The organism is Phenylobacterium conjunctum, assembly GCF_042679085.1.
Taxonomy (GTDB): Bacteria; Pseudomonadota; Alphaproteobacteria; order Caulobacterales; family Caulobacteraceae; genus Phenylobacterium; species Phenylobacterium conjunctum.
In genome coordinates, this window is the sequence record NZ_JBHTLQ010000027.1 from 1 (window position 1) to 55575 (window position 55575).

A 55575-nucleotide genomic window follows, 5' to 3' on the forward strand; every position below is an offset into this window, starting at 1 on the left:
GCCGCGGGTGGCGCCCAATGCGCCGCCGGCCACGCCTGAGATCCAGCGCGCCGCCCGCCAGGCGCCGCGCCCCGGCTCGGCCAACCTCGACCGCCGTCCGGATGACGATGACGATACGCGCCGCAAGTCGGCCAATGCGCCGCCGAACAAGGCGATCAGCCGCGTCAAGGGCGCGGCTCAGCGCCGCGAAGGCCGCCTGACCATCCAAGCCGTCGCCGGTGACGATGAGGGCGCCGTCGAACGGATGCGTTCGCTGGCCTCGGTTCGCCGGGCCCGGGAGCGCGAGCGCGAAAAGCGCAAGGGCGGGGCCCAGGAGCAGGCCCGCACCGCGCGCGAAGTGGTCATCCCCGACGTCATCACCGTGGGCGAGCTCGCCAACCGGATGGCGACCCGCGGCGTTGAGATCATCAAGTTCCTGATGCGTCAGGGCGTGATGCTGAAGATCAACGACGTGATCGACAACGACACCGCCGAGCTGGTGGCCACCGAATTCGGCCACACCGTGAAGCGCGTGTCGGAAGCCGACGTCGAAGAAGGCTTCATCGGCGCCGAGGACCAGGACGATCACCTGGAGCCGCGTCCGCCGGTGGTGGCCGTCATGGGTCACGTCGACCACGGCAAGACCAGCCTGCTGGACGCCCTGCGCGCCACCGACGTGGCCGCCGGCGAACATGGCGGGATCACCCAGCACATCGGCGCCTACCAGGTTCGCCTGGAAAGCGGCGAGCGCGTCACCTTCCTGGACACCCCCGGCCACGCCGCCTTCTCGGCCATGCGCGCCCGCGGCGCCAATGTGACCGACATCGTGGTGCTGGTGGTGGCCGCCGATGACGGCGTCATGCCGCAGACGGTGGAAGCCATCCAGCACGCCCGGGCCGCCGGTGCGCCGCTGATCGTGGCGATCAACAAGATCGACAAGCCCGGCGCCGACCCGACCCGCGTGATCAACGAGCTGCTGCAGCACGAGATCGTGGTGGAAAGCCTGGGCGGCGACACCCAGGCCATCCAGGTCTCGGCGACCGAAAAGATGGGTCTCGACGACCTCATCGAAGGCATCCTGCTGCAGGCCCAGGTCATGGACCTGCGGGCCAACCCCGACCGCACCGCCGACGGCGTGGTGATCGAGGCCAAGCTGGATCGCGGCCGCGGCGCCGTCTCCACCGTGCTGGTCAAGCGCGGCACCCTGAAGCGGGGCGACATCGTCGTCGCCGGCTCCAGCTTTGGTCGCGTCCGCGCCCTGCTGAACGAGCGCGACGAGCAGCTGACCGAAGCCGGTCCCTCCACCCCGGTGGAGATCCTGGGCCTCGACGGCACCCCGGCCCCTGGCGAAGCCTTCGCCGTGGTCGAGAACGAGGCCCGCGCCCGTGAGCTGACCGAGTACCGCACGCGTCTGAAGCGCGAAAAGGCGGGCGCTCCCCTGGCTGGCGGCGTGACCATGGCCGACTTCATGGCCAAGCTGCAGGACAAGAAGATCTCGGAGCTGCCGGTCATCATCAAGGCCGACGTCCAGGGTTCCGCCGAAGCCATCGTGGGCTCGCTGGACAAGCTGGGCACCGACGAGGTTCGCGCCCGGATCATCCTGTCCGGCGCCGGCGCCATCAGCGAAAGCGACGTGATGCTGGCCAAGGGCGCCAACTCGCCCATCATCGGCTTCAATGTCCGCGCCTCGTCCCAGGCGCGCCAGCTGGCCGAACGTGAAGGCGTCGAGATCCGCTACTATTCGGTGATCTACGACCTGATCGACGACATCAAGGGCGTGCTCTCTGGGATGCTCGCGCCGGAACAGCGCGAAACCTTCCTGGGCAATGCGCGCGTCCTGCAGGTGTTCGACATCACCAAGGTCGGCAAGGTCGCCGGCTGCCGGGTCACCGAAGGCGTGGTCAAGCGTGGCGCCCGCGTCCGGATCATCCGCGAGAACATCGTGGTTCTGGAACTGGGCACCCTGCAGACCCTCAAGCGGTTCAAGGACGACGTCGCCGAAGTGGGCTCCGGCCTGGAATGCGGCATGTTCTTCCAGGGCTTCCAGGACATCAAAGAGGGCGACACCATCGAGTGCTTCAACCTCGAAGAGGTCAAGCGCAGCCTCTAAGGCCCGCAGGCCCGCACAGCACCCAAGGCCCTTCCCTCGCGGGGAGGGCCTTTTGCTTTGCGCCCGTCCTCCGCCGAGTGGCGGAGCGCTCGTCCAGTTCCTAGATTGGGCCCATGCGCCAGCTTCTCCTTCCGCTTCTGATCGCCACGGCCGGGCTGTCCGCCTGCGCCGCCATGCCCGTCGGCAATCCCAAGGTCCCTGAGCCCGCCCAGAGGGTGGAGCTCGACCGCTATCTGGGGACCTGGCGGGAGTTCGCCCGCTATGAGAACCGGTTCGAGCGGGACTGCGTCAATGTCACCGCCACCTATGGCCAGCGGCCGGACGGCAAGCTCTCGGTGCTGAACGCCTGCGAGCGGGGCGGCAAGTCCACGGTGGCCAAGGGCGTGGCCCGGCTGACCGGCGACGACAAGGGCGCCAAGCTGGAGGTGTCGTTCTTTGGCCCCTTTTATGCGGATTATTGGGTGCTCGACCGGGCGCCTGACTACAGTTGGTCCATCGTGGGCGAGCCCAGCGGGCGCTATCTCTGGATCCTGACCCGCCAGGCTCGGCCCGACGCCCAGACCCGCGAGGATCTGGTCGCCCGGGTGAAGGCCCTGGGCTACGATACGAGCCTGCTGCACTTCACCGCCCAGCCCTAGAGCGCCACCCCGATGCGACCCGCCGCCCTCCTGCGTCTGACCCTTGTCCTCGCTGCGGCGTTCAGCCTCAGCGCCTGCGCCACCGCCCAGCGGCTGAGCGCGGCCAATGACGTCCATGCCCTGCTGGTCTCGATCCGCGACAATGACAGCGCGGCGTTCGAGGCCCACGTGGACCGCAAGGCGCTGAAGCGGGAGATCGAGGCGCGGCTGGTGGACCGGACCCGAACGGCCCAGGGCGGCGACGGCTGGAAGGCGCTGGGCGTCATCCTCGCCCCAGCCCTGGCCGACATCGCCGGCGACAGCCTGGTCCAGCCCAAGGTGTTCCGCAGCGTGGCGGAATACTATGGCTACAAGCCCTCCACCCCGATCCCTGGCGCGGTCGCCATCGCGGGCTCCTTGAAGGCGATGCCGGACGGTCGGGTCTGCGCGACGCGCAAGAGGGACGGGCCCTGCATGCTGGTGTTCACCCAGACCGACGGGACCTGGAAGCTGTCGGGCTTCGAGGGCGACATTTCCATGCTGCGCGTGAAGCTCTGATCGGCTTAGTCTCCCCACAAAGCTTGGGGGGACGAGATGAGCTACGAAGCCGCGCTGTCGGAGTACGACAAATCCGAGTTCACCGACGGGCCCTATACCCGCCCGGTGTGGCGCCGGGGCTCGGGCCCCGCGGTCATCATCATCCATGAGATCCCCGGCCTGCACCCGCAGGTGATCCAGTTCGCCGACCGTGTGGCGGCTCAGGGTATGACCGTCTTCCTGCCCAGCCTGTTCGGCCAGCCTGGCCGGCCGGTCACCACCGGCTACGCCCTCGGCTCGATGTTCGGGGCGATCTGCATCCGCCGTGAGTTCAATGTCTGGAAGGCCGGCAAGTCCTCGCCCATTGTCGAGTGGCTGCGGGCGCTCGCCCGCAAGGCCCACGCCGAGTGCGGCGGCAAGGGCGTGGGCGCGGTGGGCATGTGCTTCACCGGCGGCTTCGCCCTGGCCATGATGACCGAGCCGTCGGTGGTGGCGCCGGTTCTGTCCCAGCCCTCCATGCCCATGGCGGCGGGCTCGAAGATCCGCGCCGCCGGCATCGACGCCAGCCCGGCGGAAGTGTCCTGCGCCAAGCAGCGGTTCAAGGACGAAGGGCTGTCGATGATCGGCCTGCGCTTCAAGTCCGACGCCCTGGTGCCCGACGCCCGGTTCGAGACCCTGAAGCGGGAGTTTGGCGACAAGTTCGAGGCCATCGAGCTGGAGGACGAGGACGCCGCGCGCTCGGAGCGGCCGCCCCATTCGGTGCTGACCGTTCACCTGGCCGAGGACGGACCCAGCAAGGCCGCCGAGCAGCGGGTGATCGCGTTCTTCAAAGAGCGGACCGGCGCCTGACGGTGGACAATCGGATGGCTCCTCTCTAGAAGCCGCCGCTTCCCTGAGGGCGCGTCCGATCCGCGCCCCAGGCTCAGAGAGGCAAGCTTCCCATGAAACGCCAGTCCCATGGCCGCGGCGCCCCGTCCGGGCCCAGCCAGCGCCAGCTTCGCGCGGGCGAACTGATCCGTCACGCCCTGGTCGAGATCCTCCTGGAGGAGGACCTGAACGACCCGGACCTCGACGGGGTGTCGGTGACCCTGACCCAGGTCAAGATGAGTCCGGACCTGAAGCACGCCACCTGCTTCATCGAGCCCCTGGGCGGCGGCGATCCGCGCCCGGTGATCAAGGCCCTGGCGCGCCACGCCAAGTTCCTGCGCGGGCGGTTGGGGCGGATGATCGACATGAAGTTCACCCCGGACCTGCGCTTCCTTCATGACGACAGCTTCGATGAAGCCAGCCGCATGAACGCCCTGTTCAACGATCCGCGCGTCCGCCAGGACCTGGAGCGAGACGAAGACGATCAGGACGGCGAGGACTGATGGGCCGCCGCAAGAAGGGCGAGGCCGTCTCCGGCTGGATCTGCCTCGACAAGCCCTATGATCTGACCTCGACCCACGCGGTCAGCCGTGTGCGCCGGACCTTCAACGCCCAGAAGGCGGGTCATGCCGGCACCCTTGACCCCCTGGCCACCGGCATCCTGCCGATCGCCCTGGGCGAAGGCACCAAGACGGTTCCGTTCCTGGTCGACGCCGACAAGTCGTACCGCTTCACGATCGCCTGGGGCCGGACGACCGCGACCTATGACCGAGAGGGCGAGACCATCGCCCAGTCCGACGTGCGACCCACGCCGGCCGAGGTGGATGCGGTGCTGGATGAGTTTGTCGGCGAGATCCAGCAGGTCCCGCCGGCCTATTCCGCCATCAAGGTGGACGGCGAGCGCGCCTATGACCTGGCCCGGGCCGGCGAGACGGTGGAGCTGAAGGCCCGGCCGGTGATGATCCATGGCCTGCGGGTGCTGGGCGCCCCGGACGCCGACCATGTCGAGCTGGAGATGGACTGCGGCAAGGGCACCTATGTCCGGGCCCTGGTCCGCGACATCGCGGACCGCCTGGGCGCCTGCGGACATGTCAGCGCGCTGCGCCGGACCCGCGTCGGGCCGTTTTCCGAGGACCGGGCGATAACGCTGGAATTGCTAGAGGATTTCGGGCATAAGGCCCGCTGCTTGGAGCTATTGCTTCCGGTCGAGACCGCCCTGGACGACATCCCGGAGTTGGCCGTGACCGCCGAAGACGCTTTCAGGCTCAAGCAGGGACGATCAATCGTTCTCGTTCCCCGACAGGTGGAAACCTTGAAAGCCGAGCTTCTGCCCGGCTCTCGCACCGTTTCAGCCATGTCGGACGGGAATCTGGTTGCGCTCTGCGAGATGCGCATGGGCCGGCTCGAGCCCACGCGGGTCTTTCATCTGGACAAGAGCGGAGACTGACCGATGTCGATCACGACCGACCGTAAGGCCGAACTCATCAAGACCCATGGCCGCTCTGAGGGCGACACGGGTAGCGCCGAAGTGCAGGTGGCGATCCTCTCTGAGCGGATTGCGAACCTGACCGACCACTTCAAGACGCACAAGAAGGACAACCACTCGCGCCGGGGCCTGCTCAAGCTCGTCTCCCAGCGCCGTTCGCTGCTCGATCACCTGAAGACGTCCGACGCCGGCCGTTATCAGGCCCTGATCGAAAAGCTCGGTCTGCGCCGCTAACACCGCGAGCCCCCGGGAAACCGGGGGCTTTGCGTATAGGCCTGGATCTTAGACGCCGCTTTCCCGCGACAGGCCGGGCGGGCGGCGAACCGGACACCGCCATATGCGGCTGTCCGGCCCCGTACGCCGAGGGTTCGCCGAAATCCTCGTCGCCTGTCTGAATGGAGAGGATTTCGGAAGACCGACGCCCTGTCCGCCCCCGCCCGGGAATACGCCCGCGGGATGAGAGAGAAGAGAAAATGTTCGACATCAAACGCAAGACGATCGAGTGGGGCGGCAAGACGCTGACCCTCGAAACCGGCCGCATGGCCCGCCAGGCCGACGGCTCGGTGCTCGCCACCTATGGCGAGACCATGGTGCTGGCCACCGCCGTGTTCGCCAAGTCGCCGAAGCCCGGCCAGGACTTCTTCCCCCTGACGGTGAACTATCAGGAGAAGTACTACGCCGCCGGCAAGATCCCCGGCTCCTTCCCGCGCCGCGAAGCCGCGCCGTCGCAGAAGGAAACCCTCACCTCGCGCCTGATCGACCGTCCGATCCGTCCGCTGTTCGCCGACGGCTTCAAGAACGAAGTCCAGGTGGTCACGACCGTTCTGGCCCACGACCTGGAAAATGACCCGGACATCGTGGCCATGGTCGCCGCCTCGGCCGCCCTGGTGCTGTCCGGCGCGCCCTTCATGGGCCCGATCGGCGGCGCGCGCGTCGGCTACATCAACGGCGAATACGTCCTCAACCCGACCCTCGACGAGCAGAAAGAGTCCGCCATGGACCTGGTCGTCGCCGGCACCCATGACGCGGTCATGATGGTGGAGTCGGAGATCCAGGAACTGTCCGAAGAGGTCGTCCTGGGCGGCGTCACCTTCGCGCACAAGTCCATGCAGCCGGTGATCGACGCGATCATTGAACTGGCCGAACACGCCGCCAAGGAGCCCTTCGAATTCGCCGCCGAGGACACCTCGGCCCTCAAGGCGAAGGTCAAGGAACTGATCGGCGCCGACCTGGCCAAGGCCTACAAGATCGTCGCCAAGGGCGAGCGTCACGACGCCGTCGGCGCCGCCAAGGCCAAGGCGATGGCCGCCTTCGCCAAGTCCGAGGCCAATCCGGACGGCTATGACGCCGCCAAGCTCGGTGGCGTGTTCAAGGAACTGGAAGCCGACGTCGTCCGTCGCAACATCCTGGACACCGGCATCCGCATCGACGGCCGCACCGTTGACAAGGTTCGCCAGATCGTCTCGGAAGTGGGCGTGCTGACCCGGGCTCACGGCTCGGCCCTGTTCACCCGCGGCGAAACCCAGGCCCTGGTGGTCGCCACCCTGGGCACCGGCGACGACGAGCAGCTGATCGACGCTCTCGAAGGCAAGTACTACGAGAAGTTCCTGCTGCACTATAACTTCCCGCCCTTCAGCGTCGGCGAGACCGGCCGCATGGGCGCCCCTGGCCGTCGTGAAGTCGGCCACGGCAAGCTCGCCTGGCGCGCTATCCGCCCGATGCTGCCGAACTACGAAGACTTCCCCTACACCATCCGTCTGGTCTCCGAGATCCTGGAGTCCAACGGCTCCTCGTCCATGGCCTCGGTCTGCGGCTCGTCGCTGGCCCTGATGGACGCGGGCGTGCCCCTGAAGAAGCCGGTCTCCGGCATCGCCATGGGCCTGATCCTCGAGGACGACGGCTTCGCGGTTCTGTCGGACATCCTGGGTGACGAAGATCACCTGGGCGACATGGACTTCAAGGTCGCCGGCACCGCCGACGGCATCACCTCGCTGCAGATGGACATCAAGATCGCCGGCATCACCGAAGCGATCATGAAGCAGGCGCTGGAGCAGGCTAAGGCCGGCCGTCAGCACATCCTAGGCGAGATGAACAAGGCGATGGAAGCGCCGCGCACCAACCTGGGTGAGCACGCGCCGAAGATCGAGACCATCAAGATCCCGGTCGACAAGATCCGCGAAGTGATCGGTTCGGGCGGCAAGGTGATCCGCGAGATTGTCGCCGAGACCGGCGCCAAGATCGACATCGGCGAAGACGGCACGATCAAGATCGCGGCCGCCGAGCAGTCGAAGATCGACGCCGCCAAGGACTGGATCAAGTCCATCGCGACCGAGCCGGAAGTCGGCCAGATCTACACCGGCAAGGTGGTCAAGATCGTCGACTTCGGCGCCTTCGTGAACTTCTTCGGCGCCAAGGACGGCCTGGTTCACGTGAGCCAGATCTCCAACGAGCGCGTCGCGAAGGTCTCGGACGTCCTGCAGGAAGGCCAGCAGGTCAAGGTGAAGCTCCTGGGCTTCGACGACCGCGGCAAGACCCGCCTGTCCATGAAGATCGTGGACCAGGAGACGGGCGAGGACCTGTCCAAGAAGGACGGCGCCGAGGAGAAGGAAGAAGCCTAAGCTTCGACCTGACTTCGGTCTGAACGACAGGGGGCGGCCGCCAGTGTGCGGCCGCCCTTTTCGTATTCCGGCCCGCCCCAAAGCCGCCACAGCCTGGGCGGACAGATCGGGCATGGGAAGGGAGACCCGTCATGGCGGAGCCGACGGACGATGTGCGGGGCCTGTTGAAGGCTGAGCTGGCGCGGCGCGGGATCGACTATGCCGAACTGGCGCGACTGCTCGACCTGCATGGGCTGACCTACACCGAGGCCGAGGTCACCGAGCAGATCGAGCGTGCGCCCCTGACCGGCCCCTTTGTCACCCAGTGTTTTGAGGCCATGGGCGCCCCTGTGGTGCATCTGGACTTCTGAAGGGGGCCGGGTGCTGGCGCGCCGCGTCTCACGCCCCCTGACCGTCATGGCCGGGCTTGTCCCGGCCACCCATACGCGCCTGATCCGCCCAATGGCGGCGCGGTGGTCCGACGTGTGTCTTGACGGTCAAAACGGAGGTCATGGGTGGCCGGGACAAGCCCGGCCATGACGGTCGTAACAGGGGTCGCTCCAGTCTGCTGACAGGACGTGGGGTCCAGGCGCCCCTATGGTCAACGCGACACTCAAGGAGCCGATCCATGACCCAACCCGCCCTGCCGCTGGACGGCGGCTGCCGTTGCGGCCGCGTGCGCTTCCGCCTGAACGCCGCGCCGATGCTGACCATGGTCTGCCACTGCAAGGGCTGTCAGCGGATGACCGGGAGCGCCTATTCGCTTAGCGCCCTGGCGACGTCAGAGGCGTTTGAGGTCACCGCCGGGGAGCCGGTCCTGGGCGGCATGAAGGCCTCGCCCAAGCACCACCACTGCCCTGACTGCATGAGCTGGGTGTTCACCCGTATGGACGACGCCTCGCACCTGGTGAATGTGCGCGCCACCCTGTTCGACGATACGGACTGGTTCCGCCCCTATATGGCGACCTGCGTGGCCGAGAAGCTGGCCTGGGTCGAGGTCCCGGTGGCCCGCAGCTTCGACGGCTTCCCGGGGATGGAGGACTATCCGGCCCTGCTACAGGGCTATGCGACGGCTCAGAAGGCCCCGTAGCCCCGGGCCATGGCGGCGGCGAAGCCGGGCAGCAGCAGGAACAGCACGGCCTCCAGGTGCAGGAACATGCGCACGCGGGAGATCTCGGCGTCGGCGGGGATCGCCTCGGTCCGACGGGTCTTGATGAAGAAGATGGTCGGCGGCGCGGACAACAGGCCGATCAGCAGGAAGACCCCGATCTTGGCCCAGAAGAAGGCGTTGTGGCTGTAATAGGCCCAGCCCTTGGCGGAGAAGTAGGCCCGGATCAGTCCGACCGCCAGGATCAGGGCCGCCAGGATGCCGTACCAGAGGTCCACCGCCGCCACCTGGGTGATGGCCGTCTGGCCCATCCCCTTCTTCACCGTGGCCAGTTCGACGACCAGCACCCCGAACAGGGCGAAGATCAGCACGTGGTGCGCGATGGCGAGCGTCAGGTCGAGCATGGTGGGTCCCTCTTGAGGGCCATGAGGCCTGAAGCTTGGGCAGGAGTCAAAACTCCCACCGCTCATCCCGGCGAAGGCCGGGATCCAGGTGACGGGCGGGGTGAGGTCAGGGTTGGCTCGGATGGCGTGCGCCTGGAGGCGTTGAGCCATACGATCTGGTTCCCGGCGTTCGGCGGGATGAGCGGCGAGCCGGCCCTCCGCTTGCGCTTCGGGCGTTCCTCGCGCCGAACGACAAATCGTTGTCGTTCGGATCCGGCTCGCAAGCGCGAGCCGGCGCTCGTCACCCGCGCAGCTTCCGCAGCAGGACGTCCAGATCGTGGGCCAAGGCGGCGTCTTCGGCCTTGAGGGCCTCGATGCGGCGGACGGCGTGCAGGACCGTGGTGTGGTCGCGGCCGCCGAAGCGCCGGCCGATGTCCGGCAGGGAGCGGGTGGTGATCTGCTTGGCCAGCCACATGGCGGCCTGACGCGGACGGGCCACGGCGCGGGCGCGGCGCTCTGAAATCAGGTCGGCCTGCTTGAGCTGGTAGTGCTCGGCCACGGCCTTCTGGATCTGGTCGACGGTCACCCGGCGGTCATTACAGGCGAGGTGAGGCCGCAGGATGGCCTGGGCCTCGTCCAGGGTCAGGCGGGCGATGTCGCCGCCCACACGGGCCACCAGGGTGTTCAGGGCGCCTTCCAGCTCGCGCACGCTGTCGGTGAAGCGGTCGGCCAGGAACTGCAGGACTTCGGGCCGGGCCGAGGGCATGAACTTGCCCTGCTGGGCCAGGGTGGCCAGCTTGCGCTCCAGGATGCCCAGACGAAGGGTGCGGTCGGCTGGCTCGATGCCGCAGACAAGGCCCGCCTGCAGGTGGCTGCGCAGGCGCGGCTCCATCTCCGACAGTTCGGCCGGCGAGCGGTCGGCGGTCATCACCACCCGGCGGCCATCCTCGACCAAGGCGATGAGGGTGTGGAACAGCTCTTCCTGGGTCGTGGTCTTGCCGGCCACGAACTGGACGTCGTCGATCAGCAGCAGGTCGGCGTTGCGCAGCTCTTCCTTGAAGGCGGCGGTCTGGCGGTCCTGCAGGGCCTTCACGAAGGTCGAGGTGAAGCGCTCGGCGGTCAGATAGACCACCCGCTTGCCCGGCGCCGTCCGCATGGCTTCCCAGGCCAGGGCGTTCAGCAGGTGGGTCTTCCCGAACCCGTAGGGCCCGTGGAAGAGCACCGGGTTGAAGTGGCCGTCGGCCCATGAGGCGACGCGGCGGGCCACGGCGAAGGCGAACTCATTGGCCGGGCCGGGGACGAAGGTGTCGAAGGAGAAGCGCTCCTGCAGGCCCTGCTGGCGGGCGCGGGCGGGCTCGGCGGCGGCCAGGTCGACCTCGATCTCCACCACCGTGGGCTCGGAAGGCGCCGTGGTGGAAGACACCACGGAGAGGGCGGCCGGGGCGATCGCCGCGGGCGCGGCCATGGACACGGGCGCGGCCGGGGCCTGAGCGTCGAACTCCATGCGCGACTTCAGGTCGAGCCGGCGGCCCATGGGGTCATTCTGCGCCCACAGCTCGCCGATGCGGCGCCAGGCATGACGGCGGATCCAATCGCGAGCGACACCCGTGGCGGCGACCAGGCACACCTCGGCCCCGGTCTCGCGCAGGGCGGCCTGGCCCAGCCAGGAGCCAAAGGTCGCCTCGCCGAGTTCGCGTTTCAGGGCCTGACAGGTCTTGGCCCACACAGCTCCAGCCGGCGCCGCCGTCATGGTTTCCGCGATACCCCCGCTCGACATCTTAGATGCACCCCTGTCATCAGCCGGGCTGACCAAGCCCCCACGACCCAGTCAGCCAAAAATTAGGAAAAACAATCCTCTAGCCGCGGAAGGAGGTAGAGTCCCGCCACCGGTTTTTTCATCCGAGTTCGAATGGAAGATCGTCTTTAGAGGTTGAACACTAGCCAGGGGCGAGGGGGGGTCAACGGAGATTCTTCGCCCATTTTGCGGATATTTTCGTTGACTCAACCTAAGCCCTCGCGCGGCAAGGGAATCTGGTTTTTGACCCTCCGTTAACTGAGCGGATTCGTCGCAGCCGCCCACCAGAATGGGTTCCGGGCAAAGCAAAACCCGCAGACCTGGAGGCCTGCGGGTTTGGATAAATCTTGATACAGATCAAGGACTTAGGGCGCGCCTAGACGGCGGCGCCCAAAAGTCAGGCGGTGGCCAGCTTCTTCAGCTGAGCGGCCAGACGCGACACCTTGCGAGAGCCGGTGTTCTTGTGGACGACGCCCTTGGAGACGGCCCGCATCAGCTCGGACTGAGCCTCGACGAAGGCGGTCTTGGCGACGGCGACATCACCCTTGGCGATCGCTTCCTCGAACTTCCGCAGATAGGTGCGGACGCGCGAGCGGCGCGACTTGTTGACTTCCGTGCGGCGGGCGATCTTGCGAACCGCCTTCTTGGCGCCGGGGTTGTTGGCCATGCTCTAGCTCTCAAACGGACGCGCCAGGCTGTGAAGCCCGGCGGCAAAATGGAGGCGCGGATATACGGGATGGACCCGGCTGGGTCAATGCGCCTTCCGGCCTATTGTGAAATCCCTATTCGGCGATGGCCGTGAAGGATCTCCAGGCGGGGTGGGCGGCGACCAGATCGGCCATCTGCTGATAGCCGCCGGGGCCGGGGTGCGCGCCGTCCCAGGCGGCGGCCTCGGCCTGCCAAAGGCCACTGGCGGCCAGGGGACGGAAGACATCGATGAGGGGGACGCGCAGGCGGGCGCACAGGGCCGTCAGGCTGTCGCTGAGCGCCTCCACGCGGGCGCAGAGGCCCGCGTCCACCACCGGCGGCGGGCCGACCATCAGGACCGGGCAGAGGGCTTGCGCGCCCGTCAGCATCTCTCGAGCCAGCTTCAGGGTCTCGACGGCGGCCACACGGGGCCGACCGTCCTCGAGGTTGCAGTCATTGACCCCGAAGGAAAAGACGATCCGCATAGGCTCGATCTCGACGAACCGGGGCTCGGCCTCGGCCCGCCAGCGCCTGGCGATGTCGGCGGAGGTCTCCCGTCGGACGCCTAAATTATAGAGGGTCACCTCCCGGCGCCCCGCAAGCGCCCGGCCGATCCAGCCTAGATGGTCCGGATCGCCGGCGCCGACGGTGATGCTGTCGCCGAAGGCCAGAAGCCGCATCAGCTGCCCTTGAAGGCCGGCTTCCGCTTTTCGACAAAGGCCGCCATGCCCTCCTTCTGGTCGTCGAAGGCGAACAGGGAGTGGAACAGGCGCCGCTCCAGGGTGACGCCGGCGGCCAGGGTGGTCTCGAAGGCGGCGTCCACCAGTTCCTTGTTCATCATCACGGCCAGGGGCGACTGGCTGGCGATCTTGGCCGCGGCGGCCATGGCCTCGTCCATCAGCTTGTCGGCGGGGACCACCCGGCTGACCAGGCCGCCGCGCTCGGCTTCGGCGGCGTCCATCATCCGGCCGGTCAGGATCATGTCCATGGCCTTGGACTTGCCCACGGCGCGGGTCAGGCGCTGGGTGCCGCCGATGCCAGGGGCGACGCCCAGATTGATCTCGGGCTGGCCGAACTTGGCGGTCTCGGCGGCGATGATGAAGTCGCACAGCATGGCCAGCTCGCAGCCGCCGCCCAGGGCGTAGCCGGCCACGGCGGCGACGATGGGCTTGCGGAACTGCTCGATGCGCCGCGCGGCGTCGCCGAAGAAGTCGGACTTGAACATCTGGGCGTAGGTCTTCTCCGACATTTCCTTGATGTCGGCGCCGGCGGCGAAGGCGCGCTCCGAGCCGGTCAGGACCACGCAGGCGACGGCGTCATCGGCCTCGGCGGCGTCCAGGGCCGTGCAGAGCTCGCCCAGGAGCTGGCTGTTCAGGGCGTTGAGGGCTTCGGGCCGATTGAGGCGGATCAGGGTGACCCCATCCTGCGTGCTCACCAGAAGAGTTTCGTAGGCCATGTCCGCCTCCATAGATCGCGTTGGAGCGGGATTAAGGCCCCTCGACCGAATAGCCAAGGGCTCGCAGGCGGGCGGGCAGGCCGCCAGGGCCGATCAGGTGGCCGACGCCGACCACCACCACCGTGTGGCCCTCGCCCTTCAGCCGGGCGTCGAGGGTCGCGGTCCAGGCGGCGTTGCGCTGGACCACGAGGCGCTCATAGATCTCCGGGGCTGTGTCGCGCATGGGCCGCAACACGTCTTTCTCCAGGGCTTTCACGTCTGCGGCCATCCAGGCCCGGATCAGCCCCGTGAGGTCGCTCTTATCGGCCTCGATGTCCGAAAGGGTCTCTTCCAGCGACTTGATCTGGGCCGCCCGCGAGGCGCCGTCGAACATGGCGATTTGCTGGGCGGGGGTCTCGAAGGCCCGGCGCTGGGCGCTCTGCGGGGCGGTGGCGGACAGGGTCTGCTCCACCCCGGTGTCGGCCTTTGCACCCTCGGCCCGGAACTGGGCCGTCGACAGGGCGACCTCGGCGTACCAGGGCTCCAGCCGGTCGATGAGGGGCGGGGACAGGCCGTATTTGGCGCAGGCCTTGGCCAGCCGGGTGCGGCCCTTGGGCGACAGCATGGCCGTCAGGCTCTGGTCCTGGGGCAGATAGCCGTGGGCGACAGCCAGGCGGGCGGTCTCGGCCTGGCTGTCGGCGTCGATGGGCAGCTCGAACCACAGATCGTCGGCGGTCTTCAGGGCCTGGTCGAGCCGGGCGGGCCGCCAGTCGAGATCGGCCTGCAGCACATGGATCGAGCCGAACAGCACCAGCTCGGAATCCTTGTCGCGGACGATCCAGACCGGGGGCTTGGCGGCGGCCGGCCCGGCGCAGGCCAGGAGGGCGACGGCGACGAGGGCGGCGGAGAAGCGGCGCAGGGTCATGGCCCGGCTATCGCTGGCAGACAGGGCAGAAGAATGTCGATCGGCCCGCCTGGACCTCGCGGGCGATGGTGCCCGTACAGCCGGGATTGAGGCAGGGCTCATCCTCCCGGTCGTAGGCGCGGAAGCGGTGCTGGAAATAGCCCAGCGCCCCGTCGGCGGCGGCGTAGTCCCGCAAGGTGGAGCCGCCGGCCGCGATGGCCTCCTCCAGCACTTCGCGGATGGTCTCCACCAGGGGGGCGAGCTTCTTCTTCGGGATGCTGTCGGCGGGCTTGAAGGGCGAGATGCGGGACCGGTTGAGCGCCTCGCAGACATAGATGTTGCCGAGACCCGCCACGATCCGCTGGTCGAGGAGCAGGGTCTTGGGTCCCTGGCGGCGGCCCTCGAAGGCGGCCTTCAGCCGGGCGGCGTCGAACTCGGGCGACAGGGGTTCCGGCCCCAGGGCCTTGAACCAGGGATGCTCGGCGATCCGGTCGGTCTCGATCAGGTCCATGTAGCCGAACCGGCGCGGGTCGTAATAGGTGACCCGCCCGCCGTCCTCGGTCTCAAAGACCACGTGGGCGTGCTTGGGGTCCGGATCGGCGGCGTAGTGGAACTCGCCGGGACGCTCGGAGCCCTCAGGGCGCGCAATCTCATAACGCCCGCTCATGCCCAGATGCATCACCAGGGTCTCGCCCCGGTCGAGCTCGGCCATCAGGTACTTGGCCCTGCGGCGCAGCGCGGTGATCCGCGCCCCGGTCAGGCGCTGGACGAAGCCGTCGGGAAACGGAAAGCGCAGGTCGGCGCGCCGTTGCTCGACCCGCGACAGGCGCCGGCCCTCGAGCACCGGGGCCAGGCCGCGGCGAACCGTTTCGACCTCAGGAAGTTCAGGCATGAGCCGGGATCGCACGCCCCGCCCGCCCGGCGCAACGAAGATCGGTGGCGCAGGCTGCGCCCAGGCGTTATGAGGCCCCATGCCCGAAGCCACATTCGGATTCCGCGACGTCGCGGCAGAGGAAAAGCCCCGCCTGGTTCGGGGCGTGTTCGATTCCGTCGCCAGCCGCTACGACCTCATGAACGACCTGATGAGCGCGGGCGTGCACCGGCTCTGGAAGGACGCGGTCGCCGCGCGCCTGAACCCCCAGCCGGGCGAGGTGATCCTCGACGTGGCCGGCGGCACCGGCGACATGGCCCGCAGGTTCTCCAAGATGGCCCGCGCCGCCCAGCTGCGCCGGGGCGGAGACGACGCCCAGGTCTATGTGATCGACTACAACGCCGAGATGATCGCCGCGGGGCGCGCCAAGGGCGGCGAGCCGGAAATGGCCTGGTCGGTGGGTGACGCCCAGCGCCTGCCCGTGCCGGACAAGTTCGCCGACGCCTATGTGATCTCCTTCGGCATCCGCAATGTCACCGACGTCCAGGCCGCGCTGGTCGAGGCGCGTCGGGTGCTGAAGCCCGGCGGACGCTTCCTGTGCCTGGAGTTCTCGCGGCCGCCCACCGAGCTGCTCCGCAAGGCCTATGACGCCTACAGCTTCAAGGTCATTCCGGCGATTGGCGAGGTGGTGACCAAGGACCGCGCCTCGTACCAGTACCTGGTGGAGAGCATCCGCCGCTTCCCGGATCAGAAGACCTTCGCGGGCATGATGACCAAGGCGGGCTTCACCCGCGTGACCTACACCAACTTCACCGGCGGGGTGGCCGCCCTGCACCAGGGCTGGGCGATCTAGCCGATGGGACGTATCGCGGCCTTTGGCCGGCTGATCGGGGCGGGATGGCGGCTGGCGCGCAACGACGCCCTGCTGCCCCGCGAACTGGAAGAGCTCTATCCTCCATCGATCCTGGCCCTGTCGGGGACGGTGCGTCTGCTGGCCGGCGCGGAAGCCCGGCGCGGCCGTCCGGGCGAGCGCCTGGCGCGCAGCCTGGAGGGGCTTGGCCCCGTGGCCATCAAGCTCGGCCAGCTCCTGTCCACGCGGGCCGACATCTTCGGGGTCGAGTTCGCCGAGGATCTGGCGCGGCTGAAGGACAAGCTCGACCCGTTCCCGATGGAAGCGGCCCGACGCGAAATCGAGGCCGCCCTCGGCCAGCCCGTAGAGGCCCTGTTCGACGACTTCGGCCCGCCGGTGGCGGCGGCCTCGCTGGCCCAGGCGCACAGGGCCCGGCTGAAGGATGGCCGCGCTGTGGCGGTGAAGGTGCTTCGGCCCGGCATCACCCGGCGGGTAGGCGAGGACGCCGAGGTCCTGCGCCTGGCCGCCCGGCTGGTGGAGAAAGTCAGCGCCCCGGCGCGGCGGCTGGAGCCCATCGCGCTCGCCGAAACCGTGATCAAGGCCACCGAACTGGAGCTCGACCTCAGGCTCGAGGCCGCCGGCTGTGACGAGATGGGCGAGGTCATGGCCCGCGACGGCTACATGACCGCGCCCCGGGTCATCTGGGAAGGCGTCGGCAAGCGGGTCCTGACCCTGGAATGGGCCCAGGGCGCGCCCCTGTCCGATCCGGCGACCCTGGAGCTGCCGGGCCTGGATCGCCGGCTGCTGGCCGAGAACCTGACACGGGCCTTCCTGTCCCAGGCCCTGGATCACGGCGTGTTCCACGCCGATCCGCACGAGGGCAACCTGTTCGTCCAGGCGCCGGGCCGGATCACCGCCGTGGACTTCGGCATCCTCGGCCGGCTGGGCGCGCCGGAGCGGCGCTACCTCGCCGAGATCCTCTGGGGCTTCCTGCAGCGGGACTATGACCGGGTCGCCCGGGTGCATTTCGACGCCGGCTATGTGCCGCGCCACCAGAACGTCGCGGCCTTCGCCCAGGCCCTGCGCGCGGTGGGCGAGTCGGTGTTCGGCCGCCCGGCCTCCCAGGTGCCTATGAGCCGGGTGCTGATCCAGCTGTTCGAGATCACGGCCCTGTTCGAGATGCGCCTGCGCCCCGAACTGGTGCTCCTGCAGAAGACCATGATGACGGTGGAGGGCGTGGCCCGCCGCATCGATCCTGAACACGACATCTGGGCCGCCGCCGATCCGGTGGTGCGCCGCTGGATGACCCGCGAACTATCCCCGGCGACCCAGGCCAAGCGCTTCGCCGACGAGGGCCTGGCCGCCCTGCGCAACCTCGCCCGCCTGATCGAGACCCCGCCGTCCACGACCGTGGCGGTGGTGGAAGACCGGCAGCACCACGCGGGCCTGTGGTTCGCCCTGGGCGCCGCCGCGGCGGGCTTCGCGTTTGCGCTGGCCGCCTTCCTGCGCTGAGCTTTTTGGCGGCGTATAGGGGTGTCATCCCGGAAAGCGCGGAGCGCTTGTCCGGGACCCATATGCGCGGGGTTTTCCTGAGAGGTCAGTGTCTATGGGTCCCGGTCTTGCCCTGCGGGCAAACCGGGATGACACGCTAGGGATCACCCCTCCGACTTGTCCCGCTTCGAGGCCGCACGGCGTTCGTAGGCGGCCTGGCTGGCCTTCTGCTTGTCCCAGTATGCCGCGCCTTCGTCGGGCTTGAACATGGTGCGCGGGGCGCCGTCCTTGTTGGAGACGGCGAAGATGTTGTGTTTGGCGTCGTAGAACAGGGTGTCGCCGTTGGCGCGGGTGATGGTCTGGGTGCCCGCCGGCGGATGGTCGACGAAGTCGTGGGCCTTGCGCACGAAATCATCGACATCCCGGGCGGCGAAGTCCGCGCCGTTGCGGTCGAAGCTGCGCTGGGCGTTCTCCTCGGCGGAGCCTTTGCGGCTGGCCGACCACATGGGTTTGCCGGCCACGGTCTTCACCGGCGCCTCGGCCTGCGCCGGAGCGTCATAGGCCGCCTCCCGGTCTCGCCCGCTGCTGGCCGGGGCGGCCGGCGCGGTGGCGACGGCGGATGATCGCTCGCATCCCGACAGGGCCGCCCCGCACATCAGGACCGCCAGTCCCAGGCCCTTGCTGACTCCTGACATGTCCCCCTCCAGATCGCACGGTCAGGTTGAATTGAGAACGAATAAAGAACGGATCGGGGCGTTTGTCCAGAGCCCGGCTTTGGAATAGGAGAAGGGACCACGCGCGGAGGGCCCGGACGCCTTGTCGGAAAAGCGGATTCTGTTGATCGTCGGGGGCGGGATCGCCGCCTACAAGACCCTCGAACTGACCCGGCTGCTGCGAAAGGCCGGGATCGTGGTGCGCCCGATCCTGACCAAGGCCGGCGCCGAGTTCGTCACGCCCCTGTCCCTCTCGGCCCTGGCCGAGGACAAGGTCTATTCCGAGCTCTTCTCCCTGACCGACGAGGCGGAGATGGGCCATATCGAGCTGTCGCGCTCGGCCGACCTGGTGGTTGTCGCGCCGGCCACCGCCGACCTCATGGCCAAGGCGGCGAATGGCCTGGCCGGCGATCTGGCGTCGACGACCCTGCTCGCCACCGACAAGCCGGTGCTGATGGCCCCGGCGATGAATGTGCGCATGTGGGAGCATCCCGCCACCCAGCGGAACCTGAAGACGCTTCAAGGCGACGGTGTCACCTTCGTCGGCCCCGACGAGGGCGCCATGGCCTGTGGCGAGTTCGGCGCCGGCCGCATGGCCGAGCCGCAGGCGATCTTCGAGGCGATCCTGGCCGCCCTGTCCGGGGCGCCCAAGCCCCTGGCCGGACGCCGCGCCATCGTCACCGCCGGCCCCACCGCCGAGCCTGTGGACCCCGTGCGGGTGCTGACCAACCGCTCCAGCGGCAAGCAGGGCTTCGCCATTGCGGCGGCCCTGGCTGAGCTGGGCTGCGAGGTGACCCTGGTGGCCGGGCCGGTGTCCGTGCCGACGCCCAAGGGCGTCCGGCGGGTGGACGTCGAGACGGCGCGGGAGATGCTGGCGGCCTGCGAGGCGGCCCTGCCCGCCGACATCGCCGTCTGCGTGGCTGCGGTTTCAGACTGGCGCCCTGAACACGTAGCGGCCACCAAGACCAAGAAGACCGGAGACGGGCCGCCGGTCCTGACCCTGGTCGAGAACCCCGACATCCTGGCCACCCTGTCCCGGTCCGCCGCCCGGCCGAAGCTGGTGGTCGGCTTCGCCGCCGAGACTCACGAGGTCGAGGCTTATGCGCAGGGCAAGCTGACCCGGAAGGGCTGCGACTGGATCGTCGCCAATGACGTCTCCATCGCCGGCACCATGGGCGGCGACGACAACGCTGTGGCCATCGTCACGGCGGGGGGAATCGAGCGATGGGATCGCGCGCCCAAGGCCGAGGTGGCCCGGCGGCTCGCCCAACGCATGGCAAAGGAATTTTCGTGAAGCCCGTCATCGCCGTCCGTCGCCTGGCCCACAACGCCGACCTGCCCCTGCCGGCCTATGAGACAGCCGACGCCGCGGGCATGGACCTGCGCGCCGCGGTGGGCGAGGACGAGACCGTGACCCTGAAGCCCGGCGCTCGGCTGGCCGTGCCCACCGGCCTGTCCATGGCGATCCCGTCCGGCTTCGAGGGCCAGGTGCGGCCGCGCTCGGGCCTGGCGCTGAAGTCCGGCGTCACGGTGGCCAATGCGCCGGGCACGGTGGACGCCGACTACCGCGGCGAGGTGAAGGTCATCCTGGTCAATCTGGGCGAGGAGGAGTTCCACATCCGCCGGGGCGACCGCATCGCCCAGCTGGTGATCGCCCCGGTGATCCAGGCGGCGTGGGCCGAAACCGACAGCCTGGACGAGACGGCCCGTGGCGCCGGCGGCTTCGGGTCGACCGGAGCGCAATAGGGATTTCGCCGGCGAGGGCGCGTCAGACGCCCCCCGGCATTCGAGAGGGGACACCCATGGAACTCATCCTGATCCGCCATGGCCTGCCGGTGCGCAGCGCCGAGACCGACGACCCGCATCTGTCCGACGAGGGCCACGACCAGGCTCGCCGGGTGGCGCGTTGGCTGGCGGGTGAAAAGATCGACGCGGTCTACGCCAGCACCATGACCCGCGCCCGCCAGACCGCCGAGCCCTTCGCCGCCGCCGCCGGCCACGAGGTCCGCACCAAGGAAGGCATCGTCGAGTTCGACAAGGGCTCGGGGGCTTACGTTCCCATGGAGCAACTGAAGCGCGAGGACTACGCCGCCTGGCGCGCCATGGCCGAGGGCGGCCACGGGATCGACGTGCCCCTGTTCCAGAAGACGGTGGTCGAGGCCCTGGAAGAGGTGATCGCCGACCACTCCGGCCAGCGGGTGGCGGTGTTCTGCCACGGCGGGGTGATCAATGTCTGGACCGCCCACGTCCTGCGCATGGAGCCCCGGCTGTTCTTTGAGCCGGTCTATACCAGCATCCACCGCTTCATGGCCGCCCGCGGCGGCCAGCGGAACGTGCTCAGCCTGAATGAGACCCCGCACCTGCATCCGCATTTTGAGGGGTTGTAGGTCCCGCTTCCATGTCATCCCGGTCTTGCCCTGCGGGCAAACCGGGATGACACAATGGGGTGTGTCGGCGCGCAGGTCGCTTGGCCGTCCTAAGGTCCCGAGCAGAGGAGACACCCCATGGCTGACGACAAGGTGAAGGGCCCGGCGTCCTATTTTCCGTCCATCGAGAAGAAGTACGGCCAGCCGATCCAGCATTGGCTGGACCTGGTGAAAGCGCGCCAGCCCGCCAAGCATATGGAGCTGGTGGCCATGCTCAAGGACGAGCACGGCCTGGGCCACGGCCACGCCAACGCCATCGTCGCCCACGTGATGGCGGGGGGTTAGAACCCCGGCGGGCTCACATAGCCGCGGAAATTCTCGTCGATGGCCTGGGCCACGGCCAGGGTGCGGGTGTCCGTCCCATAGGCGCCGATGATCTGCATCCCCACCGGCAGGCCCGACGCCGACAGGCCCGCTGGCACGGTGGTGGCGGGCAGGCGGCAGGCGGTCGCCAGGCTGATCCAGTTCAGCATCATGCCGTAGGCCAGCTCGCGGCCGTCCTCCAGCTTCAGCCGCCGCCGGGTGAAGGCGCGGTGATTGTGCGGGAAGGCGGTGCGCGGCGTCGCCGGGGCGAAGATCACGTCGTACTGGGAAAACACCTTGTCCAGCTGGGCGCTCATCCGCTCGCGGGTCTCATTGGCCTCCAGCCACTCGGCGTGGGTGGGCGTGTAGGCCAGCACCAGGCCCGCCCAGGACATCGGATCGGCCCCCATGGCGCGGGCCAGGCGGGCGAGGCCGCGGGTGCGCTGCATGGCCCGGTACTGGCCCTTGGGCAGGCCGGCGCCGATCTCGCCGCCTAGCAGCACCAGATAGGCGTCCATCAGCTCTTCGAGGTCGACCGGGCTGTCGATGGGCTCGATCCGGGCGCCGGCGGCGTTCATCTCGGCGGCCAGGGCCTCGATCACCGCGCGGGCCTCGGCGTCCACCGGCAGCAGGGGATCGTCGAGCCACAGGCCGATCTTCAGCCTGGTCAGGTCGGCGGGCGGCGCCTTGGCCTGGCCGGCCCCGGCGATCACGCTGAGCAGCAGGCGCAGGTCACGGGCCGAGCGCGCCATGGGCCCGACCACGTTCAGGTCCGGCTCGGCATAGGCGCCCGGCGCCGGCGGGGCGTGGCCGCGCTGGGAGACCAGGGCATAGGTCGGCTTGTGGCTGAACACGCCGCAGAAGCTGGCCGGAACCCGCAGGGACCCGCCGATGTCGGAGCCGATCTCCAGGGCCGTGACCTTGGCCGCCAGGGCCGCCGCCGCCCCGCCTGACGAGCCGCCGCTGGTGCGCTTCGGGTCCCAGGGGTTGTTGGTGGTCCCATAGATCGGATTGAAGCTCTGCCAGTCGCTGAGCATGACCGGCACATTGGTCTTGCCCCAGATCACCGCGCCCGCCCGTCGGGCATGGGCGACGGCGTCGGCGTCCTCGCACCAGCGGTGACGCCAGGCCTCCACCCCGGCCGAGGCCGGCATGTGCTCCACGTCCAGCCCGTCCTTGATGGTCATGGGCAGGCCGGCCAGCGGCCCCAGCAGTTCGCCGCGCGCCCGGCGGTCATCGACCACCTGCGCCGTTTCCAGGGCGCGCTCCAGGTCAGCGGCGATGACGGCGTTCAGGCGCTTATGGGTCTTCTCGTGCCGGCCAAGCGACAACTTGAGCAGGTCGAGGGCCGAGATTTCCTTGGCGGTCAGGCAGAGCAGCTGGTCGGTGGCGTCGAGGTCCAGGATGTCGGCCGCCATCGCCCTTGCTCCCTCAGCCCTTCAGGCCCAGCACATCCTGCATATCGTAGGCGCCCGCGGGCTTGCCTGCCAGCCAGATGGCGGCCTCCACCGCGCCGCGCGCGAACAGGCCCCGGTCGCGGGCCGAATGGCTGAAGGTCAGGATCTCGTCCTCGGCGATGAAGCTGACCGAGTGTTCGCCGACGATGCCGCCGCCGCGCATGACCGAGAAGCCGATCTCGCCCTCCGGCCTTGCCCCGGTGATCCCGTCGCGGGCGTGGCGCGCGACAGCCGACAGGGCGACGCCCCGACCTTGGGCCGCGGCCTCGCCCAGCATCAGGGCGGTGCCGGAGGGGGCGTCGACCTTGCGCTTGTGGTGGGCCTCGAAGACCTCAACGTCATAGGCCTGCGGCCCCAACGCCCGGGCCGCCTGGGCCACCAGGCCCATCAGCATGTTCACGCCGAGCGAGAAGTTGCCGGTCTGGACCATGGGCAGGACCTCGGCGGCCTTGTGGATCTGGGCCAGCTTGTCGGCGGGAATGCCGGTGGCGCCGATCACCAGGGCGGGGCCGCCGCGGGCCATGCAGGCCTGCGCCAGGGCCAGGGACGCATCCGGGGTGGTGAAGTCGATGACCACGTCGCAGAGATCGAGGGCCTCGTCGCGGCTGACCAGGCCCTCGGCCTCCAGTCCCGGCCGGTCGAAGCGGGCGGCCAGCACGGCGCCCTCGCGGGCCTCGACGGCCTGGATCAGGGCCATGCCCATGCGGCCCAGGGCGCCGGCGATGGCGATACGGACGGGAGCGGACATCGGCGGCCTCCAGGTGAAGCCCGCTTCTCCCGCGCCCGCGGCCCGCCGGTCAAGCCGCGCTAGCGGCAGAGCTTCCCCCAAGTGAGCGAGATCAAGGCGTAAAAGCCCCACGAATCTAGGGATTCCGACGGTTGTTCCGCCCGGCCGCGCTCTATAGGTTGGCCCCCCTCTATCCAGACGACCCCTCGAGGAGCCGCCGCCCCTATGAGCGACGCCGAAAAGCGCACCTTCACCGACGAGGAAGCCCTGAGCTTCCACCGGCACCCGACGCCCGGGAAGATCGCCATCATGGCCACGAAGCCGATGGTGACCCAGCGGGACCTGTCGCTCGCCTATTCGCCGGGGGTGGCCGTACCGGTGCTGAAGATCGCCGAGGACCCGGATCTCGCCTACGACTACACCTCCAAGGGCAACCTGGTGGCGGTGATCTCCAACGGCACCGCGATCCTGGGTCTGGGCAATCTGGGCGCCCTGGCGTCAAAGCCGGTGATGGAGGGCAAGAGCGTCCTCTTCAAGCGGTTCGCCGACGTGGACTCCATCGACATCGAGGTCTCGGCCACCGATCCGGACGAGATCATCACGGTGGTCAAGAACATCGGCGTGACCTTCGGCGGCATCAACCTGGAGGACATCAAGTCTCCGGAATGCTTCCGCATCGAGACCGAGCTGCAGGAGCTGCTCGACATCCCGGTGTTCCATGACGACCAGCACGGCACGGCGATCATCTCCGCCGCCGGCCTGATCAACGCCTGCCACATCACCGGCCGCAAGCTGGACGAGGTGAAGGTGGTGCTGTGCGGCGCCGGCGCGGCCGGCATCGCCACCCTGGACCTGATCAAGTCCATGGGCGTGCGTCACGAGAACTGCATCGCCGTCGACAACACCGGCGTCATCTATCGCGGCCGCACCGCCGGCATGAACCAGTGGAAGTCGGCCCACGCCGTCGACACCGACGCCCGGGTGCTGGCCGAGGCCCTGGTGGGTGCAGACGTCTTCCTGGGCCTGTCGGCCAAGGGCGTCCTGACCCAGGACATGATCCTGAAGATGGCGCCCAATCCGCTGATCTTCGCCATGGCCAACCCGGATCCGGAAATCCTGCCGGAAGAGGTCCACGCCGTGCGCCCCGACGCCATCGTCGGCACCGGCCGCAGCGACTATCCGAACCAGGTCAACAACGTCCTGGGCTTCCCCTACATCTTCCGCGGCGCCCTCGATGTCCGGGCCCGGCGCGTGAACATGGAGATGAAGATCGCCTGCGCCAACGCGCTGGCCCAGCTGGCCCGCGAGGACGTGCCGGACGAGGTGGCGGCGGCCTATGCCGGGCGCAAGCTGAAGTTCGGGCCGGAATACATCATTCCCTCGCCCTTCGACCCGCGCCTGATCTCCTACATTCCGCCCTTCGTCGCCCAGGCGGCCATGGACACGGGCGTCGCGCGCCGTCCGATCGAGGACATGGACGCCTATCGCGCCAGCCTCGCCCAGCGCCTCGACCCCTCCGCCGCCTTCCTGCAGAAGGTGCAGGGCACGGTGCTGAAGAGCCCGAAGAAGCGCATCGTCTTCGCCGAGGGCGAGGAGCCCAGCGTCATCCGCGCCGCCTACGCCTTCCAGCAGGCCGGCCTGGGCGAAGCGGTCCTGGTGGGCCGCGACGAGCTGGTGCTGCAGAACATGAAGACCGCCGGCCTCGACCCCGAAGAGGTCAAGCTGGAGGTCGTCAACGCCCGCACCTTCGAGCACAACCCGGCCTTCGTGGAGTTCCTGTACGCGCGCCTGGCCCGCCAGGGTTACCTGAAGCGCGACGTCCAGCGGCTGATCAATCAGGACCGCAACTCCTTCGCCGCCTCCATGGTGGCCCTGGGCTATGCGGACGGCATGGTCACCGGCGTGACCCGCTCCTACGACCAGGCGCTGGAAGACGTTCTGCGGGTGATCGATCCCGATCCCAACGGCCGGATCATGGGCATGAGCGTGGTGCTGGCCAAGGGCCACACCCTGTTCGTCGCCGACACCAGCGTCACCGAGATGCCGGACGCCGAGGACCTGGTGGAGATCGCCTGCGGCGCAGCCGAGGCGGTGAAGGCCCTGGGCTACACCCCCCGCGTCGCCTTCCTGTCCTATTCCACCTTCGGCAACCCCATGGGTCAGCGCTCGGAGAAGGTCATCGAGGCCGTCTCCATGCTGGACGAGATGGGGGTCGACTTCGAGTACGAGGGCGAGATGTCGCCGGAGCTGGCGCTCGAGCCGGAGCGGCGGGTCAACTATCCCTTCATGCGCCTGACCGGCCCGGCCAATGTGCTGATCATGCCGGCCATCCACTCGGCCTCGATCTCGACCCAGCTGGTCCAGTCGCTGGGCGGGGCGACGGTGATCGGGCCGATCCTGCTGGGCCTGGAGCACGCGGTGCAGATCGCCCCGCTGTCGGCCTCGGTGTCCAAGATCCTGCACATGGCGACGCTCGCCGCCTACGAGCAGGACCTGATGGAGGCCCAGGCCTGATGCGGGCTCGCCGCCTCAACCCCTGACGGACCGCGCCCAGGTGAAGGGGCGGCGGCCCGCCGTCCCTTTCCCCTTTGGAGCGCGCCATGACGGGCCTCAGCCTCGGCATCGATTTCGGCACCACCAACACCGTCGTGGCCCTGGCCGGCCCGGAGGGGCCTGCGCGCCTGGCCATGTTCCCGGCCCCGGAGCGCGAGGTGTTCGCCTTCCGCTCGGCCCTGTCCTTCCACGCCCCGCCGGAGCGGCCCAGCGAGCGCACGGTCGAGGCCGGACCCTGGGCCATCGAGGCCTATGTGGAAGACCCGCTGGAAACGCGGTTCATCCAGTCCTTCAAGAGCTTCGCGGCCCAGGCCAGCTTCACCGAGACCCAGATCCTGGGCCGCCGCTATGTGTTCGAAGACCTGCTCTCGGCCTTCCTTTTGAAGATGCGCGAGCATGTGGCCGGCGGGACAGGCGACTGGCCCACCCGGGTGATCGTCGGTCGGCCGGTGACCTTCGCGGGCGGCTCGCCGGACGAGACCCTGGCCCTCACCCGCTACGAGGCGGCGTTCCGGCGCTTGGGGTTCACCGAGATCCTCTACGCCTACGAGCCGGTCGGGGCGGCCTTCTTCTTCGCCCGCGAGCTTACCCAAGACGCCACCGTGCTGGTGGGCGACTTCGGCGGGGGCACCTCGGACTTCTCGATCATCCGCTTCACCCGCGAAGGCGGCGAGATCCGCTCCACGCCCCTGGCGCGGTCGGGCGTGGGCGTCGCCGGTGACGCCTTCGACTACCGGATCATCGACCAGCTGGTGTCGCCGTCGCTTGGCAAGGGCTCGACCTATTCCAGCTTCGGCAAGACCCTGCCGATCCCCAACCGCTACTATTCGGCCTTCGCCCGCTGGGACCAGCTGGCCCTGATGCGGGCCAGCCGCGACATGCGCGAGATCAGGAAGCTGGTCCGGGAGGCCGATGAGCCGGAGAAGATCGAGCGCCTGGTCGAGACCCTGGATGAGAACTACGGCTACCTGCTCTACCGCTCGATCAGCCGGCTGAAGGAGAGCCTGTCGTCGCAGACCTCCGCCGAGTTCCGGTTCGAGGCCGGCTCGATCAGCCTGGCCCGCCAGGTGGAGCGGACCGAGTTCGAGGGCTGGATCGCCCCGGAACTAGCCCTGATCGAGACCGCGGTGGACCAGGCCCTGGATCAGGCCGGCCTGCCGCCGGATGGGATCGACCGGGTGTTCCTGACCGGCGGCTCGTCCCTGGTGCCAGCGGTGCGCGACATCTTCCGCCGCCGCTTCCCGGTGGAGCGGATCGAAAGCGGCAGCGAGCTGGAGTCCATCGCCTCGGGCCTGGCGCTCATGGGCCGGGAGCGGGACCTCGGGCGATGGACGATGCGCTCTAAACCTTGAGCAGCTTCTTCAGCTGGGCCAGGCCCCGCTCCGGCGGGAAGTTGTAGCCGATCGGCTCCACGAACCGGCCCTTGGCGTCGAACAGATAGATCGGCGTCGAGTGGTCCATGGTGTAGCCGCCGCCTTCCAGCGGGACCTTCCGGTAGTAAGCACGATAGGCCTTCGCCGCCTTGGCGACGGCGTCCGGTGAGCCGGTCAGGCCGCGGATGCGGGGATCGAAGCTGGACAGGAACAGCTTCAGCTGCTCCGGCGTGTCCCGCTCCGGATCGACGGTGACGAACACCACATTCAGCCTGTCGGCGGCAGGGCCGAGCGCCTGCATCCACTGAGTCATGTGGGCCATCGTGGTCGGGCAGATCTCCGGGCAATAGGTGAAGCCGAAGAACACCGCTGTCGGCTTGCCCCGTAGGTCCCGGTCAGTGACCGTGGCGCCGTTCTGGTCGACCAAGCTGAAGGGCCCGCCCAGCTTGACGGTCCCCTGAGGCGCCCCACGGTCGGTCATGAGCCAGGTCGCCCCGGCGCCCGCGGCCAGGGCTGCGGGCGCCGCCAGCAGCAGCCAGCGCCGGTTCATTGGCCGCCCGCGCCGTGGTTCATGTGATCCATGCCGGGCATGGGCGCAGCCGGCGGGGTCTGGACGTTGCAGGCCACCTTGATCGTGCCGGCCTTGGCGAACTTCAGGCTGTATTCCGGCTTGGCGCCCAGGGTCAGGGGCTGTTTCAGGCCGATGAACATGATGTGGAAGCCGCCGGGCTTCAGGGTGAGCGTGGCGCCGGGCGCGATCTCGGCGCCGTCGCCCAGCTTGCGCATGCGCATGACCTGGCCGTCCATGCTCATCTCGTGCACCTCGACCCGGTCGGCGAAGCTGGCGGTCCCGCCCAGCAGGCGGTCGGCCGTCTTGCCGGTGTTGGTGACGGTCAGGTAGCCGGCGCCGGTCGGCGCGCCGGGAGGCGAGGGCCGGCACCAGGGATGGCCGATCTGCAGGCTTCCCAGCTTGTACTCGTGGGCGGCGGCGGGGCCGGAAAGGGCGACGGCGGCGAGGGCCGCCAGGGCGAAGGTGTGACGCATGATCTGGTCTCCTGTGTCAGGGCGGGCTCAGCCTCGGACTGAGCCGCAATTAAGGTCAGGGCAGGGCGAAGGGATCGAGATTGGGGTCCTCGCTCCACTGGTATTCAAGGCTGCGCGCCAGGCGTCGGGCGCCGTCGAGGCCATAGAGCCGGGCCACCACGCCCAGCGCCATGTCCGTACCGGCTGAGACGCCGGAGGAGGTGATGTACTTGCCGTCTTCCACCCACCGCGCCTTTCGGACCCAGGTCACGCCATCATCCTGCGCTTCGGCCAGCTTGAAATAGGCCTTGTTGGAGGTGGCGCGATGGCCGTGCAGCAGGCCGGCCTTGGCCAGGATGGCGGAGCCCGTGCAGACCGAGGTCATGAGCTCGACCTGTTGGTCCTGGGCGCGCAGGAAGTCCAGCAGCGGCTTGTCCTTCAGCGCCTTGAAGGTGCCGACGCCGCCGGGAACCATCAGCACGTCAATGTCGCCGACCGTGGCGAAGTCGTGGGTGGCGATGACCTCCACCCCCTGGGCGGACCGCACGGGACCAGCATGCTCGGCGAGCATGACCACCTTCATGCCGGGAACATTGGCCCACATCTCCACCGGCCCGAAGACGTCCAGCACCTCAAAGCCCGGATAGAGCACCACGCCCACCACCCGGTGAGCCTTGCGCGCCGGGGCTTCGATCATCGCAGACGGCGTCGCCGCCGCCTGCGATGACCCCGCGATGGCCATGACCGCCAGAAAGACGGCGCTGCCGACGGCGCGGGGGGAAAGGCGTTGAACCCCGAGCCTGTTTCCGAAGATCTGACGCATCGCGGATCTCCTTAGAAGCTGAGGGTCACGCCGCCGAAGACGGAGCGTCCGTCGCCGGGGAAGAAGACCAGGGTCGAGGCGGTGGCGGCGTTGGTCACGGCGGTGACGTTGGATACGTAGCGCTTGTCCGCCAGGTTGCGGACATCGACGTAGACCTTCACGCCCTTGGTCAAGGTCCAGCCGGCCGAGAGATTTCCCACCGCGTAGGACGGCGCCTTCAGGGTGTTCATGTAGTCGACCATGACGTCGGACATGACCCATTCCACCGAAGGGGCCACGAACCAGCCGGCAGGGTGCTCATAGCGCAGCTCGGCGCGGTAGACGTGCTCAGGGACCACCGGCAGGCGCCGCCCCCCATACTGGACGTCGCCGTCGAACTTGAAGTCCGACCAGGCGTAGGTCTGGCGCAGGCGCAGGGCCGGATTCATCTGCCAGTCCAGGCCGGCCTCGATCCCCTGGTGGACGGTCTTGTCGGCGTTGAAGGTGGAGGCCGGAATGCCCAGGGCCGCGTTGACCGTGTAGTTGAGCAGCTCGTGCTTCAGGTTGGCGCGGTAGATGGCGACGTCCCAAAGAATCGGACCGCGGCGGCCGCGGGTCCCTACCTCGGCGGTCCAGGCCTCCTGCGGCTGCAGGGGCGTGAAGCCGGTGGCCGTGGGCGAAAGGGCGCCGAAGTTCGGCGGCTCGACCGAGCGGGTCAGGTTGGCGAACACCTGGGCGCCGGTCTCGTCCTGCCACAGAAGGCCCAGGCGCGGGGCGAACCAGTCATAGGTCTTGGAGCGTGACAGGTCGAAGCTGGAGGCGACGCCGGCCAGCTTGAAGCCCTGATATTCCCGCTCGGCCCGGCCATAGGAGCCGCCGGCCACCACGGCCAGCTGGTCGGTGACGAACAGGCGGCCCTCGGCGAAGACGTCCAGGGCCTTGGCGTTCTGACGGCTCTTGGCGGTCTGGCTCCCACGCGAGCCGGCCAGGTTGACCCACTGGTTGGCGTCCATGTCGCCGCTGCGGAACGAGACGCCGTAGAAGACGTCGGCCCGCTTGCCGGCCAGTTCGGTCTCGGTGTCGAAGCGGCCAAAGACGCCCCAGTTACGGCTCTCCTGGTCGATCACCTGGAAGATCGGATGGTCCAGGTCCTTCCAGGTGGCGTAGACGCCGCCCTCGAACACGGTGGCGTCCGACAGGCGCCAGCGGGTCTGGACCGCGCCGCGCACCGAGCCCATGTCGCGCTGATAGTTGAGCGCCAGGTTGCCGGCGTTGGCCGCCTGCGGCTTGGACAGGGCCTGGGCGAGGCTGAGGGAGCCGGGGATCTCCTGGTGCACAAAGCCGCCGGAGAGGATGAAGCGCACCTCGCGGTCCTCGCCGAACTGGCGGCCGATGTTCAGGCTGGCGTGCTGTTCCTGGCCCTTGGACTGGGCGCGCCAGCCCTCGACCGTCTGGGCGGTGACGGCGGCGAAACCGTCCCAGTCGCCGACGACCCGAGCCAGCTCGCCATGCACCCGCAGGGTCCCGTAGGAGCCGCCGTCCAGGCGCAGCAGGTTGTCGGCGCCGGCGTTGCGCCCGGTGGGAGTGACCAGGTTGATCGCCCCGCCCAGCAGGGCGCCGCCGAAGCGCAGGGCGTTGCCGCCCTTATAGACCTCGGTGTAGCGGGCGATCATCGGGTCGATCAGCTGGAAGTCGCCAAACCCGTCGGCCTCGTTGAACGGCACGCCGTCCTGGGCCAGCAGGGTCCCGCGATTGTGGCAGCAGTTGCCGATGCCCGAGCCGCGGATGGAGAGGCGGGTGTCGCCGCCCCACTTCTTCTGGGCGAAGACGCCGGGCGCGTCGCGCAGCAGGTCGGCGGTCGTCGCGGTGAAGCGCGACGCATAGGACTCGGCCGAAATCACCGAGACGGCGCCAGGGGTCTCCGACAGGCGGGCCCGGGCGGTGGCGACCACCGGCGGATCCTCCGGATTGCGGGCGCCGGTGACGATGACGGAGTCGACGGTGGTGGGGCCGTCAGCCTCGGCGGCGACGGCGGGAAGGGCGGCCAGGGCGAACAGGGCCGTGGTGGCGAACAGACGGAACTTCATGCGGATATCCCCCAGACCCCAGCGGCCGCCTCGGCGGATCGCGCGCAGGATCGATGTTTTTCTGAAGCGCAGGTGCGCGCGGTCGATGTCCCGCGTCAGGCGCGGGCCTTGAGCCGCCGCGGGGCGGAGCTCAGATCGACAGGGTCGGGGGACCGGTGGCTGGAGGCGGCGGGGCGGCGAGGCCCTGGCCGGGGCGCAAGGTCGCCGGCAGGGACGCCGTCTCGATCGCCTGGGCGAAGATGACGGGGGTGGGAACCGCCAGGGGCTGCGGCGGCGCGGTGGCCACGCCGACGCCGGCGAAGGCGCAGGGGGCGTGACTCTGGGGGGCGTCGTGGTCCGGGTGCGCCGGATCGGCGGCCAGGTCCAGGGCGCCTTCGCCGGTACAGATCACCAGGGCGAAGGGCTGATCCGGCGTCGTCATGTAGCCGGACGGCGCCAGGATGCGCAGGCAGACGGCCAGCATGGCCAGGATGAGCCAAAGCCCCCCCGCCCGCTCGGTCCTGTCGCGTCCGCTCAGCATGGGCGAGGCCGATATACCCAGCCGGAGGGTTTGTCGCGGGGAAAACGCGTGCGGGGTGTCGGTGAGGGATCGGCGCGGAAGATCCCCTGTCGTCATGGCCGGGCATGTCCCGGCCACCCATGATCTCCGCGTTGGAGGGGTGGGCGCGGGCAGGATCGTCGCGAGTCTTGCTTGAACATCAGGCGCGTATGGGTGGCCGGGACGAGCCCGGCCATGACGTTCATTTCTTGTCTTTGGGCGCCTCGACCGCCAGTTCGCGCAAGGCGGCGTTGGCGATGGTCAGCTTGGCGAAGGTCCAGCCGCCGCCCGCCGCCTCGATCTCCTCCACGGCCCGCTTGGCGGCTTCGACCGTCTCGCGGCGCAGGGCGGCCCAGGAGGTCACGGCCTTGGCGGCGGTCTCGGCGGACGCGCCGGCCTGGGCCGCGCCGGCGAAGGCCATGATGCCCCGGGTGACGGCGGCCTGTTCGGCGAGCAGGTCCTCCAGCAGGCGACGCACCGCCAGGCGTTCGAAGGGATCGCCCGCGGTGAAGCCGCCGGCGGCGGCGCGCAGGCGGTCAAAGGCGAAGCGCGCGCCGGTCTCGTAATAGAGCCGGGCGACCTGGGGCAGACCCAAGCTGGAGGCCTCGGCCAGGTCCACCAGGTCGGCGGCGATGGTCAAGGGCTGCAGGGCGGCGACCTGACGGGCCAAGGCTTGCGGCGCGCCGGCGGCGACCAGGCGCTCGACCTGGGCTTCCAGCTGGTCGTTCTCCACCGGGGACAGGATCTCGGCGCCCAGCTTCTTCAGGGCGGCGGCGCCGGGCCCATAGCGGGCGATCAGGGCCTCGACCTTCAGGCCTTCGCGGAAGGCGCGCCTCGCCAACCAGAAGGTCTGGCCGCGCAGGGTGTAGGCCAGGCGTCGGAACAGGGCCATCTGGCCCGCCGCCGGGATCTGGTTGTCCAGGGCCGCGACCTGGTCCCATAGGCGGGGCAGGTCCAGAACCACCTTGGCCGCCTCATAGCCGGCCACGAAGGCGCGCACGTCGCACGAGGCCGCCGCCATCAGTCGGGTGGGGAAGGACGGGCCGCAGCGGTTGATCACGTCATTGGCCACCACGGTGGCGACGATCTCCCGGCGCAGGCGGTGGCGGCCCAGGGTGTCGGCGTACTTGCGCAGGCCCTTGGGGAAATAGCCCTCCAGGGTCTGTTCGAACCAGGGATCGTCCGGCGCCGTGGAGGCCACCATGTCGTGGCTGAGCTCCAGCTTGCCATAGGCCAGCAGGACCGCTTCCTCGGGCCGGGTCAGGCCCTTGCCCGCGGCGGCCCGCTCGGCGATCACGGCGGCGTCTGGCAGGCCTTCGACCGCCCGGTCCAGCCGACCCTCGGCTTCCAGCTTGGCCATGAACTGGGCGTGGGGCTCCAGCTCGCCGGCCGCGTCCAGGTCCATGAGCGACAGGGCCAGGGTCTGGTCATAGTTGTGCGCCAGGACGTGGGCCGCGACGTCGTCGGTCATCGACTTCAAGAGCTTGTCGCGCTTGGGCCGCGTCAGCACTCCGGTGCGCTCGAGCATGCCGGTGGCGATCTTGATGTTCACCTCGTGGTCGGAGGAATCGACCCCGGCCGAGTTGTCGATGGCGTCGGTGTTGATCCGCCCGCCGCGCCCCCCTGCGCCAAGGGTGGCGAACTCGATGCGGCCGGCCTGGGTGAGACCGAGATTGGCCCCTTCGCCGACCACCTGGACCTTCAGATCGCCGCCATTGACCCGGATGGCGTCATTGGCCTTGTCGCCGACCTCGGCGTTCCCCTCGCCGCGCGCCTTCACATAGGTGCCGATGCCGCCGAGATAGAGCAGTTCCGCCGGCGCCTTCAGGATGGCGGTCATCAGCTCGGCCGGGGTGGCCGTGTCGGCGGCCAGGCCCAGGAGGCCGCGGACTTCTGGGCTGAGCGGAATGGCCTTCTGGCTGCGGGGGAAGACGCCGCCCCCCTTGGAGATCTTCTTGCGGTCGTAGTCATCCCAGGACGAACGCGGCAGGGCGAACATGCGCTCGCGCTCGGCGTAGGAGACGGCTGCGTCCGGATCGGGATCCAGGAAGATGTGCCGGTGGTCGAAGGCGGCCAGCAGGCGGGTGTGACGCGACAGGAGCATGCCGTTGCCGAACACGTCGCCGCTCATGTCGCCGACGCCGACCACGGTGAAGGGCTCGTTCTGGATGTCCTTGCCCAGCTCGCGGAAGTGCCGCTTCACGGCCTCCCAGGCGCCGCGGGCGGTGATGCCCATGACCTTGTGGTCATAGCCTGCCGAGCCGCCGGAGGCGAAGGCGTCGCCCAGCCAGAAGCCGTAGGACTCGGCGATGCCGTTGGCGATGTCGGAGAATGTGGCTGTGCCCTTGTCGGCGGCGACCACCAGATAGGGGTCGTCCCCGTCATGGACCACGACGCCCTCGGGATGCACCACCTTGCCCTCGGGCGTGAGGTTGTCGGTGATGTCCAGGAGGCCCTGCAGGAAGGTCGTGTAGGCGCGGATCCCCTCGGCCCGAATCGCCTCCGGCGAGCCGCCCTTGGGCAGGGCCTTGGGATAGAAGCCGCCCTTGGAGCCCACAGGCACGATGACGGCGTTCTTGACCTGTTGGGCCTTTACCAGGCCCAGCACCTCGGTGCGGAAATCGTCGCGACGGTCGCTCCAGCGCAGGCCGCCCCGGGCGACGGGGCCGAAGCGCAGGTGGATGCCCTCCACATGGGTCGCCAGGACGAAGATTTCGCGGAACGGCTTGGGCGCGGGCAGGTCGGCCAGCTGGCCCGAGGCCACCTTGAAGCTGATATAGGGCTTGGGCCTGCCGTCGGCGCCGGGCTGGTAGTAGTTGGTCCGCAGGAGCGCGCCGACCAGCAGGGCGATGCGACGTAGGACCCGGTCCTCGTCCAGGCTCTCAACCAGCTGCAGGGCTTCGATGATCTCGGCCATCACCGCATCGGCCTGGCGCCCGCGGGTCTCCAGGTCGGCGCGGACCGCCGGATGGAACTTGGTGCGGAAGAGGTCGAGGATCAGGCGCACCACGCCCGGATTGTTGGCGAGCGCCGCCTCCTGCACCCTCTGGGTGGGGTCGAGGCCCGACTGGGCGCGGTAGCGGGCCAGGGCCCGGATCAGCGCCACCTCGCGCCAGGAGATCGACAGCTCCAGCACCAGCCGGTTGAAGCCGTCGTTCTCGGTGCGGCCGGTCCAGACGGCGATGAAGGCCTCCTCGAAGGCCTGCTTCACATCGTCGAACACTAGGTGGCCGCCGTTCTCGTCCAGCAGGTCGAAGTCGTGGACCCAGACCGGCGGCCCGCCCTGTGGCGTGACCGGGAAGCCGGTCTCGACCATGGCTTTCAGGCCCATGTTCTCCAGGATCGGCAGGACGTCGGCCAGCGGCGCAGGCCCGCCCGGCCGGTAGAGCTTGAAGCGGAACTGGGTCTTGTCGTCCTCAGGCCCGCGATAGGCGCGCACCTGGACCGCGTCGCCGTCGCCGGCCTCGATCACCGCCAGGTCGGCCAGGGCCTCCGCAGCGTCATAGGTCTCGCGATAGCCGGCGGAAAAGGCCTGGCCATAGCGGGCCAGGACCGCGGCGACCTCATCCGGCGTGCGGCCCGAGGCGCGCACCGTGTCGCTGAACCGGTCCTCCCAGGTCCGCGCCGCCTGAGCGATCTCGGCTTCAAGCGTCCGGAAGTTGGGCGCGTGGTGCTCGCCCGGCGTGAAGGCGATGATGAAATAGACCCGCGCCAGGGGCGTGTCGGAGAAATAGGGATAGTAGGCCGCGACCCGGCCGCCATAGGCCTGCGCCAGCATCTCACCGGCCCGGGCGCGCAGACGGGAATCGTAGCGTTCCCGCGGCACGTACATCAGCACCGCGGCGAAGCGGTCATAGGCGTCCCGGCGCTCGAACAGCCGCACGCGGGGCCGGTCGTAGAGATGCAGCACGCCGAGCGCGAGGTCCTTGAGCTCGTCTTCGGTGGTCTGGAACAGCTCGTCCCGGGGGTGGTTCTCCAGGATGTTCTTGAGCCGCTTTTCGTTGTGGCTTTGAGGCAGGGCGTCGATGCGGGCCATCACCCGGGCGACCTTGGCCCGGATCAGGGGCACATCACCCACCGGCTGGTCATAGGCCTCGGAGGTGAACAGGCCCACGAAGCGGACCTCGCCGCAGGGCTGGCCGTCGGCGCCGTACCGCTTGACCGCCACATAGTCCATGAAGCCCCGGCGGTGGACGCGGGAGCGGACATCGGACTTGGCCACCATGACCATGGGATCGGCCAACCGGCGGGTCAGCCGGGCCGACAGGACGGCGGGCTCGGAGCTGCGGCGCAGAACGGTGCGCTCGGGGTCGCGCAGCACGCCCAGGCCGTCCTCGGGCCGATAGCTCGGCTCCTCGGGCGCGTAGGACCCGTCCTTCAGGCGCGGATATTCGTAGGTGCGCGCGCCCAGATAGACGAAGTGCTCGTTCTTCAGCCAGGCCAGGAAGTCGACGTCCTCGTCCCGCTGGTCGGCGGCCTTGCCGGAGAGCGGCAGGGCTTCAAGCTCGGCGATGGTCGCGCCCATCAGCGTCAACATGGACGAGAAGTCGTCGACGGCGGCGCGAACGTCCGCGAGCACGGCCCGCACGCCCTCGATCAGGGCCGCCTCGCGGTCGGCGCCCACCCGGTCCAGCACCACCTGGATCATGGATTCCCGGCGGCTCGCGCCCTGCGCCAGCCGGGCGCCGGCCTTGTCGCGGGCCACCTCGACCACCGGGTGGAACATGGCGCGCACCGACAGGCCCTGCTCGGCGATCTCGCCCATGACGCTGTCGACCAGGAAGGGTGCGTCGTCCTGAAGAATCTCAAGCCGGTCAAGGCCTTGGGCCAGGCTGACCAGGCGGATGGCCGGGCGGCCGGGCTTGCGCTTGGCGGCGAAGGCCCAGAAGTCGGCGAAGCCGGCGGCGAGGTCCTCCGGCGACAGTTCGGGCAGGTCATCGGGGACCAGGTCGCGGACCAGCTGGGCGGCGAAGTCGGCGCCGGCCTCGCCGGTCTCGGCCAGGGCGGCCTTCACGGCCTTGCGGGCGGCTTGCAGGCTGGCGCTCATCGGGCCGCTCCCTCACGCACCGGAGCGGACATGAGAACGCCGCCGGAGGAGAGTGTCCGGCGGCGCATGGCTCCGCCCTTGGGGCGAGGCGAAGCCCATCTCAGGAGCAACGCCCGGGGGCTGAGGCGGGCGCTGCGCGCTCGGGGGGCGCCCGAGTAAGCTTGAGATAGGAAGTGAGCGGCCAAGTTGAAGTCCCCTCGCGGTTCTAGTCTTCACGCTTGCGTGACGCCGAACCTCCGGCGTCGTCGGAAACGCTCCTGCGCTCCCGCAATTTGTCCGGTGCGCCGTCCGCCGACAGCAGCACCGCCACCCAGCGCGAGCCCTCGAACTGGGCGCAGACCACCATGGCGATGACCGTAAGCGGCGTGGACAGGAACATGCCCGGCACCCCCCAGATCGCCCCCCAGAAGGCCAGGGCCAGGAGGACGGCGACCGGGTCGATGTTCAGGCTGTCGCCCTGCATGCGCGGCAGGATCACATTGCCAACCACGAACTGGATGGACTGCAACACCCCCAGCAGGACGGCGGCCTGCCAGAGGGTCTCGAACTGGACCAGGGCGAACAGGGGCGGCGCCAGGATGCCGATCGCCCCGCCGATGATCGGGATGTAGGAGGCGATGAAGATCAGGAAGGCCCAGAAGACGGCGTTGTCCAGGCTGACCACCACCATCACCGCCCAGGAGGCGACAGCGATCATCAGGCCGGTGACGGTCTGGACCCAGAGGTACTGCTCCACCCCGTCGCGGATGCGCAGGAAGGCCTCCATGGCCTCGTGCCGGCGGGCGCGGCCGCCGAACAGGCTGACCAGCTTGCGCTCGAAGCTCCGGCGCGAGGCCAGGATGAAGCCCAGATAGATCAGGATGAAGACGGCGTTGGAGGCGAAGTTCTGGAAGCCCTTGGCAACGTCGCCCAGGTACTTCGACGGGTTCAGCCGGTTGATCAGCTCGTCCAGGGTCGGCGCCACGTCCAGGTGGGCCAGGACCGAGACCTTGGCGATCAGGGCGTTCAGCTTCGGCAGGTAGGTGATCAGCTGGGTGGCGAAGGTGGTGGCGTTGTCAGCCACCACGAAGACCGCCGCGCCGAACAGCAGGATCGACAGGACGATGGCGATGGGCAGGGCCGTGCGCTTGGAGATCCAGGTCACCCGGCGCTCCAGCACGCGGGCGAAGCCGTCAATGACGATGGCCAGGAACAGGGCCATGGCCGGCGGGGTGACGATGTCGGCCAGGGCGTAGAGCGCCGCGCCGCAGGCGATGACGGCCAGGAGCAGCAGGGCGGGCGAAGTGTCGTTCCGGGCGGGCATGGCGTCTGGCGCGCTCTCCGAAGCAGGCGGATGAGCGACGGTAACGCGAGTCCGAGGGCAAAGTGACGGCGTTCTTGTCGCGCCCAAACCCCATTCTTGGAAAACTTGGCCCCATTCTTGGGAAACGGGGCCGCCAGATCCGGTGTTTTCCGAAAAATCAGGGTCTCACCCCGGCCTGGGCGGGGCGCCGGTGGCGAAGCGGGGCGGGCGCGGTTAGCCTGCGCGCCGCGACAGTTCACGAGGCTTCCATGGCAGACGATGGCGTCCTGATCGGCTATTCCGACCATCCCCAGATGCTGCGGCTCGACCGCGCCAATCGCCACGGCCTGGTGGCCGGCGCTACGGGCACGGGCAAGACCGTCACCCTGCAGGCCCTGGCCCAGGGGCTGTCCGACGCCGGGGTCCCGGTGTTCGCCGCCGACGTGAAGGGCGACCTGTGCGGGATCGCCGCGCCCGGAACGCCCAACGAGAAGATGCTGGCGCGAGCCAAGGCCATGAACCTGGAGCTGCGCCCGGACGGCGCGCCGGTGGTGTTCTGGGACCTGTTCGGCCAGGCCGGCCATCCGATCCGCGCCACGATCTCGGAAATGGGTCCGCTGCTGATCTCGCGGATGCTGGAGCTGAATGACGTTCAGGAGGGCGTGCTGACCGTGGTGTTCCGCGCCGCCGACGACGAGGGCCTGCTGCTGCTGGACCTGAAGGACCTGCAGGCGGCCCTGAGCTTCGCCGCCGAGCACGCTTCGGAGCTGGGCGCCAAGTACGGCAATGTCTCGCCGGCCACGGTCGCCACCATCCAGCGCAAGCTGCTGGTGCTCGAGGACCAGGGCGGCGCCCAGCTGTTCGGCGAGCCGGCGCTCGAGCTGTCGGACCTGATGCGCAAGGACGGCGCGGGCCGCGGCTTCGTCAACGTCCTGGCCGCCGACAAGCTGATCGCCAGCCCCAGGCTCTATGCGACCTTCCTGTTGTGGCTCTTGTCAGAGCTGTTCGAGGAGCTGCCGGAGGTGGGCGATCCCGACAAGCCCAAGCTCGCCTTCTTCTTCGACGAGGCCCACCTCCTGTTCCGCGACGCCCCCAAGGCTCTGCTGGAAAAGGTCGAGCAGGTGGTGCGCCTGATCCGCTCCAAGGGGGTAGGCGTCTATTTCGTCACCCAGAACCCGGCGGATATCCCCGAGACGGTGCTGGGCCAGCTGGGCAACCGCATCCAGCATGCGCTGCGCGCCTATACGCCCGTGGAGCAGCGGGGCCTGAAGGCCGCCGCCGACAGTTTCCGGCCCAACCCGGCCTTCGACACCGCGCAGACCATCCAGGCCCTGGGCGTGGGCGAGGCCCTGGTCTCGGTGCTGGACGAGAAGGGCGCCCCCACCATGGTGGAGAAGACCCTGATCCGGCCGCCGGCCTCCCGCCTTGGGCCGCTGACTCCGCTGGAGCGGGCCGAGGTCATGTCGCGCTCGCCGGTGCGGGGGCTCTATGACCAGGCCGAGGATCGCGAGTCGGCCTTCGAGACCTTGCAGGCCCGCGCGGCCCAGGCCGCCGCCGAGCCTGCCGAACCCGCGCCGCGCAAGGGCGGGGCGGTTCCTCGCACCGCGCCCGAGCGTGAGGCCCAGGACCGCGACACGCCCCGGCCCCGCGCCTCCAACCGCCAGACGGCCATGGAAGCTTTCGCCATCTCGATGGTTCGCACCATCGGAACCCAGGTCGGGCGCGAGCTGATCCGCGGCGTGCTGGGGGGCTTAAGCGGCGGCAGCCGTCCGACCCGGCGCCGGCGCTACTGATCGGCCATCGCCAGGGTGTCGCGCAGCAGGGCGGACAGCTCCTCGCTGCGGAACGGCTTGCGCAGGACGGGCCAGGTCACTGGGCCGCGGCCGTCGTCGAAGCGCTCGCCCGCATAGCCGGTGGTGAGCAGGATCGGCAGGTCGGGCCGGCGGACCTGGACGGCGCGGGCCAGCTCGACCCCGTTCATGCCGCCCGGCATGACAATGTCCGACAGCATCAGGTCAAAGGTCTCGCCCGCGTCCAGCCGGGTGAGGGCGGCGGCGGCGTCCGAGGCCGTGGTCACCTGGCATCCCAGGTCCGCCAGCAGGGTCTCGGTGACCGCCCGAACTTCGGGATCGTCCTCGACCAGCAGCACATGGGCGGCCAGCCCGGCCTCATCGAACGGGTCCTCCTCGGGGTCCGCCGACCCGACGGCCTCGCCTGAGGCGGCGGGCAGGAACAGGGTGACGGCGCAGCCCTGGCCTGGGGCGCTGTCAATGACCACCGCGCCGCCGCATTGGCGCACGAAGCCATAGACCTGGGCGAGGCCGAGGCCCGTGCCCTTGCCCACCTCCTTGGTGGTGAAGAAGGGTTCGAAGGCGCGGGACGCCACCTCGGCGTCCATGCCTGGCCCGTCGTCCGCCACGCAGATCGCCAGATAGGTCCCCGCCGAGGCGCCCTGGACCTCACCGGCCCCCAAGTCCCGCCGTCGGGCCTCAACGGTGATGCGCCCAGCCTGGCCCACCGCGTCCGAGGCGTTGACCACCAGGTTCAGCAGGGCGGCCTCAAACTGCGCCGAGTCCAGCCGCGCCACGCCCAGGTCCGGGTCGGCGTCGACGCTCAAGGTCACGCCGGCGCCCACCGCCCGACGCACCAGGGGCTCGACCTGCGAGATCAGGGCGGCGAGGTCCAGCACCTCGGGTTTCAGTTCCTGGCGCCGGGCGAAGGCCAGCAGCTGGCGGGTCAGGCGCTCGCCCCGCCGGCCCGCCGCCAAGGCCGCCTCGGCGAGGCGGGTCACCCTTTCGATGTCGTCGGGACGGCGCTGGATCATGTCCAGCCCGCCGATGATCACGGTCAGCAGGTTGTTGAAGTCGTGGGCCACGCCGCCGGTCAGGCGTCCGATGGTCTCCAGGCGCTGGGCCTGGGCCAGGGCGGCCTCGGCCCTGGCGCGCTCCTCAAGACTCGCTTCGAGCTCACGCGTGCGGGCGGCGACGGCGGCCTCCAGGTGGCTGCGGGCCTCGACGATCTCGGTGATGTCCGAGGACGACCCGAACCAGCGGCGGATGGAGCCATCGTCCTCCAGGACGGCCGCCGCCCGGCCGTGGAACCAGCGCCAGACGCCGTCATGGCGGCGGATCCGGTACTCCACCAGGAAGGGTTCGCCCGAGGCGACGGCGGCGTTCCAGGCGCTGATCACACGCGCCCGGTCGTCAGGGTGGATCGCCTCCAGCCAGCCCTCGCCGCGATGTTGCTCTGCGGGCACGCCGGTATAGGCCACCCACTGCGGGCTCAGATAATCGCAAAAGCCGTCGATGCGGTTGGACCACAACAGCTGCGGCAGGGAATCGACCAGGGCCCTGACACGGGACTCCCCGGCCCGCAGCGCCGTCTCGGCCTGGCGTCGGTCGGTGATGTCGACGCAGGCGCCGATATAGCCGCGGAAGGTCCCGTCGGCGTCGATGCTGGGGGTCGCGACCTCGTCGATCCAGCGGTGCTGGCCGCCGGCGTTGCGCAGGCGATACTCGATGCGCAGGGGCTCGCGGCGTCCGAAGTGGGTTTCATAGGCCCCCAGCAGGCGCTCGAGATCATCGGGGTGCACGCCCTCGGTCCAGCCCCGGCCCAGCTCCGCTTCCAGGCTGCGGCCGCGGAAGTCCAGCCAGGAGGTGTTGAACCAGGTGGCGCCCATCTTGTGGCCGCTCATCCAGATCATCACCGGGGCGGTGTTGGCGATGTGCTCGAACTCGTCGCGGCTGCGCCGGGCCGCGGCCTCAGCGGCGCGCTGGGCGGTGATGTCGCGATAGGTGGCGGCGATCTCGCCATCCAGCCGCATGGCCGACGAGCGCATCCAGCGCTCTTCACCGTCGATCAGCCGGCGCACCTCGATGTCGTCCGGGCCGCCGGCCTCATAGGCCTCCACCAGGCGTTGGACCATTTCTGCGCCGGTCGTATCCGGAAACACCTCGCGCACCCGGCGCCCCAGCAGGCCCTGACCTTCCGGCGCGGTGCGCTCGGCGGCGGCGTTGGCGTAGGTCCAGGTGAAGTCGACGATCTGGCCGGCCTCGCGCACCGGCGCCAGGATGACGAAGGCGTCCAGGGACTGCTGGTGCATCACCGTGAGCCGCCGCGCCAGCACGTCGCCCCGACGCAGGGCGCGGCGCAGGACGGTGGCGATCCAGACGGTCACGGCCGCGGTCAGGGTGAACAGCAGCAGCTGCAGGTGCTGGGCGCGGAACACCTCCGGCGCGGCGTCGTGTGGAATGAACAGGACCCAGATAGCGGCGACGCTGGCCGCCGTGGCGATCAATCCCCCGCGGACGCCGCGCACCAGGGCGCCGACCAGGACGGTGGGGAAGAAGGCCATGAAATTCGGGGAGGCGGGCACGAACAGCCCGACCAGGGCGCGGGCCGCGATGGCCACGGCCAGGGCGCCAAAGATGGCGGCATAGGCGACGGCGGGACGCTCAAGGTCGGAAATCGAACGGCCGGCCCACCGCGCGTCCATGATGTCGTCGTCCCCCAAAAGGCCCGACAACAGTCAGCCCTGAACCGCCCAGAACGCGCAAGCGGATCAAGGGTTCCCGCGGCGACCGAAGCCGCCGCGGGTAGAAGTCTCTTAGCGCGGGGCCATCCGGATGGCGCCGTCCAGACGGACGTCTTCACCGTTGAAGTAGCTGTTGGTGATCATGGTCAGGGCCAGGTGAGCGTACTCATCCGGGTTGCCGAGGCGCTTCGGGTGCGGGACCTGGGCGCCCAGGGCGGCCTTCACGGCTTCCGGCGCGGCGGCCAGCAGCGGGGTGTTGAAGATGCCCGGCAGGATGGTGTTGACGCGGATGCCGTCGTTGGACAGGTCGCGGGCGATCGGCAGGGTCATGCCGATGACGCCGGCCTTCGAGGCCGAATAGGCCGCCTGGCCGATCTGGCCGTCTTCACCGGCCACGGAGGCGGTGTTGACGATGGCGCCGCGGTCGCCGCAGGGCAGCGGGTCCAGGCTCATCATGCCGGCCGCCGACTTGGCGATGCAGCGGAAGGTGCCGACCAGGTTGATCTGGATGATGAAGTTGAAGGAATCCAGCGGGAAGTGCTTGATCTCGCCGGTGGCCTTGTCGCGGCTGGCGGTCTTGATCGCGTTGCCGGTGCCGGCGCAGTTCACCAGGATGCGCTCCTGGCCGATGGCGGCGCGGGCCTTGGCGAAGCCGGCGTCGACGTCTTCTTCCGAGGTCACATTGACCTTGCAGAACACGCCGCCCAGTTCCTTGGCGAGGGCCTCGCCCTTGGCTTCGTTCAGGTCGAAGATGGCGATCTTGACGCCCTGCGCGGCCAGGGCGCGAGCGGTGGCCTCACCGAGGCCGGAGGCGCCGCCGGTGATGACGGCGGAAATGGAGGAATCGAGTTTCATGGACGCTACGCTCCCGTTCTCGGTTAGGTTGGAGAAACCGTTGGAAGCCGAGCCTTTAGCCCGATGAGCGCCGCGCACAAAGATTCACGCCACGTCAACGGCGCCGGATTCGATCCCAAGGCGCCGCTGGACCCGTCGAAAGCCCTGGCTCCGGCGGTGGTTCAAGTGAACGAACGGCGGGTCGCCAAGGGCTTCTGGCCCAAGATCCGCAAGGTGGCGACACAGGTTCCCTTCGCCGCCGACGCGCTCTCGGTCTGGTTCTGCGCCCGCGACCCGGCCACGCCCACGGCGGCCAAGGGGCTGATGATGGCGGCCCTGGCCTATTTCGTCCTGCCCACCGACGCGATCCCTGATTTTCTGGGGGTGCTGGGCTTTACGGACGACGCCGCGGTGTTCGCGGCCCTGATCGCGGTGATCGGCAAGAACCTGAAGGCCGAGCACAAGGACGCCGCCCGGGCGGTCCTGGAGAAGGTTGCGGCTGAGGACTAGTCGGCGGCCAGCGCCGCCGCCTTGGCCTGCTGCTGCTCGCGCCAGGTGATGAACAGGGTTGAGGCGACCACGATGCCAGCCCCGATCAGGGTCGCCGGGCCGGGCAGCTCATGGAACAGCAGGAAGCCGGCCAGGGTGGTGAAGACCAGCCGCACATAGTCGATGGGGGCCATTGCGCCGGCGTCGCCGATGGCCATGCCCTGGATGTAGCAGGCCTGGGTGATGGTCCCCATGACCCCCATCAGGCACAGAAGGACCAGGTCCATGGGCGCGGGCCAGCGCCAGGCGAGAAACGCGCCGGGCAGGGCCAGGACCAGGCCCAGGGTCGCCGACCAGACCAAAAGCACCATGGGCGAGTGGTCGCGGGTCATCACCTTCATGCCGGTGATAGTCAGGGCGAACAGGAAGGATGAGCCCAGCATGGCGAGCGCCGGCACGCCGACCTCGAAATGCCCGCCGGCGCCCGGCCGGATCATGATCAGCACGCCTGCGAAGCCGACCAGGGCCGCGCCGATCCGCAATGGCCCCACATGCTCGCGCACCACGAAGGCGGCCAGCGGCACGAGCCAGAGGGTGCGGGTGAAGGAGAGCGCATTGGCGTCGGCCAGCGGCATCTTCTGGAAGGCGTAGAAGGACAGGATCATGCCCACCGTCCCCGCCGCCGACCGGAACAGGAGGATGCCCGGGCGGGTGGTGGCGAAGGCGGCGCCTCGGTGGCGCAGGATCACCGGCGCCAGGACCGCAAAGCCCGCCAGCTGCCGATAGAAGGTCTGCAGGGACGGCGGATAGTCGTTCCCTAAGAACTTCACCAGGGTGGTCATGGCGGTGAAGGCGAGGGCCGAGGCCAGCATCCACAAGGCCCCGCGCACATTGGGCGCGAGGCTCGCGGTGCGGGCGGCGAGGGTGGAAGTCACCCTGCGTCCTGGCCCGCCATCTGGGTCATGAAGGTCTCGCCAAAGATCTGGGCGAAGGGCGAGCCGGCGTTGGGATCCCAGCTATGGCGCCCGCCGACGGTGATGCCGCCGTCCACCACCAGGTGGATGCCGGAGACGAAGGCCGAGGCGTCGGACGCCAGGTAGAGCGCGGCCTGGGCGATGTCGTCCGGCAGGCCGGCCTTGGGCACCGGCTGGGCGCTGGCGGCGTTCTGGGCGACCATGGCGGCCAGCTGGTCGGCGCCCTCGCGGGGCATGCCCAGGGTGGCGCCGAAGATCGAGGTGGCGATCAGGCCCGGGCAGATGGCGTTGACCCGGATCTTCTGCGGCGACAGCTGGGCGGCGGCGCAGCGGCTCATATGGATGACGCCGGCCTTGGCCGTGGAATAGGCGATGGGGCCAAAGCCCGCCTGCAGGCCGGCGATGGAGGCGGTGTTGATGATCGAACCGCCGCCGCGTTCCAGCATCAGCGGAACGGCGTGCTTCATGCCCAGCGCCGGGCCGCGGACCAGGATGTCGAAGATCCAGTTCCAGCCGTCGGCGGTCACCTCGGTGATGGCGCCCATGCGGTCGGAGATGCCGGCGTTGTTGAACAGGATGTCCAGGCCGCCGAAGGCGCTTTTGGCCAGGTCGAGGGCGGCCTTAATCTCGTCCTCGGAGGTGACGTCACAGTGGGCGTAGCGGACGCGGCCTTCGAACCGCTTCTCCAGCATGGCGCCCTTTTCGTCCTGGATGTCGGCGGCGACGACCTGGGCGCCCTCCGCGACGAACAGCTCCACCGTGCCGAGGCCGATGCCTGAGCATCCGCCGGTGATGACCGCGACCTTGCCGTCCAGACGACCCGCCATGTTCCGTTCCCTCCGCCCTGATTGTTCAGGTTATCGTTGATCAGTAGACGCGGGGTCAGTCCGCGTCGAGGAGATTTCCAGAGGTGTCATCCTGGTTTCGGCGCAGCCGAAGACCGGGACCTATAGACACCGATTTGTCCGGAGAGCCCCGCGCGTCTGGGTCCCGGACAAGCCGCTGGCGCGGCTTTCCGGGATGACGCTTGGGATCAGTCGATGGTCACGACCACCTTGCCCATGGCCTTGCGGCTGCCCAGGTGAGCGATGGCTTCGGCGCCACGGGTGAGCGGGAAGTGCTCCGAGACGAAGGGCTTCACCTTGCCCTGGGCGTAGAGGTCCAGCAGGTCGCGGATGGACTCCTGGAACTTGTCCGGGTTCTTGGCGGTCCAGGCGCCCCAGAACACGCCGACGATGTCACAGCCCTTCAGCAGGGCCAGGTTCAGCGGGATCTTCGGGATGTCGCCGGCGGCGAAGCCAACCACCAGATAGCGGCCTTCCCAGGCGATGGAGCGCAGGGCCGGTTCGGCATAGGCGTCGCCGATGGCGTCATAGATGACGTCGGCGCCGTTGGGACCGCAGGCTTCCTTGAACTTCTCGGCCAGGGCCTTCTGACCGTCACGGTCGAAGGGGCCGCGGCCATAGACGACGCCGGCGTCGGCGCCGCGGGCGATGGCCAGGTCGACCTTCTCCTGGGTGGAGCAGCCGGCGATCACGCGGGCGCCCATGGCCTTGGCCAGCTCTACGGCCGCCAGACCGACGCCGCCGGCGGCGCCCAGGACCAGCAGGGTTTCGCCCGCCTTCAGCTTGGCGCGGTCCACCAGGGCGTGGAACGAGGTGCCGTAGGTCATCAGGAAGGCGGCCGCCTCGTCGAAGGGCATGGCGTCCGGGATGGTGGTCAGGCGATTGGCCGGAACCACGACTTCCTCGGCCAGGGCCCCGTTGCCCATCTGGGCCAGGATGCGGTCGCCCGGCTTCACGTTGGTGACGCCCTCGCCCACCGACTTAACGACGCCCGACAGCTCACCGCCCGGCGCGAAGGGCCGCGGCGGCTTGAACTGGTACTTGTCCTCGATGATCAGCACGTCGGGGAAGTTGATGCCCACGGCCTTCACGGAGATCACCGCCTGGCCGGGGCCGGCCACGGGGGAGGGAATGTCCTCGAGCACCAGGGTGTCCGGCCCGCCCACGACCTTGCTCAACAACGCCTTCATGTCCGTCCTCCGAAATGCGGAATTCTGAATTGGGCCGGACGCTAGCCCAGCCGCCGCGCCCGCGAAAGGCGTGCTGCAAACATTTGTTTGAACGACTTGCGTATGGGACGCGCGGCGCGTCCAATCGCGGCATGACCCAGGATCTCGCCGCCCGCCGCCTCCAGACCGTCCGCGACCACATGGCGCTGGAGGTCACCCACGATTGGGACGGGGTGATCGCCACCTTCGACCACCCCCGCTACGAGATGGCCACCGGGGCGGTGTTCGACGGCGAGGCCGCCGTGCGCCGCTATTTCGACCTGTCGCGCACCCCCTTCCCGGACCAGGGCAACGAGATCATCGCCATCGCCCATGACGGCGACAGCGTGCTTGTGGAGTTCTGGCTGACCGGCACCCACACCGGCCCCCTGCGCGTGGCCGGCAAGACGGTCGAGGGCACGGGCAAGGCCTTCAAGGTGCGCATGGCCGCCAGCTTCGAATTCGCCCCGAACTCGGACCGGATCGTGTGCGAGCGGCCCTATTTTGATGGGACCGCCGTCCCCCGGGCGCTCGGCCTGATCTGACCGATTTGGAGCCGACGCCCGTTCGCCCTATATTCCCGCCCTTCACCACGGGGATTTCCTTTTGGGCGTTACGCTGGACCTCTCGCGCGGCGCGGCTTCCGCCACGCCTGTTCTGACCAACCTTTCGGGGATGACCCGCAAGGCGCTGGCCGACGCCCTGATCGCGGCCGAGGTGGTGCGGCCTGAGAAGGCCAAGATGCGGGCCAGCCAGCTGTGGCGCTGGATCCACCACTATGGCGTGACCGACTTCGCCGCCATGACCGACGTGGCCAAGGAGACCCGTGCGGCCCTAGCCGAGAAATTCACCCTGGTCCGCCCCGAGGTGGTGGAGCGCCAGGTGTCCAAGGACGGCACCCGCAAGTGGCTGATCCGCATGGCCCCGGGGATCGAGGTCGAGACCGTCTACATCCCTGACGTTGGCCGCTCGGGCGCCCTGTGCGTCTCGTCCCAGGTGGGCTGCACGCTCAACTGCACCTTCTGCCACACCGGCACCCAGGCCCTGGTGCGTAACCTGACCGCCGCCGAGATCGTGGCCCAGGTGCAGGTGGCCCGCGACGACCTGGGCGAATGGCCCAGCCCCAAGGAGGACCGCCGGCTCTCGAACATCGTGTTCATGGGCATGGGCGAGCCGCTCTACAATCTCGACAATGTCGCCGACGCCATCGACATCATCGCCGACAACGAGGGCATCGCCATCTCGCGCCGGCGGATCACCGTCTCGACCTCCGGCGTCGTGCCGGAGCTGAAGGCGCTGGGCGAACGCACCCAGGCCATGCTGGCCATTTCGCTGCACGCCACCAATGACGAGCTGCGCAACGTCCTGGTGCCGCTCAACAAGAAGTACCCGATCGCCGAGCTGATGGCCGGCATCCGGGGCTATCCGGGCCTCGGCAACGCCCGCCGGGTGACCTTCGAGTACGTGATGCTGAAGGGCGTCAATGACAGCCCGGCCGAGGCCAAGGCCCTGGTTCAGCTGCTGAAGGGCATTCCGTCCAAGATCAACCTGATCCCGTTCAATCCCTGGCCGGGCACGGACTACCAGTGCTCGGACTGGAAGACGATCGAGGCCTTCGCCGCGGTGCTGAACCGGGCGGGCTACGCCTCGCCGATCCGCACGCCGCGCGGCCGGGACATCCTGGCGGCCTGTGGCCAGCTGAAGAGCGAGAGCGAGAAGCTGCGAGCCAGCGCCCGACGCAAGCTCGCGGCCGAAGCCGCCGCCGCCCCCGAAGAGACCGCGTGAGGCGAACGGCCTTGCCGAATGCGGGCCGTATCCGCCAATGACCGTCTGACCGAACCGCCCCGGAGCCCCATGCCCCAGTCCCCGGAAATCCAGGCCTTCGCCACCGGCTTCCCGCTGACCCTGCTGCACGCCGGGGTTACGGTCCTGATCCTGTTCCTGGGCGCCGCCCTCTATGTGCTGCTGACCCCGCACAAGGAGATCTCGCTGATCCGCGAGGGGAACTCGGCCGCCGCCATCTCGCTGGGCGGGGTGATGCTGGGCCTGGCCATTCCGCTGGCGGTGTCCCTGACCGCCTCGACCTCGATCATCGAGATCGGCATCTGGGGCGCGGCCACCGTCATGGTCCAGCTGCTTATCTTCCGTGGCGTGGATTTCCTGCTGCGCGGCCTGCCCCAGCGGATCCAGGAGGGCGAGGTCTCGGCCGCCGCCCTGCTCGTGGGCGCCAAGATCTCCACCGCCATCATCCTGGCCGCCGCGGTCGCCGGCTGATCGATGCACTATCCGCGGCTGCCTGACTGGCTGGTCTATGGGGCGGTGGTGCTCGCCCTGCTGATCGCCGCCGTGGGGCGCCAGGAACGGGCCGACGCCCCGCCGCCGCCGCCGCCGGTGCCGGGGGAGGAGGGCCTGCCGCTGGGTCCGGCCTCGCCCTTCGATCCCGCCGTTGTCGTCGACGTCCCGGGTAAGGCCGAGCCGGGCACCGGCACCGCCTTCTCCATCGCCGACCGCGGCGTCTGGGTCACCGCGCGCCATGTGGTGGACGGCTGCTCAAAGGCCGCCATCGTGGTGGCCGAGGGCCGGGGCGTTGAGGCTCAGGTCCATATCGATCCGCACAGCGAAGCCGCGATCCTGACCACCGAGGGGGGCGCTCCGCCCCTGCCGCTCGGCCTGGCCATCAAGCTGCGCCGGGGGGACCGGGCCTTCCATCCGGGCTTCCCGCAGGGCTCGCCGGGCGAGGCCACCTCGCGCCTGCTGGGCCGGGAGAACCTGATGGTCCGCGGCCGTGGCGCGCGGACCGAGCCTGTTCTGGTCTGGGCCGAGACCGGCCGCACCGATGGCTTGAAGGGCACTTTGGCCGGCCTGTCCGGCGCTCCGGCCCTGGACAATGCGGGGCGGGTGATCGGAGTGACGGTGGCTGAGGCGCCGCGCCGGGGCCGGATCTACACCACCGCGCCGGAGACCCTGGCCGCGACCCTGAATTCGGCCCACGAGAACCCGGCGGCCTTCGCGGTCGGTGAGCAGGTCTCGGTGGAGAACTATGGCCGGGTGGCTGACGCACTGCGCCGCGACCTGCGGGTGGCCCAGGTTATCTGCCTGGGCGGCGCGGCCCCGGCGCCGGGCGCCCATCCGCCGCCGGGCCAGACCCCTAGCTGACCGCAGGCGTTTCCGGCGGCGCGGCCTTGGCTGACCGAGCGGCGACGATGAAGGTCAGCAGCACCCCCAGCACCCCCAGGGCGGCCGAATAGACGAAGAAGGTGACGTACCCGGCGCCCAGGGCCTGGGCGGACACGTGCGACTTCTCCATGGCGCTGGCGAAGGCTTCCTGGGGCAGGGCGCTGAACAGGCCCTTCAGGCCGGCGATCGCCCCACCATGGTCGGCCGAGGCCGCGGCGGCCTCGACGATGCGCCCCGACTGCGAGGCGACCAGCTTGCCCAGCAGGGCGTAGAAGGACGAGAACATCGCGTACTGGGTGGCGGTGAACCCCTCCCCGGTCAGGCTGGACATGTAGGCGATCAGGCAGGTGCCGGCGAAGCCGGAGGCGATATTGTCCACGCCGATGGCCACCGACAGGGCCCACAGCTGCGGCCCCTGCATGGCCAGCCAGGCGAAGATCAGGTTGGAGATGGGACCTGCGAAGGCGCCGATGATCAGGGCCCGCATCAGGCCAAGCCGCGCCACCGCGAAGCCGCCCAGGCCCACCCCGATCACGGACATCACCACGCCCAGGCCCTTGCGGACCTCGGCGATCTGCAGCTTGTCGAAGCCGAGGTCGATGTAGAACGGGTTCATGATGTTGAGCACGAAGTCGCTCAGCCGGTAGACGCAGATCAGGGCCAGGATCAGGCCCGCGACCCCCGCATAGCGCTTGAAGAAGTCGATGAACGGATCGGCGAGCGCGCTGGACAGGTAGATGCCGGGCCGGGTCTTGAGGCCCGGAATGGGCAGGGCCGCGGCCACCACCACCAAGGTCCCGACCACAATCCCGGCCAGCTGGACGAAAATGCCGGTTCCCTTGGCCTCCCAGGCGGCGGCCAGGGCCTCGCCGGTCGCGCCCTGGCCCAGGGCGGACAACAGGCCCTTGAGCAGGCTGGCGTCCCCCGCCAGGCCCGAGCCGAAGATCATGCCCCCCAGCACCACCACGGCCAGGCGGGCCAGCCATTCGATGACATCGCGGGCGGGCGCCTCGGGCGCGTCCTTGTAGTCGATGGGCCGGATCTGGTGGGCGGCTTCGCGGGGCGCGCCGAACACGCCCAGGACGCCGATGGCCATCAGCACGGCCATGGCGGCGTAGGACAGGTTCCAGCCGACCACTTCCGACATCAGCAGCGGCGCGACGCCCGCGACGATGATGGCGATCCGGTAGCCCCACTGGTAGGCGGCGGCCATCGCGCCTTGCCGTTCCTCAGTGACCGCCTCGATCCGCCACGCGTCGATGACGATGTCCTGGGTCGCCGAGACGAAGCCGACGAACACCGCGAAGGCGGCCATCAGCGGCAGGCCGGTCTTCGGATTGGCGCCGGAGATCAGCCACAGGCCCAGGATGATCAGGGCCTGGCAGGCCAGCATCCAGGAGCGCCGATGGCCCAGCCAGGCGGTCAGGCCCGGGATCTTCGCCCGGTCGACCAGGGGCGCCCAGAGCAGTTTCAGGGAATAGGCCAAGGTCGCCAGGCTGAAGAAGCCGATCACTTCCAGGCTCAGGCCTGCGTCGCGCAGCCAGGCCGAGAGGGTGTCGAAGATCAGCAGGTTGGGCAGGCCCGAGGCGAAGCCCAGGGCCAGCATGACCAGGCTCCGGCGCTCGCCATAGACGGCGATGGCGCTCCACAGACTGGGCTTCGGCTCGGCGGCGTCGGTCATCTGGCGGTCCCCCATCGGGGCCGGCCCGCCCCGTTTCAGCTGACCTTGGCGTGGTCCGTCGTCGGCGTCCAGCCGCCCCGGGCCAGGCGGGCCAGCACCCCGCGCAGGGCGTCGGCGGACAGGGGCTTGACCAGGAAGTCGTCCATGCCGGCGTCCAGGCAGGCGTGGCGGTCGTCTTCAAAGGCGTTGGCGGTCAGGGCCACGACCGGGGTGGCGACGCCCTGGGCCCGCAGCCGACGGGTGGCCTCCAGGCCGGACATGCCGGGCATGCGCATGTCCATCAGGATCAGGTCGTAGGCGCCGACGGCCAGGGCCGCCAGGGCCTCGTCGCCGCCGGTGGCGTGGTCCACCTTGCAGCCCTCGCGGGTCAAAAGGGTGCGGGCCAGAAGGGCGTTGATCGGATTGTCCTCGACCAGCAGGATCCGCGCGCCAGGGGCCGCGGCGGGGGCCACGCGCTCGTCCTCGGCGGCGTGGCGGGCGGCGTCCTGGCCCAGGGCCGCCTGGACCCGTTCGGCCAGGGAGGCCCGGCGCAGGGGCTTGATCAGGTAGCCGGCATAGCCTGCGGCGCGATAGTCGGCGATGCGGCCGCGCTCCTCCGGATTGAGCAGCACCAGGGCGGGGCGGTCGTCCGGCGGGGCGGAGCCGGCCAGGGCGTGGTCGATCAGGACGACCTCGGCCTCGGCCGGCAGGGCCTCCAGCGTCTCGTGCAGCGAGGCTTGGGCGCCGCAGGCGCTCAGCTGCATCTCGGCGGCCAGGGCGGTCACCGGATTGGCGCAGGCCACGGCCACCCGGCGGCCGGCCAGGCTGTCGTCCGTGTTTGCGGGGGTCAGAGGGGCGGTGATCTCGATCCAGAAGGCGGCCCCGCCGCCGGGGGCCGAGCCGACGCCGGCCTCGCCGCCCATGGTCTGGGCCAGGGTGCGAACGATGGCCAGGCCCAGGCCCGCGCCGCCCAGCTGGACGCCGTCATGCACCGGATCGGCCTGGCCGAAGGCCTCGAAGATCTTCTCGCGGTCCGCCTCGGCGACGCCGGGGCCGGTGTCCTCCACCGTCAACCGCAGCCGGTCAGGGCCGGTCACCTCAGCGTGGACCAGGACGCCGCCCTTGGGCGTGAACTTGATGGCGTTGCCGGCGAAGTTCAGCAGCACCTGGCGCAGGCGGCCCTCGTCGGCGAAGGCGCGGCCCAGGCCGGCGGGCGCCGCCCAGGCGACCTCAAGCCCCTTTTCCTGGGCCCGCGGCGCCATCAGTTCGCAGACCCCGCGCAACAGGTCCTCGACCTCGAACTCAGCGGGGACCAGCTCGACCTTGCCGGCGCCCAGCTTGGCGAAGTCCAGCACGTCATTGACCAGGCCCAGCAGGTGTTGGCCGGACTCGCGCAGGGCCGCCACATAGGTGCGCTGCTCGTCGGTGAGGCCGGTGCCTTCCAGGAGCCGGGCCATGCCCAGCACCCCGTTCAGGGGCGTGCGGAACTCATGGCTCAAAGCGGCCAGGTGTTCGGCGGTGATGCGGGGCGGCGCGGGCGGGCTCATCTTGGACGCGGAGCCTAGCCGGCACGGCTTAACGGGCGGTCAAGCCGCGGCGGGATCAGTCCTCGCGGCCCATCTCGCGGGCCAGGGCGATCAGGGCCTGGCGGGCGCTGGCACGGTCGATCTCGGCGAAGGCCTGCAAAAGCTCCAGGGCGCCGGGCGCGGCCAGGGACTGGAGCAGGGCCTCGGCCTCGCCGCCGCCGGCCGCCTCCTCGCCCACCAGCCAGCCGACGCTGGTGTCCAGGGCGCGGGCCACGGCGACCAGGGTTGAGCCCGACACCCGGTTGGCGCCGCGCTCATACTTCTGCACCTGCTGGAACGTGACGCCGATCCGCGCCGCCAGGGCGGCCTGGGTCAGGTTGAGGGATTTGCGGCGCAGCCGGATGCGCGCGCCGATGGCCATGTCGATGGGATCCGGTCCCGGAGCATCGTCTAGGGGCATGTCGCCTCCAATCCACAAGCCGCCAGTCTCTGACCTGGTTGAGGCCATTGCATGGCGCTGGACGGCAAAGGCCGAGCCCCTTCAGCTTCGGCGTCTTCGGGCCTGGGCGCAAGCTGAGCCATGGTTCTTTGGCTGCGATCGATTGGCGCCACGATGAGTTGATCTGCTTCAAAGCGACCCCGCGCCGGGCCGGTCAGTTTTCTTCCACAGACCGGACGCGCGAGGCGCGCCGGGCCAAGGGAGCGGAACATGGGCGAGCGGAACGATCTGGCCGGCAAGGCGGCCCTGGTCACCGGCGCGGCGGGCGCCATCGGGGCGGCGACGGTCAAGCTATTGCTGGAACGCGGGGCGAGCGTGGCGGCGGTGGACCGCCCTGGCGTATCCTTCGCGCCGCTGATCGCGGCCTGCGGCGAGGCCGAGAACCTGGTGACCCTGGAGGCAGACGTCAGCGACGAGGGCCAGGTCGCCGACTATGTGAGCCTGGCGCGGCAGGCCTTCGGCCGCATCGACATCTTCTTCAACAACGCCGGGATCGAAGGCGTGGTGAAGACCGTCCCCGACTATCCGCTGGAGGAGTTCCAGAAGGTCATGTCGGTCAATGTGATCGGGGTGTTCCTGGGCATGAAGCATGTGATCCCGGTGATGGCGGCCCAGGGCGGCGGCGCGATCATCAACATGTCCAGCGTCGCCGGCCTGATCGGCTCGCCGGGGCTATCGGCCTATGTGGCCTCCAAGCACGCGGTGATCGGCCTGACCCGCTCGGCGGCGGCGGAATGGGCCAGCCACGGAGTGCGGATCAACACCGTCAATCCCGGCCCCATCGAGAGCCGGATGATGCGCTCCATCGAGGGCGGCGTCTCGCCGGCCGGCGCCCAGAAGGCCCACGAGCAGTTCGCCCAACTGATCCCCGCCGGCCGCTATGGGACCCCGGAGGAGGTGGCGCGGCTTGTGGCCTTCCTGGGATCCGACGACGCGGCCTATCTCAACGGCTCCGTCTATGTGGTGGACGGCGGCATGCATGCGGTGTGACCGGCTGATCCTGGCTGCGGCGCTGGCGGTGAGCCTTGCGGGCGCCGCTGCAGCGGCCGAGCCGGCCAAGCCGGGCGCGGTGGGCGAGGCCGTGACCCAGCCGTTGCGGGATCTCAGCCTGATGCGCCAGGACCCGGCGGCGGTGCTGATGGCCGCGAGGGCCGCGCCCTATGCGACGCCGGAACCGGCGACCTGCGCGGCGCTGGCGCCCCGGATCGCCGAGCTGGACCTGGCGCTGGGCCACGACCTGGACGACCCTTCCGCGATGACCTCGCTGGACAGCATGGCTGGAGCCCTGGTGGCCGGCGCCATCCGCGACGCCGTGGGCCTGCCGTTCCGGGGCGTGGTGCGCAGGCTCTCCGGCGCGGAAGCACGGGACCGGGAGCTGAGGGCCTATGTGCTGGCCGGGATCGTTCGGCGCGCCTTCCTTAAGGGCGTGGCCCAGGCCCATGACTGTCCGGCCGTGGCGCCGGCGGACCAGTGAGATTTAGGCGCTTGATGATGGGGTTCCGCGACCCTCGGAAAAATCTAAAGCGCGGAAAAATATAACTATGGCACCGGCGAAGCCGCGCCCGCCCGGCGGTAGATGAGGGCTTCGGCGACGTGAATGCGGGCGACGGGGCCGGAGCCGTCCAGGTCGGCGATGGTGCGGGCCAGGCGCAGGGTGCGGGTCCAGCCGCGGGCGGTGAGGCCACCGGCCTCGGCGGCGCGGGCCAGGACGGCGCGGGCGTCGGGTGCGAGATCGGCGATGGTCTCCAGCCAGTCGCCTTCAGCGCGGGCGTTCAGGGGCT

Annotated in this window: 52 protein-coding genes (1 of these 52 only partly in view); 26 read left to right on the top strand and 26 right to left on the bottom strand. The window is 69.4% G+C overall.

What is annotated here, in order from left to right:
• From infB to ACFQ27_RS12565, 10 genes are all read left to right on the top strand, one after another.
• Positions 1–2089 (top strand): translation initiation factor IF-2 (gene infB, locus ACFQ27_RS12520; protein ID WP_377353828.1); only part of this gene is annotated, 2089 nt, incomplete at its 5' end.
• A 113-nt stretch (positions 2090–2202) separates the two neighbouring features.
• Positions 2203–2727, top strand: coding sequence for a lipocalin family protein (locus ACFQ27_RS12525; RefSeq protein WP_377353829.1), 525 nt, complete (start codon positions 2203–2205; stop codon positions 2725–2727).
• Positions 2728–2739: 12 nt separating this feature from the next.
• Positions 2740–3264, top strand: a complete 525-nt coding sequence (locus ACFQ27_RS12530; RefSeq protein WP_377353830.1) for a DUF2939 domain-containing protein — start codon at positions 2740–2742, stop codon at positions 3262–3264.
• A gap of 36 nt (positions 3265–3300) precedes the next feature.
• Entirely contained in the window at positions 3301–4092 is a 792-nt protein-coding gene (locus ACFQ27_RS12535; RefSeq protein ID WP_377353831.1) for a dienelactone hydrolase family protein, read from the top strand.
• A gap of 92 nt (positions 4093–4184) precedes the next feature.
• Positions 4185–4613 (top strand): 30S ribosome-binding factor RbfA, encoded by a 429-nt coding sequence (gene rbfA / locus ACFQ27_RS12540; protein ID WP_374343860.1) that lies wholly within the window; start codon positions 4185–4187, stop codon positions 4611–4613.
• Positions 4613–5557 (top strand): tRNA pseudouridine(55) synthase TruB, encoded by a 945-nt coding sequence (gene truB / locus ACFQ27_RS12545; protein ID WP_374343858.1) that lies wholly within the window; start codon positions 4613–4615, stop codon positions 5555–5557. The genes rbfA and truB overlap by 1 nt, the downstream gene beginning before the upstream one ends.
• Before the next feature lie 3 nt (positions 5558–5560).
• Positions 5561–5830: a 30S ribosomal protein S15 gene (gene rpsO, locus ACFQ27_RS12550; protein ID WP_374343856.1), complete on the top strand. Its 270-nt coding sequence runs from the start codon at positions 5561–5563 to the stop codon at positions 5828–5830.
• Positions 5831–6069: 239 nt separating this feature from the next.
• A complete protein-coding gene (gene pnp, locus ACFQ27_RS12555; RefSeq protein WP_374343854.1) occupies positions 6070–8214 on the top strand; it encodes a polyribonucleotide nucleotidyltransferase in 2145 nt (714 codons plus the stop codon).
• A 131-nt stretch (positions 8215–8345) separates the two neighbouring features.
• The gene (locus ACFQ27_RS12560; protein WP_374343852.1) at positions 8346–8564 is read left to right on the top strand and encodes a DUF6471 domain-containing protein; all 219 of its coding nucleotides are present in this window, start codon (positions 8346–8348) and stop codon (positions 8562–8564) included.
• Between the two features lie 257 nt (positions 8565–8821).
• The gene (locus ACFQ27_RS12565) at positions 8822–9283 is read left to right on the top strand and encodes a GFA family protein (protein WP_377353832.1); all 462 of its coding nucleotides are present in this window, start codon (positions 8822–8824) and stop codon (positions 9281–9283) included.
• Here the strand turns inward: ACFQ27_RS12565 and ACFQ27_RS12570 are convergent.
• The 7 genes from ACFQ27_RS12570 to mutM form a co-directional block, all read right to left on the bottom strand.
• Positions 9268–9705 (bottom strand): DUF2214 family protein, encoded by a 438-nt coding sequence (locus ACFQ27_RS12570; protein WP_377353833.1) that lies wholly within the window; start codon positions 9703–9705, stop codon positions 9268–9270. The genes ACFQ27_RS12565 and ACFQ27_RS12570 overlap by 16 nt on opposite strands.
• 280 nt (positions 9706–9985) lie before the next feature.
• Complete coding sequence (gene dnaA, locus ACFQ27_RS12575) at positions 9986–11461, bottom strand: chromosomal replication initiator protein DnaA (protein ID WP_377353834.1); 1476 nt, start codon at positions 11459–11461, stop codon at positions 9986–9988.
• 415 nt (positions 11462–11876) lie between these two features.
• A complete protein-coding gene (gene rpsT / locus ACFQ27_RS12580; RefSeq protein ID WP_374343844.1) occupies positions 11877–12146 on the bottom strand; it encodes a 30S ribosomal protein S20 in 270 nt (89 codons plus the stop codon).
• Positions 12147–12261: 115 nt separating this feature from the next.
• Positions 12262–12846 carry a GDSL-type esterase/lipase family protein gene (locus ACFQ27_RS12585; protein ID WP_374343841.1) on the bottom strand — a complete coding sequence of 195 codons (585 nt, stop codon included), beginning with the start codon at positions 12844–12846 and terminating at the stop codon, positions 12262–12264.
• Positions 12846–13622 carry an enoyl-CoA hydratase gene (locus ACFQ27_RS12590; RefSeq protein WP_374343839.1) on the bottom strand — a complete coding sequence of 259 codons (777 nt, stop codon included), beginning with the start codon at positions 13620–13622 and terminating at the stop codon, positions 12846–12848. Before ACFQ27_RS12590 ends, ACFQ27_RS12585 begins: the two co-directional genes overlap by 1 nt.
• Before the next feature lie 31 nt (positions 13623–13653).
• Positions 13654–14526 carry a TraB/GumN family protein gene (locus ACFQ27_RS12595; RefSeq protein WP_377353835.1) on the bottom strand — a complete coding sequence of 291 codons (873 nt, stop codon included), beginning with the start codon at positions 14524–14526 and terminating at the stop codon, positions 13654–13656.
• Positions 14527–14533: 7 nt separating this feature from the next.
• The gene (gene mutM, locus ACFQ27_RS12600; protein ID WP_374343835.1) at positions 14534–15397 is read right to left on the bottom strand and encodes a bifunctional DNA-formamidopyrimidine glycosylase/DNA-(apurinic or apyrimidinic site) lyase; all 864 of its coding nucleotides are present in this window, start codon (positions 15395–15397) and stop codon (positions 14534–14536) included.
• A gap of 79 nt (positions 15398–15476) precedes the next feature.
• On the opposite strand from mutM, the gene ACFQ27_RS12605 reads away from it, so the two are divergent.
• Together ACFQ27_RS12605 and ubiB are read left to right on the top strand one after the other, a co-directional pair.
• Positions 15477–16229 (top strand): class I SAM-dependent methyltransferase, encoded by a 753-nt coding sequence (locus ACFQ27_RS12605; RefSeq protein ID WP_377353836.1) that lies wholly within the window; start codon positions 15477–15479, stop codon positions 16227–16229.
• A gap of 3 nt (positions 16230–16232) precedes the next feature.
• Complete coding sequence (ubiB, locus tag ACFQ27_RS12610; RefSeq protein WP_377353837.1) at positions 16233–17738, top strand: 2-polyprenylphenol 6-hydroxylase; 1506 nt, start codon at positions 16233–16235, stop codon at positions 17736–17738.
• A 143-nt stretch (positions 17739–17881) separates the two neighbouring features.
• Here the strand turns inward: ubiB and ACFQ27_RS12615 are convergent, their stop codons facing one another.
• A complete protein-coding gene (locus tag ACFQ27_RS12615; protein ID WP_377353838.1) occupies positions 17882–18412 on the bottom strand; it encodes a hypothetical protein in 531 nt (176 codons plus the stop codon).
• A 121-nt stretch (positions 18413–18533) separates the two neighbouring features.
• Between ACFQ27_RS12615 and coaBC the strand changes: the two genes are divergently transcribed.
• The 4 genes from coaBC (at position 18534) to ACFQ27_RS12635 (ending at position 21141) form a co-directional block, all read left to right on the top strand.
• Positions 18534–19724, top strand: coding sequence for a bifunctional phosphopantothenoylcysteine decarboxylase/phosphopantothenate--cysteine ligase CoaBC (gene coaBC / locus ACFQ27_RS12620; RefSeq protein ID WP_377353839.1), 1191 nt, complete (start codon positions 18534–18536; stop codon positions 19722–19724).
• Positions 19721–20176, top strand: a complete 456-nt coding sequence (gene dut, locus ACFQ27_RS12625; protein WP_377353840.1) for a dUTP diphosphatase — start codon at positions 19721–19723, stop codon at positions 20174–20176. Before coaBC ends, dut begins: the two co-directional genes overlap by 4 nt.
• Positions 20177–20232: 56 nt before the next feature.
• A complete protein-coding gene (locus ACFQ27_RS12630) occupies positions 20233–20817 on the top strand; it encodes a histidine phosphatase family protein (protein WP_374343823.1) in 585 nt (194 codons plus the stop codon).
• A gap of 117 nt (positions 20818–20934) precedes the next feature.
• A complete protein-coding gene (locus ACFQ27_RS12635; RefSeq protein WP_377353841.1) occupies positions 20935–21141 on the top strand; it encodes a DUF4287 domain-containing protein in 207 nt (68 codons plus the stop codon).
• On the opposite strand, the gene ACFQ27_RS12640 is transcribed toward ACFQ27_RS12635, so the two are convergent.
• Together ACFQ27_RS12640 and dapB are read right to left on the bottom strand one after the other, a co-directional pair.
• On the bottom strand, positions 21138–22577 hold the full coding sequence (locus tag ACFQ27_RS12640) for an amidase family protein (protein WP_377353842.1): 1440 nt from the start codon (positions 22575–22577) through the stop codon (positions 21138–21140). The two genes, ACFQ27_RS12635 and ACFQ27_RS12640, sit on opposite strands and share 4 nt — an antisense overlap.
• 13 nt (positions 22578–22590) lie before the next feature.
• On the bottom strand, positions 22591–23364 hold the full coding sequence (gene dapB / locus ACFQ27_RS12645) for a 4-hydroxy-tetrahydrodipicolinate reductase (protein ID WP_377353843.1): 774 nt from the start codon (positions 23362–23364) through the stop codon (positions 22591–22593).
• A 204-nt stretch (positions 23365–23568) separates the two neighbouring features.
• On the opposite strand from dapB, the gene ACFQ27_RS12650 reads away from it, so the two are divergent.
• Together ACFQ27_RS12650 and ACFQ27_RS12655 are read left to right on the top strand one after the other, a co-directional pair.
• The gene (locus ACFQ27_RS12650) at positions 23569–25857 is read left to right on the top strand and encodes an NADP-dependent malic enzyme (protein ID WP_374343815.1); all 2289 of its coding nucleotides are present in this window, start codon (positions 23569–23571) and stop codon (positions 25855–25857) included.
• Between the two features lie 86 nt (positions 25858–25943).
• Positions 25944–27248, top strand: a complete 1305-nt coding sequence (locus ACFQ27_RS12655) for an Hsp70 family protein (protein WP_377353844.1) — start codon at positions 25944–25946, stop codon at positions 27246–27248.
• Here the strand turns inward: ACFQ27_RS12655 and ACFQ27_RS12660 are convergent.
• From ACFQ27_RS12660 to ACFQ27_RS12690, 7 genes are all read right to left on the bottom strand, one after another.
• Entirely contained in the window at positions 27238–27819 is a 582-nt protein-coding gene (locus ACFQ27_RS12660; RefSeq protein WP_377353845.1) for an SCO family protein, read from the bottom strand. The two genes, ACFQ27_RS12655 and ACFQ27_RS12660, sit on opposite strands and share 11 nt — an antisense overlap.
• The gene (locus tag ACFQ27_RS12665) at positions 27816–28313 is read right to left on the bottom strand and encodes a copper chaperone PCu(A)C (protein WP_374343808.1); all 498 of its coding nucleotides are present in this window, start codon (positions 28311–28313) and stop codon (positions 27816–27818) included. Before ACFQ27_RS12665 ends, ACFQ27_RS12660 begins: the two co-directional genes overlap by 4 nt.
• A gap of 55 nt (positions 28314–28368) precedes the next feature.
• Complete coding sequence (locus tag ACFQ27_RS12670) at positions 28369–29115, bottom strand: DJ-1/PfpI family protein (protein ID WP_377353846.1); 747 nt, start codon at positions 29113–29115, stop codon at positions 28369–28371.
• 11 nt (positions 29116–29126) lie between these two features.
• On the bottom strand, positions 29127–31181 hold the full coding sequence (locus ACFQ27_RS12675) for a TonB-dependent receptor family protein (RefSeq protein ID WP_377353847.1): 2055 nt from the start codon (positions 31179–31181) through the stop codon (positions 29127–29129).
• A 130-nt stretch (positions 31182–31311) separates the two neighbouring features.
• Positions 31312–31701: a hypothetical protein gene (locus tag ACFQ27_RS12680; RefSeq protein ID WP_374343802.1), complete on the bottom strand. Its 390-nt coding sequence runs from the start codon at positions 31699–31701 to the stop codon at positions 31312–31314.
• A gap of 220 nt (positions 31702–31921) precedes the next feature.
• Entirely contained in the window at positions 31922–36766 is a 4845-nt protein-coding gene (locus tag ACFQ27_RS12685; RefSeq protein ID WP_377353848.1) for an NAD-glutamate dehydrogenase, read from the bottom strand.
• 205 nt (positions 36767–36971) lie between these two features.
• Positions 36972–38069, bottom strand: a complete 1098-nt coding sequence (locus tag ACFQ27_RS12690; RefSeq protein WP_377353849.1) for an AI-2E family transporter — start codon at positions 38067–38069, stop codon at positions 36972–36974.
• Positions 38070–38317: 248 nt separating this feature from the next.
• Here ACFQ27_RS12690 and ACFQ27_RS12695 point away from each other — a divergent pair, with 248 nt between their 5' ends.
• Entirely contained in the window at positions 38318–39841 is a 1524-nt protein-coding gene (locus ACFQ27_RS12695) for a helicase HerA-like domain-containing protein (RefSeq protein ID WP_377353850.1), read from the top strand.
• Here ACFQ27_RS12695 and ACFQ27_RS12700 read toward each other — a convergent pair.
• Both ACFQ27_RS12700 and ACFQ27_RS12705 read right to left on the bottom strand, forming a co-directional pair.
• On the bottom strand, positions 39835–42543 hold the full coding sequence (locus ACFQ27_RS12700) for a PAS domain-containing protein (RefSeq protein WP_377353851.1): 2709 nt from the start codon (positions 42541–42543) through the stop codon (positions 39835–39837). The genes ACFQ27_RS12695 and ACFQ27_RS12700 overlap by 7 nt on opposite strands.
• 111 nt (positions 42544–42654) lie before the next feature.
• Positions 42655–43437, bottom strand: coding sequence for an SDR family NAD(P)-dependent oxidoreductase (locus ACFQ27_RS12705; RefSeq protein ID WP_374343792.1), 783 nt, complete (start codon positions 43435–43437; stop codon positions 42655–42657).
• 63 nt (positions 43438–43500) lie between these two features.
• Here ACFQ27_RS12705 and ACFQ27_RS12710 point away from each other — a divergent pair, with 63 nt between their 5' ends.
• The gene (locus ACFQ27_RS12710) at positions 43501–43926 is read left to right on the top strand and encodes a YkvA family protein (RefSeq protein ID WP_374343790.1); all 426 of its coding nucleotides are present in this window, start codon (positions 43501–43503) and stop codon (positions 43924–43926) included.
• Here the strand turns inward: ACFQ27_RS12710 and ACFQ27_RS12715 are convergent.
• The 3 genes from ACFQ27_RS12715 to ACFQ27_RS12725 all read right to left on the bottom strand — a co-directional run bounded on the left by ACFQ27_RS12715 (position 43923) and on the right by ACFQ27_RS12725 (position 46914).
• The gene (locus ACFQ27_RS12715) at positions 43923–44840 is read right to left on the bottom strand and encodes a DMT family transporter (protein WP_374343788.1); all 918 of its coding nucleotides are present in this window, start codon (positions 44838–44840) and stop codon (positions 43923–43925) included. The genes ACFQ27_RS12710 and ACFQ27_RS12715 overlap by 4 nt on opposite strands.
• Positions 44837–45706 (bottom strand): SDR family NAD(P)-dependent oxidoreductase, encoded by an 870-nt coding sequence (locus tag ACFQ27_RS12720; RefSeq protein WP_374343786.1) that lies wholly within the window; start codon positions 45704–45706, stop codon positions 44837–44839. Before ACFQ27_RS12720 ends, ACFQ27_RS12715 begins: the two co-directional genes overlap by 4 nt.
• A 206-nt stretch (positions 45707–45912) precedes the next feature.
• Complete coding sequence (locus ACFQ27_RS12725) at positions 45913–46914, bottom strand: NADPH:quinone oxidoreductase family protein (protein WP_377353854.1); 1002 nt, start codon at positions 46912–46914, stop codon at positions 45913–45915.
• 131 nt (positions 46915–47045) lie between these two features.
• Between ACFQ27_RS12725 and ACFQ27_RS12730 the strand changes: the two genes are divergently transcribed.
• The 4 genes from ACFQ27_RS12730 (at position 47046) to ACFQ27_RS12745 (ending at position 50088) form a co-directional block, all read left to right on the top strand.
• Positions 47046–47477 (top strand): ester cyclase, encoded by a 432-nt coding sequence (locus ACFQ27_RS12730; RefSeq protein WP_377353855.1) that lies wholly within the window; start codon positions 47046–47048, stop codon positions 47475–47477.
• A gap of 61 nt (positions 47478–47538) precedes the next feature.
• Positions 47539–48717, top strand: a complete 1179-nt coding sequence (rlmN, locus tag ACFQ27_RS12735) for a 23S rRNA (adenine(2503)-C(2))-methyltransferase RlmN (protein WP_374343779.1) — start codon at positions 47539–47541, stop codon at positions 48715–48717.
• Between the two features lie 69 nt (positions 48718–48786).
• The gene (locus tag ACFQ27_RS12740) at positions 48787–49206 is read left to right on the top strand and encodes a DUF350 domain-containing protein (protein WP_374343777.1); all 420 of its coding nucleotides are present in this window, start codon (positions 48787–48789) and stop codon (positions 49204–49206) included.
• Between the two features lie 3 nt (positions 49207–49209).
• Positions 49210–50088 (top strand): S1 family peptidase, encoded by an 879-nt coding sequence (locus tag ACFQ27_RS12745; protein ID WP_374343775.1) that lies wholly within the window; start codon positions 49210–49212, stop codon positions 50086–50088.
• On the opposite strand, the gene ACFQ27_RS12750 is transcribed toward ACFQ27_RS12745, so the two are convergent.
• The 3 genes from ACFQ27_RS12750 to ACFQ27_RS12760 are packed head-to-tail and all read right to left on the bottom strand — an operon-like array spanning position 50081 to position 53755.
• Positions 50081–51790, bottom strand: coding sequence for an AmpG family muropeptide MFS transporter (locus ACFQ27_RS12750; RefSeq protein WP_374343773.1), 1710 nt, complete (start codon positions 51788–51790; stop codon positions 50081–50083). The genes ACFQ27_RS12745 and ACFQ27_RS12750 overlap by 8 nt on opposite strands.
• A gap of 35 nt (positions 51791–51825) precedes the next feature.
• Positions 51826–53316 carry a response regulator gene (locus ACFQ27_RS12755; protein WP_374343770.1) on the bottom strand — a complete coding sequence of 497 codons (1491 nt, stop codon included), beginning with the start codon at positions 53314–53316 and terminating at the stop codon, positions 51826–51828.
• Positions 53317–53371: 55 nt separating this feature from the next.
• Positions 53372–53755, bottom strand: coding sequence for a helix-turn-helix domain-containing protein (locus tag ACFQ27_RS12760; protein ID WP_374343768.1), 384 nt, complete (start codon positions 53753–53755; stop codon positions 53372–53374).
• A 249-nt stretch (positions 53756–54004) separates the two neighbouring features.
• On the opposite strand from ACFQ27_RS12760, the gene ACFQ27_RS12765 reads away from it, so the two are divergent.
• Both ACFQ27_RS12765 and ACFQ27_RS12770 read left to right on the top strand, forming a co-directional pair.
• Positions 54005–54784 (top strand): SDR family NAD(P)-dependent oxidoreductase, encoded by a 780-nt coding sequence (locus ACFQ27_RS12765; RefSeq protein ID WP_374343766.1) that lies wholly within the window; start codon positions 54005–54007, stop codon positions 54782–54784.
• Positions 54774–55268 (top strand): hypothetical protein, encoded by a 495-nt coding sequence (locus ACFQ27_RS12770; RefSeq protein WP_374343764.1) that lies wholly within the window; start codon positions 54774–54776, stop codon positions 55266–55268. Before ACFQ27_RS12765 ends, ACFQ27_RS12770 begins: the two co-directional genes overlap by 11 nt.
• 65 nt (positions 55269–55333) lie before the next feature.
• On the opposite strand, the gene ACFQ27_RS12775 is transcribed toward ACFQ27_RS12770, so the two are convergent.
• Positions 55334–55575: part of a YifB family Mg chelatase-like AAA ATPase coding region (locus ACFQ27_RS12775; protein WP_377353856.1), annotated on the bottom strand (this coding region is incomplete at its 5' end). 934 nt of the annotated region lie beyond the right edge of the window; the window shows 242 of its 1176 annotated nt.

What these genes read in the sequence shown, in the direction of transcription:
- ACFQ27_RS12525 (WP_377353829.1), top strand. Translation starts at nt 2,203, where the DNA reads ATGCGCCAGCTTCTCCTTCCGCTTCTGATCGCCACGGCCGGGCTGTCC.
- ACFQ27_RS12530 (WP_377353830.1), top strand. Translation starts at nt 2,740, where the DNA reads ATGCGACCCGCCGCCCTCCTGCGTCTGACCCTTGTCCTCGCTGCGGCG.
- ACFQ27_RS12535 (WP_377353831.1), top strand. Translation starts at nt 3,301, where the DNA reads ATGAGCTACGAAGCCGCGCTGTCGGAGTACGACAAATCCGAGTTCACC.
- rbfA (WP_374343860.1), top strand. Translation starts at nt 4,185, where the DNA reads ATGAAACGCCAGTCCCATGGCCGCGGCGCCCCGTCCGGGCCCAGCCAG.
- truB (WP_374343858.1), top strand. Translation starts at nt 4,613, where the DNA reads ATGGGCCGCCGCAAGAAGGGCGAGGCCGTCTCCGGCTGGATCTGCCTC.
- rpsO (WP_374343856.1), top strand. Translation starts at nt 5,561, where the DNA reads ATGTCGATCACGACCGACCGTAAGGCCGAACTCATCAAGACCCATGGC.
- pnp (WP_374343854.1), top strand. Translation starts at nt 6,070, where the DNA reads ATGTTCGACATCAAACGCAAGACGATCGAGTGGGGCGGCAAGACGCTG.
- ACFQ27_RS12560 (WP_374343852.1), top strand. Translation starts at nt 8,346, where the DNA reads ATGGCGGAGCCGACGGACGATGTGCGGGGCCTGTTGAAGGCTGAGCTG.
- ACFQ27_RS12565 (WP_377353832.1), top strand. Translation starts at nt 8,822, where the DNA reads ATGACCCAACCCGCCCTGCCGCTGGACGGCGGCTGCCGTTGCGGCCGC.
- ACFQ27_RS12570 (WP_377353833.1), bottom strand. Translation starts at nt 9,705, where the DNA reads ATGCTCGACCTGACGCTCGCCATCGCGCACCACGTGCTGATCTTCGCC.
- dnaA (WP_377353834.1), bottom strand. Translation starts at nt 11,461, where the DNA reads ATGTCGAGCGGGGGTATCGCGGAAACCATGACGGCGGCGCCGGCTGGA.
- rpsT (WP_374343844.1), bottom strand. Translation starts at nt 12,146, where the DNA reads ATGGCCAACAACCCCGGCGCCAAGAAGGCGGTTCGCAAGATCGCCCGC.
- ACFQ27_RS12585 (WP_374343841.1), bottom strand. Translation starts at nt 12,846, where the DNA reads ATGCGGCTTCTGGCCTTCGGCGACAGCATCACCGTCGGCGCCGGCGAT.
- ACFQ27_RS12590 (WP_374343839.1), bottom strand. Translation starts at nt 13,622, where the DNA reads ATGGCCTACGAAACTCTTCTGGTGAGCACGCAGGATGGGGTCACCCTG.
- ACFQ27_RS12595 (WP_377353835.1), bottom strand. Translation starts at nt 14,526, where the DNA reads ATGACCCTGCGCCGCTTCTCCGCCGCCCTCGTCGCCGTCGCCCTCCTG.
- mutM (WP_374343835.1), bottom strand. Translation starts at nt 15,397, where the DNA reads ATGCCTGAACTTCCTGAGGTCGAAACGGTTCGCCGCGGCCTGGCCCCG.
- ACFQ27_RS12605 (WP_377353836.1), top strand. Translation starts at nt 15,477, where the DNA reads ATGCCCGAAGCCACATTCGGATTCCGCGACGTCGCGGCAGAGGAAAAG.
- ubiB (WP_377353837.1), top strand. Translation starts at nt 16,233, where the DNA reads ATGGGACGTATCGCGGCCTTTGGCCGGCTGATCGGGGCGGGATGGCGG.
- ACFQ27_RS12615 (WP_377353838.1), bottom strand. Translation starts at nt 18,412, where the DNA reads ATGTCAGGAGTCAGCAAGGGCCTGGGACTGGCGGTCCTGATGTGCGGG.
- ACFQ27_RS12630 (WP_374343823.1), top strand. Translation starts at nt 20,233, where the DNA reads ATGGAACTCATCCTGATCCGCCATGGCCTGCCGGTGCGCAGCGCCGAG.
- ACFQ27_RS12635 (WP_377353841.1), top strand. Translation starts at nt 20,935, where the DNA reads ATGGCTGACGACAAGGTGAAGGGCCCGGCGTCCTATTTTCCGTCCATC.
- ACFQ27_RS12640 (WP_377353842.1), bottom strand. Translation starts at nt 22,577, where the DNA reads ATGGCGGCCGACATCCTGGACCTCGACGCCACCGACCAGCTGCTCTGC.
- dapB (WP_377353843.1), bottom strand. Translation starts at nt 23,364, where the DNA reads ATGTCCGCTCCCGTCCGTATCGCCATCGCCGGCGCCCTGGGCCGCATG.
- ACFQ27_RS12650 (WP_374343815.1), top strand. Translation starts at nt 23,569, where the DNA reads ATGAGCGACGCCGAAAAGCGCACCTTCACCGACGAGGAAGCCCTGAGC.
- ACFQ27_RS12655 (WP_377353844.1), top strand. Translation starts at nt 25,944, where the DNA reads ATGACGGGCCTCAGCCTCGGCATCGATTTCGGCACCACCAACACCGTC.
- ACFQ27_RS12660 (WP_377353845.1), bottom strand. Translation starts at nt 27,819, where the DNA reads ATGAACCGGCGCTGGCTGCTGCTGGCGGCGCCCGCAGCCCTGGCCGCG.
- ACFQ27_RS12665 (WP_374343808.1), bottom strand. Translation starts at nt 28,313, where the DNA reads ATGCGTCACACCTTCGCCCTGGCGGCCCTCGCCGCCGTCGCCCTTTCC.
- ACFQ27_RS12670 (WP_377353846.1), bottom strand. Translation starts at nt 29,115, where the DNA reads ATGCGTCAGATCTTCGGAAACAGGCTCGGGGTTCAACGCCTTTCCCCC.
- ACFQ27_RS12675 (WP_377353847.1), bottom strand. Translation starts at nt 31,181, where the DNA reads ATGAAGTTCCGTCTGTTCGCCACCACGGCCCTGTTCGCCCTGGCCGCC.
- ACFQ27_RS12680 (WP_374343802.1), bottom strand. Translation starts at nt 31,701, where the DNA reads ATGCTGAGCGGACGCGACAGGACCGAGCGGGCGGGGGGGCTTTGGCTC.
- ACFQ27_RS12685 (WP_377353848.1), bottom strand. Translation starts at nt 36,766, where the DNA reads ATGAGCGCCAGCCTGCAAGCCGCCCGCAAGGCCGTGAAGGCCGCCCTG.
- ACFQ27_RS12690 (WP_377353849.1), bottom strand. Translation starts at nt 38,069, where the DNA reads ATGCCCGCCCGGAACGACACTTCGCCCGCCCTGCTGCTCCTGGCCGTC.
- ACFQ27_RS12695 (WP_377353850.1), top strand. Translation starts at nt 38,318, where the DNA reads ATGGCAGACGATGGCGTCCTGATCGGCTATTCCGACCATCCCCAGATG.
- ACFQ27_RS12700 (WP_377353851.1), bottom strand. Translation starts at nt 42,543, where the DNA reads ATGGACGCGCGGTGGGCCGGCCGTTCGATTTCCGACCTTGAGCGTCCC.
- ACFQ27_RS12705 (WP_374343792.1), bottom strand. Translation starts at nt 43,437, where the DNA reads ATGAAACTCGATTCCTCCATTTCCGCCGTCATCACCGGCGGCGCCTCC.
- ACFQ27_RS12710 (WP_374343790.1), top strand. Translation starts at nt 43,501, where the DNA reads ATGAGCGCCGCGCACAAAGATTCACGCCACGTCAACGGCGCCGGATTC.
- ACFQ27_RS12720 (WP_374343786.1), bottom strand. Translation starts at nt 45,706, where the DNA reads ATGGCGGGTCGTCTGGACGGCAAGGTCGCGGTCATCACCGGCGGATGC.
- ACFQ27_RS12725 (WP_377353854.1), bottom strand. Translation starts at nt 46,914, where the DNA reads ATGAAGGCGTTGTTGAGCAAGGTCGTGGGCGGGCCGGACACCCTGGTG.
- ACFQ27_RS12730 (WP_377353855.1), top strand. Translation starts at nt 47,046, where the DNA reads ATGACCCAGGATCTCGCCGCCCGCCGCCTCCAGACCGTCCGCGACCAC.
- ACFQ27_RS12740 (WP_374343777.1), top strand. Translation starts at nt 48,787, where the DNA reads ATGCCCCAGTCCCCGGAAATCCAGGCCTTCGCCACCGGCTTCCCGCTG.
- ACFQ27_RS12745 (WP_374343775.1), top strand. Translation starts at nt 49,210, where the DNA reads ATGCACTATCCGCGGCTGCCTGACTGGCTGGTCTATGGGGCGGTGGTG.
- ACFQ27_RS12750 (WP_374343773.1), bottom strand. Translation starts at nt 51,790, where the DNA reads ATGACCGACGCCGCCGAGCCGAAGCCCAGTCTGTGGAGCGCCATCGCC.
- ACFQ27_RS12755 (WP_374343770.1), bottom strand. Translation starts at nt 53,316, where the DNA reads ATGAGCCCGCCCGCGCCGCCCCGCATCACCGCCGAACACCTGGCCGCT.
- ACFQ27_RS12760 (WP_374343768.1), bottom strand. Translation starts at nt 53,755, where the DNA reads ATGCCCCTAGACGATGCTCCGGGACCGGATCCCATCGACATGGCCATC.
- ACFQ27_RS12765 (WP_374343766.1), top strand. Translation starts at nt 54,005, where the DNA reads ATGGGCGAGCGGAACGATCTGGCCGGCAAGGCGGCCCTGGTCACCGGC.
- ACFQ27_RS12770 (WP_374343764.1), top strand. Translation starts at nt 54,774, where the DNA reads ATGCGGTGTGACCGGCTGATCCTGGCTGCGGCGCTGGCGGTGAGCCTT.